General features: G+C 70.3%; 41 protein-coding genes (1 of these 41 running past the window's edge). 27 read left to right on the plus strand and 14 right to left on the minus strand.

Annotated elements, in window-relative coordinates; translation table 11 throughout:
• Positions 1–671: 671 nt before the first annotated feature.
• Together MFF56_RS22990 and MFF56_RS22995 are read right to left on the minus strand one after the other, a co-directional pair.
• On the minus strand, positions 672–2051 hold the full coding sequence (locus MFF56_RS22990) for an HD-GYP domain-containing protein (protein WP_238231272.1): 1380 nt from the start codon (positions 2049–2051) through the stop codon (positions 672–674).
• 172 nt (positions 2052–2223) lie between these two features.
• Positions 2224–3675 (minus strand): diguanylate cyclase domain-containing protein, encoded by a 1452-nt coding sequence (locus tag MFF56_RS22995; protein WP_238231274.1) that lies wholly within the window; start codon positions 3673–3675, stop codon positions 2224–2226.
• Positions 3676–4512: 837 nt separating this feature from the next.
• Here MFF56_RS22995 and MFF56_RS23000 point away from each other — a divergent pair.
• Positions 4513–6414 (plus strand): PAS domain S-box protein, encoded by a 1902-nt coding sequence (locus MFF56_RS23000; RefSeq protein ID WP_238231276.1) that lies wholly within the window; start codon positions 4513–4515, stop codon positions 6412–6414.
• A 131-nt stretch (positions 6415–6545) separates the two neighbouring features.
• On the opposite strand, the gene MFF56_RS23005 is transcribed toward MFF56_RS23000, so the two are convergent.
• Positions 6546–6761 (minus strand): hypothetical protein, encoded by a 216-nt coding sequence (locus MFF56_RS23005; RefSeq protein WP_238231279.1) that lies wholly within the window; start codon positions 6759–6761, stop codon positions 6546–6548.
• A 190-nt stretch (positions 6762–6951) separates the two neighbouring features.
• On the opposite strand from MFF56_RS23005, the gene MFF56_RS23010 reads away from it, so the two are divergent.
• The 12 genes from MFF56_RS23010 (at position 6952) to MFF56_RS23065 (ending at position 21379) form a co-directional block, all read left to right on the plus strand.
• The gene (locus MFF56_RS23010; RefSeq protein WP_238231280.1) at positions 6952–7176 is read left to right on the plus strand and encodes a hypothetical protein; all 225 of its coding nucleotides are present in this window, start codon (positions 6952–6954) and stop codon (positions 7174–7176) included.
• A 419-nt stretch (positions 7177–7595) separates the two neighbouring features.
• The gene (locus MFF56_RS23015) at positions 7596–8873 is read left to right on the plus strand and encodes a glycosyltransferase (protein WP_238231371.1); all 1278 of its coding nucleotides are present in this window, start codon (positions 7596–7598) and stop codon (positions 8871–8873) included.
• Positions 8874–9124: 251 nt separating this feature from the next.
• Positions 9125–9340: a ferredoxin gene (locus tag MFF56_RS23020; RefSeq protein WP_238231282.1), complete on the plus strand. Its 216-nt coding sequence runs from the start codon at positions 9125–9127 to the stop codon at positions 9338–9340.
• A complete protein-coding gene (locus tag MFF56_RS23025; protein WP_238231284.1) occupies positions 9337–10650 on the plus strand; it encodes an NAD(P)/FAD-dependent oxidoreductase in 1314 nt (437 codons plus the stop codon). Before MFF56_RS23020 ends, MFF56_RS23025 begins: the two co-directional genes overlap by 4 nt.
• Positions 10643–11875 (plus strand): cytochrome P450, encoded by a 1233-nt coding sequence (locus tag MFF56_RS23030; protein WP_238231286.1) that lies wholly within the window; start codon positions 10643–10645, stop codon positions 11873–11875. Before MFF56_RS23025 ends, MFF56_RS23030 begins: the two co-directional genes overlap by 8 nt.
• A gap of 87 nt (positions 11876–11962) precedes the next feature.
• A complete protein-coding gene (locus MFF56_RS23035; protein ID WP_066919063.1) occupies positions 11963–12238 on the plus strand; it encodes a hypothetical protein in 276 nt (91 codons plus the stop codon).
• A 38-nt stretch (positions 12239–12276) separates the two neighbouring features.
• The gene (locus tag MFF56_RS23040) at positions 12277–13485 is read left to right on the plus strand and encodes a DUF3095 domain-containing protein (RefSeq protein WP_238231288.1); all 1209 of its coding nucleotides are present in this window, start codon (positions 12277–12279) and stop codon (positions 13483–13485) included.
• Positions 13482–15248: a patatin-like phospholipase family protein gene (locus MFF56_RS23045; RefSeq protein WP_066919061.1), complete on the plus strand. Its 1767-nt coding sequence runs from the start codon at positions 13482–13484 to the stop codon at positions 15246–15248. Before MFF56_RS23040 ends, MFF56_RS23045 begins: the two co-directional genes overlap by 4 nt.
• Before the next feature lie 133 nt (positions 15249–15381).
• Positions 15382–16659, plus strand: coding sequence for an Ig-like domain-containing protein (locus MFF56_RS23050; RefSeq protein WP_156453512.1), 1278 nt, complete (start codon positions 15382–15384; stop codon positions 16657–16659).
• Between the two features lie 69 nt (positions 16660–16728).
• The gene (locus MFF56_RS23055) at positions 16729–18432 is read left to right on the plus strand and encodes a type I secretion system permease/ATPase (protein ID WP_066919057.1); all 1704 of its coding nucleotides are present in this window, start codon (positions 16729–16731) and stop codon (positions 18430–18432) included.
• A 59-nt stretch (positions 18433–18491) separates the two neighbouring features.
• On the plus strand, positions 18492–19850 hold the full coding sequence (locus tag MFF56_RS23060) for an HlyD family type I secretion periplasmic adaptor subunit (protein ID WP_197430446.1): 1359 nt from the start codon (positions 18492–18494) through the stop codon (positions 19848–19850).
• A gap of 23 nt (positions 19851–19873) precedes the next feature.
• Positions 19874–21379, plus strand: a complete 1506-nt coding sequence (locus tag MFF56_RS23065; protein ID WP_238231290.1) for a TolC family protein — start codon at positions 19874–19876, stop codon at positions 21377–21379.
• A gap of 144 nt (positions 21380–21523) precedes the next feature.
• Here MFF56_RS23065 and MFF56_RS23070 read toward each other — a convergent pair whose 3' ends face one another.
• The 3 genes from MFF56_RS23070 to MFF56_RS23080 all read right to left on the minus strand — a co-directional run bounded on the left by MFF56_RS23070 (position 21524) and on the right by MFF56_RS23080 (position 29076).
• Entirely contained in the window at positions 21524–22615 is a 1092-nt protein-coding gene (locus tag MFF56_RS23070; protein ID WP_238231292.1) for a calcium-binding protein, read from the minus strand.
• 225 nt (positions 22616–22840) lie between these two features.
• Positions 22841–28672 (minus strand): VCBS domain-containing protein, encoded by a 5832-nt coding sequence (locus MFF56_RS23075; protein WP_238231294.1) that lies wholly within the window; start codon positions 28670–28672, stop codon positions 22841–22843.
• Between the two features lie 80 nt (positions 28673–28752).
• Positions 28753–29076 carry a hypothetical protein gene (locus tag MFF56_RS23080; RefSeq protein WP_066925036.1) on the minus strand — a complete coding sequence of 108 codons (324 nt, stop codon included), beginning with the start codon at positions 29074–29076 and terminating at the stop codon, positions 28753–28755.
• An 851-nt stretch (positions 29077–29927) separates the two neighbouring features.
• On the opposite strand from MFF56_RS23080, the gene MFF56_RS23085 reads away from it, so the two are divergent.
• From MFF56_RS23085 to MFF56_RS23110, 6 genes are all read left to right on the plus strand, one after another.
• On the plus strand, positions 29928–30941 hold the full coding sequence (locus MFF56_RS23085) for a tripartite tricarboxylate transporter substrate binding protein (RefSeq protein ID WP_066920864.1): 1014 nt from the start codon (positions 29928–29930) through the stop codon (positions 30939–30941).
• Between the two features lie 100 nt (positions 30942–31041).
• Entirely contained in the window at positions 31042–31524 is a 483-nt protein-coding gene (locus tag MFF56_RS23090; protein ID WP_066920866.1) for a tripartite tricarboxylate transporter TctB family protein, read from the plus strand.
• Positions 31525–31534: 10 nt separating this feature from the next.
• Positions 31535–33073: a tripartite tricarboxylate transporter permease gene (locus tag MFF56_RS23095; RefSeq protein ID WP_066920868.1), complete on the plus strand. Its 1539-nt coding sequence runs from the start codon at positions 31535–31537 to the stop codon at positions 33071–33073.
• Between the two features lie 70 nt (positions 33074–33143).
• The gene (locus MFF56_RS23100; protein WP_066920870.1) at positions 33144–33851 is read left to right on the plus strand and encodes a GntR family transcriptional regulator; all 708 of its coding nucleotides are present in this window, start codon (positions 33144–33146) and stop codon (positions 33849–33851) included.
• Positions 33852–33958: 107 nt separating this feature from the next.
• The gene (locus MFF56_RS23105) at positions 33959–35224 is read left to right on the plus strand and encodes a CaiB/BaiF CoA transferase family protein (protein WP_066920872.1); all 1266 of its coding nucleotides are present in this window, start codon (positions 33959–33961) and stop codon (positions 35222–35224) included.
• Positions 35221–35994 (plus strand): enoyl-CoA hydratase/isomerase family protein, encoded by a 774-nt coding sequence (locus tag MFF56_RS23110; protein WP_066920874.1) that lies wholly within the window; start codon positions 35221–35223, stop codon positions 35992–35994. Before MFF56_RS23105 ends, MFF56_RS23110 begins: the two co-directional genes overlap by 4 nt.
• A 578-nt stretch (positions 35995–36572) precedes the next feature.
• Here the strand turns inward: MFF56_RS23110 and MFF56_RS23115 are convergent.
• Positions 36573–38192 carry a gamma-glutamyltransferase family protein gene (locus MFF56_RS23115; RefSeq protein WP_066927179.1) on the minus strand — a complete coding sequence of 540 codons (1620 nt, stop codon included), beginning with the start codon at positions 38190–38192 and terminating at the stop codon, positions 36573–36575.
• A 216-nt stretch (positions 38193–38408) separates the two neighbouring features.
• Here MFF56_RS23115 and MFF56_RS23120 point away from each other — a divergent pair, with 216 nt between their 5' ends.
• Genes MFF56_RS23120 through MFF56_RS23140 form a run of 5 tightly spaced genes read left to right on the plus strand, consistent with a single transcriptional unit; the run spans position 38409 to position 43693 of the window.
• Positions 38409–39902 carry an ABC transporter substrate-binding protein gene (locus MFF56_RS23120; RefSeq protein ID WP_238231295.1) on the plus strand — a complete coding sequence of 498 codons (1494 nt, stop codon included), beginning with the start codon at positions 38409–38411 and terminating at the stop codon, positions 39900–39902.
• Positions 39902–40846, plus strand: a complete 945-nt coding sequence (locus tag MFF56_RS23125) for an ABC transporter permease (protein WP_066927183.1) — start codon at positions 39902–39904, stop codon at positions 40844–40846. Before MFF56_RS23120 ends, MFF56_RS23125 begins: the two co-directional genes overlap by 1 nt.
• Positions 40843–41751 (plus strand): ABC transporter permease, encoded by a 909-nt coding sequence (locus MFF56_RS23130; RefSeq protein ID WP_066927184.1) that lies wholly within the window; start codon positions 40843–40845, stop codon positions 41749–41751. The genes MFF56_RS23125 and MFF56_RS23130 overlap by 4 nt, the downstream gene beginning before the upstream one ends.
• Positions 41748–42779, plus strand: coding sequence for an ABC transporter ATP-binding protein (locus MFF56_RS23135; protein WP_066927185.1), 1032 nt, complete (start codon positions 41748–41750; stop codon positions 42777–42779). The genes MFF56_RS23130 and MFF56_RS23135 overlap by 4 nt, the downstream gene beginning before the upstream one ends.
• A complete protein-coding gene (locus MFF56_RS23140; RefSeq protein ID WP_238231297.1) occupies positions 42776–43693 on the plus strand; it encodes an ABC transporter ATP-binding protein in 918 nt (305 codons plus the stop codon). Before MFF56_RS23135 ends, MFF56_RS23140 begins: the two co-directional genes overlap by 4 nt.
• Positions 43694–43991: 298 nt before the next feature.
• On the opposite strand, the gene MFF56_RS23145 is transcribed toward MFF56_RS23140, so the two are convergent.
• Positions 43992–45047, minus strand: a complete 1056-nt coding sequence (locus MFF56_RS23145; RefSeq protein WP_280949075.1) for a threonine aldolase family protein — start codon at positions 45045–45047, stop codon at positions 43992–43994.
• A gap of 383 nt (positions 45048–45430) precedes the next feature.
• On the opposite strand from MFF56_RS23145, the gene MFF56_RS23150 reads away from it, so the two are divergent.
• Positions 45431–48361 (plus strand): FAD-binding and (Fe-S)-binding domain-containing protein, encoded by a 2931-nt coding sequence (locus MFF56_RS23150; RefSeq protein WP_066920028.1) that lies wholly within the window; start codon positions 45431–45433, stop codon positions 48359–48361.
• A gap of 43 nt (positions 48362–48404) precedes the next feature.
• On the opposite strand, the gene MFF56_RS23155 is transcribed toward MFF56_RS23150, so the two are convergent.
• Positions 48405–49241, minus strand: coding sequence for a 3-oxoadipate:acetyl-CoA acetyltransferase (locus tag MFF56_RS23155; RefSeq protein ID WP_066920034.1), 837 nt, complete (start codon positions 49239–49241; stop codon positions 48405–48407).
• A 31-nt stretch (positions 49242–49272) separates the two neighbouring features.
• Positions 49273–50061 carry a sigma-70 family RNA polymerase sigma factor gene (locus MFF56_RS23160; RefSeq protein ID WP_082772925.1) on the minus strand — a complete coding sequence of 263 codons (789 nt, stop codon included), beginning with the start codon at positions 50059–50061 and terminating at the stop codon, positions 49273–49275.
• A 158-nt stretch (positions 50062–50219) separates the two neighbouring features.
• On the opposite strand from MFF56_RS23160, the gene MFF56_RS23165 reads away from it, so the two are divergent.
• Positions 50220–50453: a hypothetical protein gene (locus tag MFF56_RS23165; protein WP_197430481.1), complete on the plus strand. Its 234-nt coding sequence runs from the start codon at positions 50220–50222 to the stop codon at positions 50451–50453.
• Between the two features lie 45 nt (positions 50454–50498).
• On the opposite strand, the gene MFF56_RS23170 is transcribed toward MFF56_RS23165, so the two are convergent.
• From MFF56_RS23170 to MFF56_RS23180, 3 genes are read right to left on the minus strand one after another with little or no spacing between them, the layout of a single operon-like run.
• Complete coding sequence (locus MFF56_RS23170) at positions 50499–52937, minus strand: hypothetical protein (protein WP_238231299.1); 2439 nt, start codon at positions 52935–52937, stop codon at positions 50499–50501.
• Between the two features lie 38 nt (positions 52938–52975).
• Positions 52976–54343, minus strand: a complete 1368-nt coding sequence (locus MFF56_RS23175) for an HlyD family type I secretion periplasmic adaptor subunit (protein ID WP_082772837.1) — start codon at positions 54341–54343, stop codon at positions 52976–52978.
• A gap of 3 nt (positions 54344–54346) precedes the next feature.
• A complete protein-coding gene (locus MFF56_RS23180) occupies positions 54347–56089 on the minus strand; it encodes a type I secretion system permease/ATPase (protein ID WP_066918782.1) in 1743 nt (580 codons plus the stop codon).
• A gap of 335 nt (positions 56090–56424) precedes the next feature.
• Here MFF56_RS23180 and MFF56_RS23185 point away from each other — a divergent pair, with 335 nt between their 5' ends.
• Entirely contained in the window at positions 56425–56739 is a 315-nt protein-coding gene (locus MFF56_RS23185; protein WP_066918797.1) for a helix-turn-helix domain-containing protein, read from the plus strand.
• Between the two features lie 144 nt (positions 56740–56883).
• Here MFF56_RS23185 and MFF56_RS23190 read toward each other — a convergent pair whose 3' ends face one another.
• Positions 56884–57671, minus strand: the 3' portion of a protein-coding gene (locus tag MFF56_RS23190) for a ketopantoate reductase family protein (protein WP_066918784.1). Its footprint extends 262 nt past the window's final position; the window shows 788 of its 1050 coding nt (coding positions 263–1050); the start codon falls outside the window, past its right edge; it ends in the stop codon at positions 56884–56886.

Consider the following 57671-nt stretch of genomic DNA (forward strand, 5'->3'; position numbering starts at 1 on the left):
ATCACCGCCCACTCCGCATCCGTCAGGTCAAACCGCGCCATCCAGATCCCTCCCGCTCAGAGGGCTAACGCCGCCGCACCTCAGCCGTGCCAGACGTTATGGGTCCGCGACTTAAGGAAGCACAACCTCTCGATGCCATTCCCGCCGCTTATAGGTCCACTTCCTCCTACCGAGCGGACATCTGGCTCGGCAGGCTTGAAGGTTTGGAACGGGTGGAAAGTGGAGATTGGCTCGCCGGTTGCGAGCGGACGTTCCGCCTCGCGCACCAGTTCCAACGTTGGTGCTTATCCCTAATATGCACCCTTGGATTGAGGACATTCGGGAAGCTGCGCAGCCACCAGTTGAAATTCTGGTTGTCTAAAATGCGATCTAAATAGCTATCGGTTCAGATCGCTGCGCAGTGCATCCTGGACGCACCGGATGAAAGGCGACCGTTCTTGCGGCTCATACCCCCTCTCCTCCGTCTGCCAGAAAGCTGAGACCATGTTCGCCCGCATCCTCGTTTCCCTATGCCTCCGCGTCCTGGGTTCACCGATCTTCGGATGGCCAGTGCGTGCAGTCATCGTTTTGACCTCGCGAGATGCCCTGCCTTACCGCCAGGTTGTCGATGGCGGAGCCAGTGCGATGGTGCCAGTTCGATAACAGTGACTTTCGCTGACGAGCGCCGCGGCTCATACCGCTCGAGCGAGATCCCCTTCGATCGCGGTGAGCGCCCGCTCAAGCGCCGCGAAGCAGTCCGGGTCGAACGCCGTGCCAACGTCCGCGCGCATGATGCCAAGCGCCTTCTCCAGCGGCATGGCCGCCCGGTAAGGCCGATCGGCGGTCAGCGCGTCGAACACGTCGGCTACCGAGACAATGCGTGTCTCGGGCGCGATCGCATCGCCTTTCAGCCCGCGCGGATAACCCCTACCGTCCAGCCGTTCGTGGTGGCCGCCGCCGATGCTGGCCATCTCGTGGAACACCGCCACACGGCTCAGAATGGTCTCGGACAGGGACGCGTGATTGCGCATGTCCCGCCACTCCGCATCGTCGAGCTTGCCATTCTTGTCGAGGATTGCGTTCGAGACCCCGAGCTTGCCGACATCGTGAAGGAGCGCCGCCCGTTTCAGCCAGCGCCGGCGTTCAAACGAAAAATCAAGCTCGGCCGCGATCATGTCGGCATAGACTGCGACCCGCTCCGAGTGGCCGGAGGTGAAGGGGCTCTTGGCATCGATGATTTGAGCAAAGGCACGGGCAATATCGTCGAGGTAGTCCTCATCCACGACGATCGGGCTGTGCGGTGCCAATGCGAAGACCGCCGCCTCCACTTCATCGGAGGCCAGCATTTTCCAGAACCCAGGCTTGGCCGCGACCGTTTCGAAGCTGGCAACAACCTGGGGATCGAACCAAGTGCCCGAGCGGGACCGCACCTCGGCGATCGCGGCCGCCGGGCCTGCTGCCGTGTGAAACACGTCGACAACTTGGGCGAGCAGCGCCACGCGTGCGTAGAGGGGAATCGCAGGGCCGGCGAGACGGTCCGGTCGACCGCCACCGTTCCAGTGCTCGTCCAATGCGTGGATGGCCTCGCAAACGCTTGCCGGAAAGCGAAGCTGACGGGCGATCTCGGCACCCCGCTGACAGCGGGTTTGGATGAGGTCGTCGACGATCTGTCCGCCATTTTGCAGGATGTTGAGCACAGCACGGAAACGTTCGGCCAAGCCCGCCTTGAGGCCCGTGTGTGAGAAGACAAAGCCGAGCACCTTCGGCAGACTATCACTGACCGTCTTGAAATCACGTTTGAAGCTCAGATCATCAGACAGGTACAGCTCGCAAATGCGCGCTGCGTTGCTGGAGCATCCGAGATCCTTCAGCATCACTGTATGGTAAAGCTCCCAGAGTTGCAGATCAGGTAGACCCATTCCGCGGCCGACGTGAAAGCCGATCCATGTTGCGCGCACGCAATGCCCTACGGGCTGACCTTCCGTCAGGTCGAGGGCGTGGCTCAAAGCTCCCAGTACCTCTGAGAGCTGAATGGTGGGAGCCATCTCACGATCGCCAGAAACGATCCGCATCGTTTGCATCCGACTATCAAATCTTGAAGCGTGCGGGCTATCAGGAGAACGTGATGAATGCGTTGCGATGCGGCCGCATGGCTCTGTTTCGGGATGTGCCCCATCGCGGATAAGGCAAGAGCCCGCTTTCAGCGGATTGCTGAGCTAGCTCAAGCGACAGCCGAGGAAACGCTCAACTGGCCTGCCGGTGGTTCGCGCCAACCTGATAGGTCTGCGCCGTTCCCTTCCGTGTGCGCTTGGCAGCGTAGAGCGCCGCATCGGCCTGACGTAGAAGCACATCGCGGTCCTGCGCTGCCGCGATTGACCACGCGATACCGATCGTTCCCGTCACGCGGGTGATGTGCCCCTGTCCGTCCGCAACGATCTCAAGGTCGTGCAGGAGATGCCGCACCTTCCGATCCAGGCCCGCGCGATCCAGATCGGCCGACACCACGATTGCGAATTCGTCGCCGCCCAGGCGTGCCGGAAAGCACCCGTCGTCGCAGGAGGCGCGCAACCGATCGGCGACACGGCGCAACACCGTGTCACCCGCTGCATGGCCGAGGACGTCGTTGACGCTCTTGAAGCCGTCGAGGTCGATCAGGAGCACTGCCACGTCGCCGCCCACAGCGCGCGCTTCGCGCAGCCGTGTATCGAGAACACGGTTGAACGCAGCTCGGTTCGCGAGTTGGGTCAGATCGTCGGTGCGCGCTTGGTGGCGCAGGCGCTGCACCAAGTCGTGCCGTTCGGTGATGTCCTGGATCAGGCCGATGAGGGCAGCAGGCTTGCCCTTGGTCAACTCGATCTCGCAGGAGCAACGCACCCGCCGCGCATTGCCTTTGGCGGTCACGAAGTCGGCATCCATTTCAAACGGCTCGCCCGTGTCCAGCGTACGCTTCACCGCTGTGAGAAAGGCGTTGCGGTCTGGCTCAGGAAAGAAGTTCATGAGCTCTGTCGTTGGCACGCAACCGCTGAGTGGCAGTTCGTGAATGGCAAACACGCCGTCCGACCAAGTGGTTGTTTGCGCGGCGATGTCGTAGCGGTACGAGCCCATATCAGCCATACGCTCAGCCTGTTTGAACTGGCGGCGTTCGCGCTCCAGGCGCTCCACGGCCAGACGCCGCTCCTCGGCGATCTCGGCTGCACGAAGCGCGGTAGACCGCGCTGCGATCAGAGCCTCGGCGACGCAGGCCAGTTCCCCGAGGATTTCCAGATCAACCAGCGTCGGCTGGCGGGGCTGGTCGTCGAGAACGCAGAGTGTTCCGATTGTGACGCTATCACCATCGTCCCCAAAAACGCGTACCGGCACACCCGCATAGTAACGGATGTTTGGAGCCCCTGTTACGAACGGGCTTTTGGCGAAGCGCGGGTCGAGGCGGGCGTCGGCAAGGATGAGCGGAGCTTCGGTCTCGACCACGATCGGACATAGGGCCTGCGCGCGCGAGGTCTCAGCCTCCAGCGGGCCGCAGCGCGCCTTAAACCATTGCCGCTCCGCGTCAATCAGGGTGATTGAGGCCATGCTCGTGCCCAGCATGCTTTGCGCGAGCTTGGTGAGAGCATCGAACTCGCGCTCAGGTGGCGTATCGAGAATGGCAAGATCAGCCAGGGCCTTCTGCCGCAGTGCCTCGCGTTGGCCGTCTGACATGGTCCGTTCCTGCCCCGTCAGAAGCGCGCCTGGTCAGGAAGGCGGCCTCTCGGTTGCGTTAGAGCAAGCGCCCTTAACGTAGCGTGTCTCCAAGACTGGTTGTGCATGTGCAAGGTATCGAAGAGCTGCCGTTTATCCCAAGCCTCGGCGGCAACCTATAGTTTTATTTGTAGGGAAGCTTTCCCGAGCTTGTCATATAACTTAAAGTTTCTAGGTCGTTCATTGCATTACCCATGAGCGGACGTTCCGAGTGTCGCCAAGGGGTCGAAAGAAACCCATCGCCGGAGCTGTGCCGAACGTCTTGTTCCCGTGGTGGCGGAAGCCGCGAGGAGGGGCGATGTCGGCTCTGGGGGCCGCGCCATAGACATGCCCCTCGCTCGGCGCGCGCCGTGAAGGTGCGGTCCTCGCTATCCGGGATGCTCCGGGCCCCTCGGCGCTCGCAGGACTTGGCCGGGAGCCGCCGGTCCGCTTCCACCCGGTCAGCGGACCCGGGAGGACGCCGGCCGCAGGAGACTGCACAGCCGCGCGCAACCTGCGGCTCGCTTATCTGCGTGACGGACGCCGCAAAGCTTTGAGATTCGGCCAAGCAAATTCAAAATTATATCAGATAGTGAAACGTAAAAGTTAGCCCACAATAAATTCGATTAGAAGCAATCGATGACGACCGTCGGTGCCCGCGCTTTGATTTATCGCGGTTCGGCCGGTTCAATGGCCCACGTCTAACATAGTTAATTTGATGCGCGCGGATTGGACCCAATGCTCTGCCCGGCGGTTGCGATGGCGCATCGGCGTCGAACTCCGCTCCGCCGCATCGCGCGAGCGTGGGAGCAGACCGACGTGGGATCCGGGGATTTCCTGACGGGTGGCGGTGAAGTGGCCGTCCGGATCCGCGAACAGGCCTGGACACCCACGCCCCTCGGTCCGATCGAGGCGTGGCCGAGCGCGCTGCGGTACACGCTGAGCAGCATGCTCAACTCGGCCTTTCCGACGTATCTCGCCTGGGGACCGGACCTCATCAGCTTCTACAACGACGCGTACCGGCCCAACCTCGGCATCAAGCCCGAGGCGCTGGGTCGTCCCTTCCCCGAGGTCTGGGAGGAAGCCTGGGAGCAGATCGGACCGGTGACGGAGCGCGCGCTGCGGGGTGAGGCCAGTTACCTGCAGGACTACGCCGTGACGGTGAATCGCCACGGCGTACCGGAGCAGAGTCTCTGGACGTTCGCCTCTTCGCCGGTCCGGGACGCGCGCGGCAGCGTGCAGGGCGTGCTCTGTCACGTTCACGAGACCACCACCCGGATCGACACGGAGCAGCGTCCCCGATCCGCCCTGCGAGAGATCGAGACGCAACGGGCGCGCTTCGACGCCCTGATCGAGCATCTCCCGTTCGGGGCCGGGCTGTTCGAGGCCGGTGGGCGAGCCCTGGTCACCAACCCGCTCTTTCGAAGATTTCTCCCGGGTGGCGAGCCCCCTTCGCTCGACCCAGGACTGCACCCGGACTGGACCGGCTTCGACCCGGAAGGCCGGGTCTTGAACCCGCACGATTACCCCTTCACGCGGGCGATACGGGGCGAACTCACGCAGAATGTGAGCTTCCTCCACCGGACCAGGGAGGGAGACGAGTGTTGGATGCGCGTGAGCGGCATCCCGATCCGTGGAGGCGATGGCCGTGTTCAGCAGGCCATCATGGTGGTGCAGGATGTCGATCGGGAGAAGCGGGCCGAAGCGGCTCTGCACGAGAGCGAGGCGCGGTTCCGGCGCTATGCCGAGAACTCGGCCAACGTGCTCTGGCTCGCCGATCTGGAGAGCGGGCGGCTCGACTATCTCAGCCCGGCCTTCGCGCAGGTCTGGGGCATGCCCTGTGCCGACATGCCGGATATCGCCGGCTGGCTTGCCAGCATCCACCCGGAGGATCGCGATACCGCGGCCCACGCGTTGGAGCGGGTCGGCGCCGGAGAGACGCTGGTCATGGAGTACCGCATCCTGCGGGCATCCGACCGCGCGGTTCGCCGGATCCGCGATACCTTCTTCCCGGTTCCGGCAGAGGACGGGCGCATCCGACTGGCTGGTGGGATCGCCCAGGATGTCACCATCGATACCAGTCTGCGCGCCTATGTGGTCGCGAGCGAGGACGACGCCCGGCACGACATCGCTGGCGCCCTGCAAGCCGGTGGCTACGCCGTACAGGTCTTCGCGAGCGATCAGGCCTTCCTCAAGATGGCGGGCTCCCTCATGCCGGGTTGCGTCGTGCTCGACATGGAGGAGGCCGTCGGGTGCGTGACCGTCAGCGAGCTGAAGGCCTATCGCGCGCACTTGCCCATCGTGGCGGTCGGCGCGAGGGGCGGCGATGTCGGTTTCGGCGTTCGCACCATGAAGGCGGGGGCGGTCGATTTCCTCGAGGCGCCCTGGACATCGGAGGGACTGCTCTTCGCGGTGAGGACGGCTCTCGCCGAGATCCGCGACGCCGCTCGGCGGTCTCGCGCGCAAGACGCATCTCGGGATCGGATCGCGGCCCTGTCGGGGCGCGAGCGCGCGGTGCTGGAGGGATTGCTCGCGGGCGGCACCAACAAGACCATCGCCCGTACGCTGGGCCTGAGCCCGCGCACGGTCGAGATCCACCGGGCCCGGGTCATGGAGGCGCTCGGCGCCCAGACCCTACCCGAGGCCGTCCTCATCGCGGCCGCCGCCGGCGTGTGCCCCGCCCAGCAGGATCGCGACGCGGTCCAGCCCAGCGAAGGGTGACGTGCGGCCGCCCTGGGTCGCGAAGGCCGGCAACGCCGTCTCGGGACGATGGTCTAGGTCGTAGACTCATAAAGCTCGCAGCCAGACCCGCAGGGCTGCGAGCTTTATGAGTCTACGACCTAGGACGAACCCTATCGGGACCCGGCAGCCGGTCGAGCCGCTACGTCCAGTCCTGGCGTTGCCGGGAGCGGCCCGTCAGGCGGGGCGTCCAGCCGATAGAGCCTTTCGACGGCGCTCCAGAAGGCGATCTTGATCTCGGGACACCGTTGGTTGAGGGCAGCCTCGATCGCCGCGGCGGCTTCGCGCGCGCAGGCATCGCGGTCCGCATCCGAGAGGATATCGGTCATGGCGCTCCTCCAGATCGGCGGTCGGTCGGGCCGCGCTCGGGGACGTCAGAGTGACGTCGCACAATGCCCACGGCGATCCGGGTCTCTCCGTAGGTTCGACCCGGGGGTAACTGCATATCCAGCAAGTCAGCGTCTGATCTGATCGATCGACCCCGACCGGAGGCTTCCTACGGGTTTATCCGGAGGAAACGTGCGCAGCCAGGTCCGGTTCGTCCCTGTGTTCACACCAAGATGTCTTCATGAGACTGAAGCACGTCTTCTCGCAGGCACGCTGAATGCGGCGCTGGCCGGCGGTTACGCACGGGCACAGCAATTGTCCGTCAGCAATCAGCGCGTGACCCAGGATCAGCCCGATGGGCAAGGCACTCAGATCTACGTCAGCTCGGCGGGCGTGCGGCAGATCAAGCAAGCCTGACCCAGAAGGGCTACAGCACCGGGACTGTCGATCGGCGCTGGAACCCCCGGACCGCGGCGGCGGCGCGCACTGAGGCAACCCGGCGCAGCGGCCTGTCATCTCAGTGTTCCGCATCGAAGATCGACTTGCAATCTGGAGGTGCCCCCCACGGTTCGGTCCTGTCTGCTTTCGAAGCGCTGACGGCCGCAGTCCCAGACCAGCCGACCTTCCCCTTGGCCAAGCGGAATGTGCCAGACTGGAAGAGTTCGTGCGCCGATGTCGCCGTCATCGAGAGCGGATCGCAGACTTGGTGGGACATTCGCAGGGTCAGACCTGGGCTGATGCGTGCGCTCGCGCACGCCCGGCGCGCCGACCCAGAAACCGAACGGCGGTCGCGCCGAATGCGGTGGCATGGGACCAGCGAATCCAAGGAGGCCGGCGTGAAGATACTCATCGCTGCCACACCTCTGATCGGGCATCTCAATCCGCTCATCGCCATCGGCAGCCTGCTGGCTTCGCGCGACGACGTCGTCGTCACGACCGATCCGGCCTTTGCGGGGAAGGTCGAGCATGCCGGCTTGCGTTTCGCCCCCTGCGACGATTTCGGCTCGGCCAGCTATCTGGAGCCCGATCTGCCGCCAGGCCCCGAGCGCTGGACGCACGAGTTCGAGCGCCGCTTCATCGCGCCGATGCCGGCACAGGCCGCGCGGCTGCGCGCGCTGATCACGCACGAGGCGCCGGACGTCGTCATAGCGGGCAGCCTGTTCCTCGGCGTGCTGCCGCTGCTGCTCGACACGCGACCGCGACCTCCGATCGCGACCGTGAACGTCAGCGTCCTGTTTCTCGATCGGCCGGACGGGGCGCCCGTCGGCATGGGCCTGCCGCCGGCCCGCGATGCAGCCGACCGCGCTCGCTACGCCCCGCTCAAGGCCGGCATGGACGCGGCCTTCGTGAACCCGGTGCGGATACAGGCCGACCGGCGCCTCGCCGAACTCGTGCTACCCCCGCTCCCGGCATCGCTGACGCAGTCGATCGTCTGCCTGCCCGACGTCTTCCTGCAGCCGGGCGTCCCGGACTTCGAATACGATTTCAGCAACCTGCCCGAGACCCTCCGCTTCGTTGGCCTGCTGCCGAACCATGGGGCGGCCGTGCCGCTTCCCGCCTGGTGGGCGACCCGAGACCCCACCAAGCGCGTCGTCCTCGTCACGCAGGGCACGCTCGCCAATGCCGATTTCGGCGAACTCGTCGAGCCGACACTCGCAGCCCTTGCCGACCGCGACGATCTGCTTGTCGTCGCCACGACCGGCGGCCGCCCGCTCGCGTCGCTGAAGGCGCCGTTGCCGGCCAATGCACGGGCCGCGACCTTCCTACCCTTCGACGCGATTCTTCCAGAGATCGACCTCCTCGTCACCAACGGCGGCTACGGCAGCGTCAGCCAAGCACTCGCGGCCGGCGTGCCGATCGTCGCGGCCGGGCTGACCGAGGACAAAGCCGAAGTCGCCGCGCGCATCGGCTGGTCGGGCGTCGGGATCAACCTCGCCACCAACACGCCCTCCGTCGCAGTCCTGCGGGAGGGGATCGACAGGACGCTGTCCGATCCAAGCTTTGCGCGGCGCGCCGAAACCATGGCCGATGCGTACGCGGCGCGTGATGCGGCGCAAGCGATCTTGACCGAGATCAATGCGCTGGCCGCTCGCCCAGGTCTGGAGAGGGTGTAACCGTTCCAGCCCCCGGCGCGGATCCTCGCCGTCGCGGGCGCTGGCCTTCTCGTCGGAGTCCGCGCGATGACAAGCACGCAACCGCAGACGAACGGCGGCTCGGGCGCCGGGGGGCGGCCTGCCACACCGCTCCGCGGCCCACCCTGGCGGCGCGCGCCACGCGGCCGCCGTCGCGCTCGAGGCGGATCCTGTTGCCGGACGCTGAGGAGCAGACGCCCCTTTCACCTCCGCCTGATCCGGGAGCCGATCCCATGCGCGTCGTCGTCGATCTGAACCGCTGCCAGGGCTACGCGCAGTGCTGCTACGCCGCGCCCGCGCATTTCGAGCTGCGGGGCCACGAGATCCTGTTCTACGATCCCGCTCCCCCCGAGGCGGCGCGGGGGCGGATCGAGCGGGCGCAGCAGGCCTGCCCGGTCCGCGCGATCAGCGTCGAGGGCATCGACCTCGCCGAGGAGGATGCGCCGTGAGCGGGCGGGCCGGCATCGTCATCGTCGGCGCCTCGCTGGCCGGTCTGCGTGGTGCCGAGGCTCTGCGCCGGGGCGGCTACGAGGGGCCCCTCACCCTCGTTGGCGACGAGCCCTATCGCCCCTACGACCGGCCGCCGCTGTCCAAACACGTGCTTGCGGGCGAACTCGCCGCCGATGCGACGGCACTTCCCCAACTCCTGCCGCTGCGGGCGCGCTGGCGGCTCGGCAGCCCGGCGACCGGCCTGGACCGGAACGCCAAGATCGTCCGGCTGGCCGACGGCAGCAGCCTAGCCTACGACACGCTCCTCGTCGCCACCGGTGCCCGAGCGCGGCGCTGGCCGGGCGAGGCGGAGTTTGCCGGCATCTTCACCATCCGCGGCCGCGACGAGGCCGCTGATCTGCGCGCGGCGCTCGCCCGGGACCCTCGCAGCGTCCTCATCGTCGGCGGCGGCCTGATCGGCTGCGAGGCCGCCTCCTGCTGCCGCGACCTCGGCCTGCCGGTGACCCTCGTCGATCCCAACCCGACCCCGCTCGCCCGCGCGCTCGGTACCCTCGTCGGCGGGACGCTCGCGGCCCGCATGCGGGCGGCCGGGGTCGATCTGCGCCCCGGCACACAGGTCCGGGCTCTCGAAGGCGAGGCTGGGCAGGTGTGCCGGGCTCGCCTCGCCGACGGCGGCAGCATCGCGGCCGATCTCGTCATCGTGGCGCTCGGCGCGGTCCGCGACACCGGCTGGCTCTCGGAAGGCGGGCTTGCGGCGGATGCCGGCGGCCTCACCTGCGACGGTGCCTGCCGCGCGCTCACCCGCATGGGCGTGCCCGATCCGAACATCTTCGCGGCAGGCGACGTCGCCCGCTGGCCGAACCCGCTCTACGGCGGGCGCCTGATCGCGGTCGAACACTGGGGAAACGCGGTCGAGCAGGCGGCCCACGCGGCACGCAACATGCTGAACCCGGCCGATCCGCAGCCCTACGCGCATCTGCCGGCCTTCTGGTCGAGCCAGTTCGGCCTCAACATCAAGATGGTCGGCCTGGCCGACGGCGCGGACAGCGTCGCGATCGTTCAGGGCAGCCGCGCGGCCGGGCGTTTTCTCGCCGTCTACGGGCGCGAGGGGCGCACCATCGCGGCGGTTTCCTTCGACGAGGCCCGCTGGCTGCCGGCCTATGCCGAACGGATCGCGGCCGGGGCGGCCTTCCCGCCGATCCACGACGCGACCGACCAACCCGCAATCGAGACGCGCCCGCCGGGCTTTCCGCCGCCCCGGCCGTTTCCCGCCAGTCGCGGGCGGGTGCCGGAGGCCGCCCATGCCTGAGGACGCCCTGTTCGCCGAGGTGCTCGATCCGGGAAATCGGGCCGATCCTTATCCCATCTACGCGCGGCTGCGCCGGACGCCGGTGGCGCGGCAGCGCGACGGGGCCTACGTGGTGAGCACGCACGCGGCGATCCGCAGCCTGCTCTTCGATCCGCGGCTGAGCTCCGAGGACCTGCCGCCCTCCCGGCGCCCGCGCACGGGCAACCCGCTCAAGGACTGGCTCCTCAACCCGATCAGGAACCGCGTCGCCAACGCCCACCGGCCGCTGATCTTCCGCGATCCGCCGGAGCACGACACGCTGCGCGGCTTCGTGATGAGCGAGTTCACCATCGCGCGGGTCAACGGCCTGCACGGGCGGGTTGCCGCGCTGGTCGACGGACTGATCGAGGCCTGCCGCGGCCGCGACACGGTCTGCCTCGTGGACGACCTGTCCTATCCCCTGCCGGTCGCGGTGATCTGCGATCTCCTCGGGGTGCCGGAGCAGGACGAGCCGCAATTCCACGCCTGGGCGACGCGCCTCGCCACGGCACTGGAGCCGGATGCCCGCCGGGACGAGGAGGCGCGGCGCGAGACGGTGGCGACCTTCGACGCCATCGCGGACTACATGCGTGCGCTGATCCGGCGGAAGCGCCGACAGCCTGGCGACGACATGCTGAGCGGGCTCGCCCGGCGCGACCGGCCGGGCATGGGCGAGGTCGACCTGATCGCCACGGCGGTTCTTCTCCTCGTGGCCGGCCACGAGACCACGGTGAACCTCATCACCAACGGCATGCTGACGCTGCTGCGCCACCCGGACGAGCTCGGTCGGCTCAGAGCCGACCCCGAGCGGGCGCCGCAGGTCATCGAGGAACTCCTGCGTTACGAGCCGCCGGTGCATTTTCGAACCCGCAAGGCGCTCGGCGACATCGCGGTGGCGGGCACGACGATCCCGAAGGGTGCCCCCATCGTCCTGCTCTTCGCCGCGGGCAACCGCGATCCCGAGCGCTTTCCGGAGCCGGACCGGTTCGACCCTGACCGCACCGACATCCAGCATTTCGGCTTCGGCGGCGGCCTCCACTACTGCGTCGGCGCACCGCTCGCCCGCATCGAGGCCGAGATCGCGCTGGTGGCGCTCTGCCGGCGGCTGCGCGATCCGAGGCTGCTCGCCGATCCGCCGCCCTACCGCCCCGGTGCCTCGCTGCGCGGCCCCGAGAACCTCGGCATCCGCATCGGGGGCATCCTGTGAGATCGAGCGCGGGAACGAGGGGCGGGGCCCGCCGGCGGCGATCCGCCGCCCGGTGGATACGGGGCTCGACGGAGGGAGAGGGGACCGATGCGGACCATTCTGATCGCGGGACTGATCCTCGCCGCCGTCGGTGCGGCGCGGGCTTCGCTCTCGAACCTGGTCAGCGCCTGGGGACACGACTTCACGGTCACGCCCTTTCAGCCGATGGAGCTGATGGTCGCCACCGCCAGGGACCGGAAGAGCGGCGCGGCGATGGTCAACCTCGTGAGGATGCCGAGCGGGACGGTGATGGCGCTGGTGCCGCTCGATCAACTCAAGGACATGCCAAGGATCGCGCCGCAGGATATGATGCCGCCCCCGTGATCGAGTCGGCGGGTCTCGCGCCCGCCGGAGCGTCCCCCATGGCGATGGCGCAGCTGCATCGGCCGGATGAGCCCCCCGCGGCCGGAACGGACGCCGCGTCGCGAGCGGGCTTCGCCTACGAACGCCTCGCGCCGTTCACGCGGTTCACGGACGTACTGGAAACCTCCGTCTTCGCGCCGGTGCCGGACGATTGGTGGATCGGCCATTGCGACGTGATCGACTCGACCGGGGCGATCGCGGCCGGGCGCTATCGCGAGGTGAACATGGCGGGCGCTGCCGCGATCGCGGCGGTGCGCAACGCGCTGCACGGCCGTGCCCTGGCCTTCGTGTTCGGGGGGGACGGCGCGAGCCTCGTCCTGCCGCCGTCGGACCGAGCGACCGTCGAGGCGGCGCTTGCGGCGACCGTGACCTTCGTCCGGGAGGAACTCGGACTCACCCTGCGCGCGGCCCTGGTTCCGGTCCGCGCGGTCCGGGCGGCCGGGCACGACCTGCGCGTGGCGCGCTACGCCGCCTCCGAGGCGGTGGCCTACGCGATGTTCGAGGGGGGCGGCCTCGCCTTCGCGGATGCGCGGACGAAGGCCGGCGCCTACGCCGTCCACGCGGCGCCTGCGGGAACCCGGCCCGACCTGACGGGCCTGTCCTGTCGCTTCGAGCCGGTACCGGCGGCGACGGGCCTGATCGTCTCGGTCCTCGCGGTCCCGCTGACCGGGGCCGAGCGGACGGCCGTCCGGGACGCGCTGGCCGACGTTCTCGGACTGATCGAGGCGATGCCGCGCATGGGCCGCCCGTTGCCGGCCGCGGGGCCGCCCCTGGGCTGGCCACCATCGGGCTGGCAGATCGAGGCGCGCTTGCGCGGCCCGCTCCTCGGATCTCGGGCCTTGCGGCGGCTGCAGGTGCTGATCCGCGCCGGCCTCTCGCTCGCGATCTTCCGCAGCCGGCTGACGCTCGGGCGCTTCTCCCCGGGCCGCTATCTCCGCGAGGTCGTCGCCAACACCGATTTCCGGAAGTTCGACGACGGCCTGCGCATGACCGTGGCCTGCGACGCCCCGACCGCCGACGCGGTCGAGGCCCGGTTGCGGGCGGCGCGGGCGAGCGGCGTGCTGCGCTACGGCGTGCACCGCCAGAACGCCGCGATCGTCACCTGCATCACGCCGTCGGCGGTCGCGGCCGATCACGTCCACTTCGTCGACGGGGCCGGAGGCGGCTACGCGCTGGCCGCGCGGCAGCTCAAGGCCGACGGCGCATGAGCGGGCCGCGGATCCCCTTCCTGTCCGGCCTCGACCCGACCGCCTGCGCCGCCGTCCGCGGACGGATGGCCGGCATCGCCGTCGCGGGCGGCCGGCCGCTCTTCGAGCAGGGCGAGGCGGGCGATGCGCTCTACATCCTCGTCTCGGGCAGCATCGGCATCTCGACCCATGACGCGCGCACCGGAGGCGTCCGGCGCGTCGCGCGTCTGGTCCCGCCCGACGCCGTGGGCGAGATGGCGCTGCTCTCGGGCGCCCCACGCTCGGCCACGGCGCTCGCGCTGCGGGACTCGCAGCTGCTGCGCCTGACCCGGGACGCCTTCGAGGAGATCGTCGCGGAGCACCCGGGGACGTTGCTCTACTTCTCACGGCTGCTCGCCGACCGGCTGCGCGCGGCTCAGGAAGCGCGCCCGGTGGAGCGGTCGCCGCGGACCTTCGCGGTTCTCGCGGTCACCGAAGGACCCTCCGCCACCGCGTTCGGAAGGCGGCTGGCCCTGGCCTTGGATGAGATCTTGCCGGGCCGGACGGGCTGCCTCGCCCAATGGCCGGAGGGCGTCGACGAATCCTGGTTCCATCGTTTCGAGGCGGCCCACGACCGCACGATCTACATCGCCCACCAGATCGACTGCCCCTGGTGCCAGCTCTGCCTGCGTCAGGCCGACCACGTCCTCCTGCTCGCCGCGCCCGGGGAACCGCCTCGGCCCGGCAGCGAGGCCTATGTCGCGCGCCTACGCTCCGAATGGGTGCGCATGGACCTCGCGGTCGATCAGCAGCCCGAGGCAGAGCGTCCGAGGCCGCTCCATCCGGCCGTCGCGGCCCTTCCGGCCGCGTTGCGCGTTCAGGTACGCGGGGGCCGGGAGGCCGATATCTGCCGGCTGGCGCGGTTGGCGAGCGGCTGCGCGCGGGGGATCGCGTTCGGCGGCGGGGGCGCACGCGGCCTCGCCCATCTCGGCGTGCTGCGGGCGCTCGAGGAGGCCGGCCGCGACATCGACTTCGTGGGCGGGACCAGCATGGGTGCGATCATCGCGGCGAGCGTCGCGATGGGCTGGAGCCTGGAGCGCATCCACCACCAGACCGTCGAGTCCTTCGTCGGGCAGAACCCGCTCAACGATTACACGCTGCCCTATCACGCGCTCACCCGCGGCGCGAAGGTCGATGCGGGGCTCGTCCAGCGCTTCGGCGGGGCGCGGATCGAGGATCTCTGGCTGCCCTTCTTCTGCGTCTCGTCGAACCTCACCACCGGCTCGGCGATGATCCATCGCAGCGGCGACCTGCCCACGGCCCTGCGCGCCAGCATCGCCATCCCCGGGCTGCTGCCACCGGTCTGCACGGAGGACGGCGTGCTCGTCGATGGCGGCATGATGAACAACCTGCCGGCCGACATCGCCGCCCGGATGGAGCGCGGGCCCGTGCTCGCGATCGACGTCGGCAGCGACCTCGCCTTCCAGACCATGCCGGCCCGGACTTGGCGCGGCCGCGCGGTGCGCCAATGGCTCGGGATGCCGGCCGCCATGCCGGCGATCGTTCCGCTCCTCCTGCGCGCGGCGACCGTGTCGAGCGATGCGCAGACGATGCGGGCCGTCGCCTCGGCGGCCGCCATCCTCAAGCCGCCCCTCGCAGGGGTCGATCTCAGGGCCTGGACCTCCTACGAGGCGATCGCGCGGATCGGCTATCGCTGCGCCCGGGAGGCCCTCGAGGCCGGCCGACTCGACGGCTGGAGCCTGACGCGAGAGTGGCCTGTACAACCCGCGCCAGGGCTGTCGTGAGCGCCGTGCAGCCTTTGCGTACCTGACACGCGGCGGATGATCAGGCTTCGATCTCGACCGCACTCTGCCGGCACGTCGGCAGGCCGAGGCCCCTCCGCTCGCACGGTCACGTCCGTCCATAGAGGCGGGGTTCGTGTCGCTCTCTTCCGAGGCAGCTGGGATCTCGGGCACCTATAGCGGCGATGCCGACAACGGCGGCTCGACCTCCGGGATCGTCAATCAGGTCGTGACTGCGGCCCTCACCACCACCACGTTGAGCTCGTCACAGAACCCGAGCACGGTTTTGCAGGCGGCTCGCTTCACCGCAAGGATCTCCGGTCCCGGCGGCACGCCCGGTGGGACGGTAGCCTTCCGCGATGGCGGCACCGTCCTCGGCACGGCAGCCCTCGCGGCCGGCAGCGCAGCCTTCACCACGGGCGATCTCATAGCCGGGCCGCACACGATCACGGCCGTCTATTCCGGCGATGCTTCGTACGCGGGCAGCACGTCGGCGGCCCTGACCCAGACCGTCGCGGCCGCTGCGGGCGGCATCACGCTCACGGTGAACGCGGCGGGACGGGACGGCAGCTTCGGCTTCGGCTCGACGCTGCCGGGGGCGGCTTCCTTCACGCTCTCGAGCACGGGCAATCGCGTCACCCGCAGCTTCGACACAGTGCCGGCCGGCACCTACTCCATCACGTCGCTGGGTCTGCCGCCGGGATTCGTCCTGCAAGGCTCCAGTTGCTCGAACGGCACCGCGACGAGCAACAGCGTCACCTTCACGGTCGCGGCTGGAACGCGCGTGAGTTGCAGCTTCAACGCCGGCTTCGACGAGGAACGCGTGCGCCGGACGACGCAGGCCGCCATTCGCTCCTTCCTCCAGCAGCGCGCCGAGGCGATCGCCCAGGCCCAGCCGGATACGCGACGCTTCCACGACCGCTTCACCGGAGCGACGTTCAGCTCCGACGGCACGGGCGGACTCGTTCCGACCTACAGCGCGAGTCCGCTGGACGTCACCGGCTCGACGGCCGTCGGCAGCACGAACTTCTCGGCCTCGACGAGCCTGTCCCGTCTCCTCCGGCCCGACGCGAAGCTCGAGTTCGACGCCTGGACGGAGGTTCGCTCCGGCTCCTACCGCGACAGCTTCGATGCGAACCCGCTGACCGCCGGCGTGATCGGACCGCGCTCGCGCACGAGCGGATCCTTCGCCATGGGGTTCGTCGGTCTCGATTACCGCATCCAGCCCGGTCACGACACCGCGTCACGAAGACCGAATTTACCTCCGGCAGCACATCCTCATGGGCGGCAGACACGTCGTCTGACCTCGCCGCACGTCCGACTGATCCGGTCCCGGCCGATTCACTCGATCGGCACGCTTCGAAGCCGGCACATCGATCCAATGCCCGTTCCGGGCGCTTTCAGCATTGCTTAACCAACATATTTTAACGATCGCAGCGCCGAATAGGGGTGCTTGCGAATGTTTGGCTCGTTGAGAGCATCAATGGGTTGCATAGAGCCCCACGCGCGCTCGATATTACTGTATTCCATCCTGGCCAACATTCTCGTCATCGCGCCGTCGCTGCACATGCTGCAGGTCTACGACCGCGTCCTCGCCTCCCGTTCGATCGGAACGCTCGTCTACCTGACGCTGATCGTGGTCGGCGCGCTGGTGGTCTGGGGGCTGGCCGACGCCGTGCGGAGCCAGATCGCGGTCCGGGCCGCCGCCAAATACACGGTCTCGGTCGCGCCCAAGCTGTTCGCGAAGATGGCCGCGGATCCCAAGGCCGGCGCCAAGTCGGGGAAGGCGCTGCGCGACCTCGCGACCGCCCGGGGCTTCCTGGGTGGCCGCGTCTTCGTCTCGCTGTTCGACCTGCCCTTCATCCCGATCTACCTGCTGATCATGACGGTGCTGCACTGGAGCCTCGGCCTGCTCACGGTGGTCGGCATCGGCGTGCTGGCCGCGCTCAGCGGCCTCAACGTCGCCGCGACCGAGCGCGAGCGCGAGCGCAGCCGCCAGGCGGAGAACGACGCCACCGCGTTCGCGCAAGGGGCTTTCCAGCGCATCGACGATCTGCGCGCCCACGGCATGCTCTCGACCTTCCTGACGATCTGGGGCCGCAAGACCGCGCTCATCCTGAAGGAGACCGAGGCGGCCGGCGCGAAGTCGGCCCGCTACCAGGCGGTGGGCAAGACGTTCCGCCAGGCTCTCCAGGTCATCATGATGGCCTGGGGCGCCTTCCTGGTGCTCCACGGCGACATGTCGGCGGGCATGATCTTCATGGCCTCGATGATCTCCGGCAAGGCCTTCACGCCCATCGATCAGGTCATCGGCGGCTGGGAGCAGATCTCGCGCGGGTTCGCCGCCATCCGCGACATCGAGGCGCTGACCGGCCCCGACAAGTCGATCCAGGCCCGCATGAGCCTGCCCGAGCCCGAGGGCCGGCTCTCTCTCGATGCGGTCGCCTACGCGCCCGACCCGGGCAAGCCCGACCGCACGCTGCTGGCCAACGTGAATCTGCGGGTGGCGCCCGGTGAGGTCGTGCTGATCACCGGCCCGACCGGGGTCGGGAAATCGACCCTGATCCGGATCATGGTCGGCGCCGTCCCGCCGACCGCGGGCGCCGTCTCCGTCGACGATATCGGGCAGGACGTCTGGCCGTCGAGCCAGTGGGGCCGAATCGTCGGCTACATGCCGCAGGACATCGAGTTCTTCCCCGGCACGGTCGCGATGAACATCGCGCGCTTCGATCCCGAGGCCACCGAGGAGAGGATCATCGCCGCCGCCAAGGGCGCCAGCGTCCACGACCTGATCGTCGGCCTGCCCGAGGGCTACCGGACCCTCGTCGGCAACCAGAGCTTCGCCCTCTCGACGGGCCAGAAGCAGCGGATCGCGCTCGCGCGCGCCCTCTACGGCGACCCGCGGGTGCTGGTGCTGGACGAGCCCAACGCCAGCCTCGACCAGCCCGGCGAGCGCGCCCTCCTGGTCGCGGTGGCGGAGGCGCGGCGGCGCGGCGCGAGCGTGGTGATCGCCGCCCACCGCACCTCGATCCTGCGCGTGGTGAACAGGGCCTTCACGATCGCGGACGGAACCCTGCAGCCCCTGACCATCCAGGCCGCGCCGCCGGCCGCGCCCGCCGAGGCCGGGCCGGAGGCGGCCCGACAGGCCGCCCCACCGGCAGCCGGACAGACCTCCCGTGTGGCCTGAGGCCGGGGGGCCGGCCGCCCGGCACCGGCTGCGCGATGACGACGGAGACCGGTTGCGTCATGGTTCCTGATGACATGGGCGGGCGTTGGGCCGAGGACGTCCGGACCGACACGCACGACATCCTCAGCGGGGCGGGCCGGGCGATCCTGGCGGCCGCGGGCCTCTTCCTCGTCTGGTCGGTGGCCTACCCCCTCGATTCGGCGGTCGTCGCCGAGGGCGTCGTGATCGCGACGGGACAGAACAAGGTGCTGCAGCACCGGTCCGGCGGCGTCGTGGCGGAGATCGGCGCCCGCGACGGCGAGAGCGTCGAGGCCGGCACCGTCGTGGTCCGGCTCGACCCGATCCACGATCAGGCGGAACTGACCCGCCTCAGGGGCCGCCTCGCCGTGCTCGACGCGATGCGCCAGCGGCTCGAGGCGGAGAACGCCTTCGCGGCCGGCGGCGACACCGCGCTCGACGGCCGCTTCTCCCTGCTCGGCCTGCGCAGGACCGCCGAGGCGGGACCGGCCGGCACGGTCGGGCCCGACGAGCGGCTCCTGCAGGAGCAGGCGCGCGAGTTCGAGCGCGGCCGCGGGGCGGCGCTCGCCGAGATCGAGGCCATGGTCGCCCGAAGGGACGCGGTCGGCCGGCGCAGGCAGGGCCTTGCCGAGCGCGTGGCCGCGGTGACCGCCCAGGTCGCCTCGCTGGAGCGGCAGGTCGCCGCCATGCGCCCGGTCGCGACCCGCGGCCACCTCGCGCGCAAGGTGCTGTGGGACGCGGAGGACCAACTCCTCGCGCGGCGGGCGGAGCGCGCCAACCTCGCGGCCGAGGAGAGCGCGCTCGCCGACGAGGTCGCGGAGACCGGCTCGCGGATCCGCCAGGCACGCCTGACGGACCAGCGCCAGACCTCCGGCAGGCTGACCGACGTCATCGCCGAGATCGGGCAGATCGCCGACCAGATCCGCGCCGCCGAGACCGCCGTCCGGCTGACGGAGGTGCGCGCGCCCGTGGCGGGCACCGTCGTGCACGCGCGGCATAGGACGGTCGGCGCCGTCGCGGCGCCCGGCGAGGTGCTGGCGGAGATCGTGCCGGCGGGCAGCGAACTCGCCCTCAAGGCGCGCGTCGCGCCGACCGACATCACCCATGTGCGCACCGGGCAGGCGGCGCGGGCGAAGATCTCGGCGCTGAACGCGCGCCTCTACGACGACGTTCCGGCGCTCGTCACGCGGGTTGCGGCCGACGCCACCTCGGACGAGCGGACCGGGCAGCACTACTTCGAGGTGGAGGTGCGGCTGCGGCCCGAGCAGCCCGGCGTGCGCGACCTGCTGGGCGCCGGCATGGTCGGACAGGTCTACATCGAGGGTGAGCGCCGCACCTTCGCCGGCTACGTCCTGAAGCCGTTCGCCGACAGCCTCGGACGCAGCTTTCGCGAGCCATGACGATGACGCGCGCCGGATCGACCATGGCACGCGCGGCGACGGGGCGGCGGATCCGGAGGGGCCTCGCCGCCGCCGGACTGCTCGCCGCGTCGGCGGCAGGGCCCGCCCGCGCCGGCGAGGCGGCGCTGCCGGTAGCCGCGCTCGGCCTGCGCCCCGCGATCGTCGAGACCTACGGCATGCCGCCACCGCCGGCCCGGGTGCCGGAGGCGGCGCAGGCCCTCTTCGCCGCGCCCCCGCCGGCGCTGCCGCGCGGGCCGGCTCTCGGCTCGGCGCAGCTGATGGACGCCGTCGCGATCGCGATCGGCGAGAGCGACCTCGTGCGGAGCTCGGCGGCCGAGCGGGCCGCGGCGGAGACGCGGGTCGGCCGCGCCTGGGCCGCCTTCGCGCCGACGATCTCGGGCACGGCCTGGATCGGCAGCGATCCCGTCGCGGCGCCCTCGATCCACGATCCGGGCAAGTCCGCCGGCCTCTCGGTCGCCCTGCCGCTCCTCGACGGCGGGACGCGCCTGTTCACCGAGCGGAGCGCGGAGAGCGCGGCGCGCGCCGCCGCCGCGGATGTCCGCCGCGTCACCGAGGGCGTGGCGCTCGAGACCATCAACGCCGCCGTCGAGCTGAACTTCGCGGTGCGCCAGTCCAAGGTGCTCGAGGACAACCTCCGGGACCTCGTCCGCCTGCAGAAGGCGGTGCGCGGGCGGGTCGCGGCGGGCCACGCGAGCCAGGGCGACGTTGCCGATCTCGAGGCGGAGCTGAACGACGTTGCCCGGGGCCTCGTCGGCGCGCAGGCCTCCTTCCAGAAGTCGCAGACCGTGCTCGCCGCCCAGCTGCGGCAGGCGGCCCCGGGCCGCGTCGTGCTGCCCGACCTGGAGGCCGTGCCGCGGCACGGGCTCGACCGTCTCGCCGCGCTCACCCGGGCGCGCAATTCCGGGGTCCAGGCCGGCTGGCACCGCTACGAGGCCGCGGCCGAGGCGCGCAAGGCGGCCGCCGGGCGCTACCTGCCGCGGCTCGACCTGAGGGCCGATTACAGGGCCGTCCAGAACTACCGCAGCGTCAGCTCGCCCGCGGGTCTCACCGTCGGGCTTCAGCTCAACGTCCCGCTGGTCGAGCTGACCACGCTGGCCGACATCCGCGAGGCGGGCGAACTCGCCGACGCGGCCATGCACCGGGCGATGGCCGAGGACCGCCGGGCCGTCACGCAGCTCCGGATCGACTGGGTCGAGTTCCAGTCGGCCGGCGAGCGGGGGACGTTCGCGCGCCGCAAGGCGGCAGCCCTCCGGGCGGCCTACGCCGCCAAGGTCGATCAGTACGAGATCGGCCTGCTGCCGATCGACGACGTGCTGCTGACCCGCCGCCGCCTCGTCCTGGCGACGCTGGAGGAGCTGGAGGCCGGCAACGCCCGGTTCACGGCGATCGCCCGGCTGGCGCTCACCGCGGGCCTTCTGGGCGAGATCGTCGGCGCCCCGACCGCCGAGGCCTCCCTCGGGTCGTCCCTGAACCAGCGCGTCCGGCGGGGCGACGTCCGGTCTCGATAGTCCGAACGAGAGCGCTCTGCGCCGGAGCGGATGCCGGTTCGGCGAAAGAGAGCGCGTCGCAGCAGCGGCCGAGAGCCGCTCCGGATCGCAACGCGATCGGGAGCGGCTCCGGGCGGTGTCCCGTCCCCGGGGCCGGGGCGACGGTCAGCCCGAGAGGTGATCCACCGTCACCGTCTCCCCGGAGCCGTGGAAGTACACGGCCTCGACATCGTGCAGGACGTCGCGGCCCTCGGCGGCGCTCGTGACGTGGAGCGTCCCGTCCGCGTCCTTGAGGAAGGTGTAGTCCGACGCCTTGCCGGCGAACTCGGCCACGTCCCGGCCGGCACCCCCCTCGATGGCGTCGTCGCCCTTGCCGCCGACGAAGCGGTCGTCGCCGGCACCGCCCCGCATCACGTCGGCGCCGTCGGTGCCGACGATGAAGTCGTCCTTCTCCGTCCCGACGAACAGCGTGCCCGCGGCCGTGGGCTGCCCGACGATCCCGCTCTTGACCGCGGCGACGCTCGCCACGCTTCCGATATGCCCGTCGCCCGGATCGGCCGCCAGGACCCCGGCGGGCTCGACCGTCGCTCTGGCCGTCTCGAAACCGGTGTAGTTCACCCCCTGCCACGTCAGCGCCTTGCCCAGGGTGTTCCAGCCGCCGTCCGCGAGCGGCGACCAGCCCGCGGCCTTCGCGGCGGCGTCGAAGGCCGTCTTCTGCGCGCCGGTCACGACGATCTCGAGGCTGTCGGTTCCGGCGCCGCCGTTGATGGTGCCGGAGGTGTCGCGGGTGGTGGTGCCGATCTTCAGCCGGTCGTTGCCTCCGCCGAGGTTCACCGTGCCGTCGATCTGCCAGTCGCGGCCGATCTCGACCGTCTCGCTGCCGGAATTCGCCCCCGCGAAGCCGCCCTTCAGCGTCAGCCCGTCGCCGATCCGCACCGCTGTCGTGTTGTTCGCCCCCTGCAGGCTCAGGCCGCCGTTGACGGTCACGCCGCTGCCCAGCGTCACCGTCTTCGCGGCGTTCGAGCCGTCGGCGTAGATTGCCCCGCCGATCACCGAGCCGGCGCCGATCGTCAGCGCCAGCTCCATCGCGTCCGCGGCCGTGCCCGAGCCGTTCATCGCGATCAGGTAGTCGGTCGTGACCTTCTCCCCCAGCGTCAGGCTCTGGGCGGCCCCCGCCCCGCCCCCGTTCATCGCGACGTAGCTGAGCTTGCCCCCGTCGCCGACGCTCACGCTGTTGGCGACGCCGTTGGCGCCCATGTAGATGTCGCCGCCGTTGAGGTTGGCGCCCTTGCCGAGGCTCAGGCTCGCAGGCCCGCTGCTCGCGTTGAAGTCCAGGTTGCCCCCCTGCAGCGTGAACCCGTCCCCCGCGCTCAGGCTGTTCGCGCCCCCGCCGAAGCCCGGGCCGTTCCTGAGCGTGACGTCGGAGCCCAGGATGAAGGCATCGTCCCCGGCCGAGGCCTGGAGAGTCTCGATCAGCGTCTTCTACGGAACGCCCGAGGATCCGGCCGCGAGGGTCGTCCTGGCGCTCTCGAAGTTCGCGTAGGTCTGGCCCTGCCAGGAGAGGGAGCGGCCCTGGGTGTCCCATGAGCCGTCGGCCGTCCGGACCCAGCGGGCCGCCGAGGCGGCGCTCTCGAAGGAGGCGCGCTGGTCGGCCGTGAGGACGACCTCGAGATCGTCCTTGCCGGCCCCGGCATTGATGGTGCCGGAGGTGTCGCGGGCGGTGGTGCCGATCTTCAGCCGGTCGTTGCCCCCGCCGAGATCCACCGTGCCGTCGATCTGCCAGTCGCGGCCGATCTCGACCGTCTCGCTGCCGGAATTCGCCCCCGCGAAGCCGCCCTTCAGCGTAAGCCCGTCGCCGATCCGCACCGCTGTCGTGTTGTTGGCCCCCTGCAGGCTCAGGCCGCCGTTGACGGTCACGCCGCTACCCAGCGTCACCGTCTTCGCGGCGTTCGAGCCGTCGGCGGAGATTGCCCCGCCGATCACCGAGCCGGCGCCGATCGTCAGCGCCAGCTCCATCGCGTCCGCGGCCGTGCCCGAGCCGTTCATCGCGATCAGGTAGTCGGTCGTGACCTTCTCCCCCAGCGTCAGGCTCTGGGCGGCCCCCGCCCCGCCCCCGTTCATCGCGACGTAGCTGAGCTTGCCCCCGTCGCCGACGCTCACGCTGTTGGCGACGCCGTTGGCGCCCATGTAGATGTCGCCGCCGTTGAGGTTGGCGCCCTTGCCGAGGCTCAGGCTCGCGGGCCCGCTGCTGGCGTTGAAGTCCAGGTTGCCCCCCTGCAGGGTGAACCCGTCCCCCGCGCTCAGGCTGTTCGCGCCCGCGCCGAAATTTCCGCCGTTGCGGAGCGTGACCGCGTCGCCCCAGACGATGGCGTCGTTGCCCGGCCCGGTCTGCAGCGCGCCGAAGGTGACGTGGCTCGGAGCGTCGTTGTCCTCCGCGCCGGTGATCGTGACGACCACCGTCTGCACGGCCCTGCCGCCCTTCCCGTCCGTGACGGCGACGTCGTAGGCCTGGGTGAGGACCGCACCCTTGCCGAGATGGTTGATCGCCGCGTCCTCGACCGAGAAGGTCCACCCGACCTGACCGCCGGCCACGTCTCCGAGCTTGAAGCTGCCGAGGTATTTCTCGCCGCGCGGCGCGACGCTCGCGCCGTGCGTGTCGATGCGGTCGGCATCCGTGAAGGTGATCGCCCCGCCCGTCGTCAGCGTCGTCCTGTCCTCGCCCGGGGATTTGTCCGGCAGTTCGGTGACGCCGCCCGCGAGGACGGAGGTCTTGGTCACGATGACGGGCGCGTCGTTCGTGCCCGTCAGCGTGACGGTGACGGCCTGCGTGGTGCGTCCGCCCCTCCCGTCGGCGATGGTCACGTCGTAGACCTGGACCCGCTGCTCGCCGGCCGCGAGGCCGTTCACCGCGGCGTCCGCGACGGAGAAGGCCCAGCCGACCGAATCCGCGCCGACCGCGGCGATCTTCAGGGCGCCCACATAGCCCTCGCCCCGCGCGGCGACGCTGACGGTGGGCACGGCGCCCGCGGCGTCGGGATCGCGGAACCGGATGGAGCCGGTGCTGCTCAGCACCGCCGCGGGCTCGCCCGCGCCGCTCTCGGTCAGTTCCGTGACGGCGCCCGCCACCGTCGAGCCCTGCACGTCGACGATCGGCGCCTGGTTGGCGTTCGGATCGTCGTAGGCGCCGCGGATCGTGACCGTCACGGTCTGGCTCGCCGTGCCGCCGTGCCCGTCGTCGATCGTCACGGCGTAGGACTGGGTCCGGACCTCGCCGGCCGCGAGGCCGTCGAGCGCGGCGTCGTCGACCTGGAAGGTCCAGGCGAGCTTGCCGCCCGCCGCGGTGCCGAGGCCGAACGTGCCGAGATAGTCCTTGCCCCCGGCGCTGTAGCTCGCCCGGTGCGTGTCGATGATGTCGGCGTCGGCGAACGCGATCGTCCCGCCCGCCTTGTGGGTGACTTGGTTCTCGCCCGCCGCGCCGTCCGCGAGTTCCGCGACCGCACCGGTCGCCGTCGAGGTCGCGGCCGCGATCACCGGGGCGTCGTTGGAGCCCGTGATCGTCACGGTGATGGTCTCGGTGGCGCGCGCGCCCTTGCTGTCGGTGATCGCGACGTCGTAGCTCTGGGTGCGGACCTGGCCCTCCGCGAGCCAGTCGAGCGCGCCGCTGTTGACCGAGAACACCCAGGGCAGCAGGCCGAACTGCGCCGAGGTCGGCTGCTTGTACTCCATCGTGCCGAGGTAGCCGGCCTCCTTCGGGGTGATCGTCACGCTGTGGGTGTCGCCGACGTTCTTGTCGGTGAAGGCGATGGTGCCGTTGGTCTTCAGGATGGCGTTGTTCTCGCCCGCCAGACCGTCCGCGATCTCCCGGACCGACCCGGTCTTCGTCGTGCCGGAGCCGACGATCTCGGGCGCATCGTTCCGGCCCGCGACCGTCAGCTCCGCCCGCTCGAAGTTCGTGAAGGTCATGTTGCGCCAGGTCAGGTTGCCCCTGGCCGACCACGCGTCGTTGCCGAGCGCGGTCCAGCCGGCCGCCCTGGCGGCGGCCTCGAAGCTCGCGAGGTCGGCGGCGTCGATGCTCAGCGCGAGCGCGTCGGTTCCGCCGCCGCCGTCGAAGGTGGTGGTCGAGGTGTCGATGCTCGACAGGCCGAGGCTCAGCTTGTCGTCGCCGCCGCCGAGATCGACCCGCCCGTCGATGTTCCAGTTCTTGCCGAGCGTGACCGTGTCGACGCCGTTCGCGCTGCCGGAGAGGCCGCCCTTCAGGGTGAAGCCGTCGCCCGCCTTGACGGTGTTGACGTTCTGGTTGCCGTTCAGGTTCATCCCGCCGCCGACGGTGACGCCGGTGCCGAGCGTGAGGGTCTTGGCCGAATAGGCGCCGTTGGCGTCGATGCCGCCGCCGAGGCTGACGCCGTCGCCGAGCCTCATCTGCATCTCGGCCGGGGCCTTCGCCGTGCCCGCGCCGTTCATGACGATCCCGGAATCGGATTTGGACCTGTCCCCGATCGTGACGGAATCGACGAGCCCCGCGCCGCTGCCGCTCATGCGGATCTGGCTGAAGGTGTTCTCCTCACCCAGCACGACCGTGTTCCGGACGTCGGCGCCGTCCATCAGGATGTCGCCGCCGTTGAACCGCGCGCCGAGTCCGGTCTTGACGGAGGCGGTGTGCAGGCTGTTGCCGAAATCGAGGTTGCCGTTCCTCAGCTCGAAGAAGTTGCCGGCCTCCAGGCTGTTCGAGCCGCCGCCGAAATCGCCGCCGTTCATCAGCCGGACGTTGTCGCCGAACACGACCGCGTCGTCGGCCTTCGTGGTCTTGAGGCCCGACACCACGGTGACCTGGCTGTCGGTCGGGAAGCCCGGATCGGCCGAGCCGCGCAGCGTCACCGTGAGGGTCTGGACCGCGACGCCGCCATGGCCGTCGTCGATGGTGACGGCGTAGGTCTGAACGACGGTCTGGCCCTCTTCGAGCTTGTCGAGGGCGGCGTCGTTGACCTTGAAGGTCCAGGCGATCGAGCCGGTCTTGGCGCCCACGCCCGTCGTCGGGTTCCCGAGGGTCAGGGTGCCCAGATAGTTCGCGCCCTTCGGCGTGAGGCTGACCGTGTGGGTCTCCGCGTCGGCATCCGCGAAGGCGATCAGGCCGCTCGTCGTCAGCTCGGCCTTGTTCTCGCCGGGCGTGGCGTTCTTGAGTTCGGTCACGTCGCCCGAGAGGGTCGAGTATGTCTCGAACACCTTCGGGGCGTCGTTGCCCGGCGTGTCGTCGACGTCGGGCACGAGGAGGCCGCAGAGGCAGACCGCCTCGCCCGTCGTCGCGCAGGGGCTCGAAGGGGCGGAGGGGTCGAGTTCGGCGAGGTTGCCGTAATTGGCGATCTTCAGGTCGCGCACGAGGCCGATCAGCGCGTGGTCGCCCGCGATGCTCGACTTGCCGATCAGGTAGTCGGCCCGCTCCACGTCGGCCGGGACGACGCCCTTGCCGGTCGCGATGACGGCCGCGTCCTTCGTGATGCGCATCGTTCCGTCAGGATCGACGCCGACGCGCCACGTCGCCGTCTCGCCCTCGACGATCGCGTCCTTGGCGACGAGGCGGTAGGTCTGGCCGCCCTGCTTGATCACGAACGCGACGTCGCGGCCCTCGCCGACCTGACCGAAGGAGATGGTGTCGGCCGTGCCGTTGCCGAGGTCGAAGATTTTCTGGTTGCCGCCGCCGTTGAGGTCGTCGAAGCGGGCCGTCACGGCGAGCGCGAAGGCGCCGTCGATCTGCTCGTGGTCGATGTTGTAGGCCAGGGTGGGCCCGGATCCGAGGCTCCCGGTCTCCGCCAGGGGCACCATGTCGACGCCCACCATCTTGGCGACGGAGGGCACGCCCGCCTTGTCGACGGCGAACAGCATCCACACGCCGGGGGGCGCGACGTTCGCCTTCGGGATCGTCACCTCGATCGTGTTGCCGTCCACGACCTTGTAGGAGAGCTCGACGAAGCGCGCGTCCGCGTTGCGGGCATGCGTCGTACCGCTGGTCTTCAGGAAGGTGATCTTGCCGATATCGGAGGTGTCGTCGACGGTGATGCGGACGGTCGAGCCGGAATCGACGTTCCTGGGCGCCGCCTCGATCTCGGGACGATCGGCGTTGACGACGCCGTTCTTGTAGAGATAGCCCGGCGTCAGGATCTGCGCGTTGGCGTTCTCCTGCGGCCCGGGCGAGCCGCTGCCGCCGGAATAGATCGTGCCGTCCGGCAGGAGCAACGCGGTGGAATGATACATCCGCGCGAGGTCCTGCGCCTCCGAATACGTGGTCTTGCCGGTCACCGGATCCCAGAACAGCACCGTGAGCTGCGCGTCGCCGAGCGAGTCGGCGAGCAGCCCCCCGCTCGACGAGCCGCCCACCATCGCGACCTTGCCGTCCGGCAGCATCACGAAGGTGCCGTTGGTGCGGGCGACGAGGTTGCCCGAGCCGTCCTCGTCCTTGATCGCGAAGGCGAGTTCCCACTTGATCGTCGGCTGCGACAGGTCGGCCTTCCAGACCTGCCCGGTGGTGGAGGCGACGAGCACCTTGTCGGGCTCGTACATGATCGAGCCCGTGAGGTTGCGGGTGTCGAAGGGCAGCTTGCCGATCTTGGCGACCGCGCCGTTGCCAGAGACGTCCATGCGGTAGACGTCGTGGCCGGAATTGCTCGACCCGCCCGCCTCGATCATGATGACCGAGCCGTTGCTGATCTGCCAAGCGTGCGGATAGTAGTAGGTCCCGGTCAGCGTCCCCTCGCCGTCGTGGAAGTCCTTCACTTCCGTACCGGTGAGCTGGCGCATCCCGGTCTTGGAATTGTAGATCTCCGCGTAGGTCGAGCCGACGTTCCTCTCGTCGCGGCCGCCGACGATCAGGATCTCGCCGTTGCTCAGCGTCACGGTCGTGCCGTACCAGCGGGCCTGATGCAGGGCGAAGTTCGAATCCGTCTCGGAGATGTTGCGGATGGTCTGCGTCTTGTAGTCGAACATCACCACGTCATGACGCCCGGACCACGTGCCGGCGCCCTGGCCGGTATTGTGGTTGTCGCCGCCCATGATGATGACGTTGCCCGTCTCGGGATCGACGGCCATGTTCGAGCAGAAGATGTTCGTGCCGGTGGTGTTGGGCAGGACCTTCAGCTCGTCCGTCGCGGGATCGTAGATCGAGTAGACGAAGCGCGCATCGAAATCACCGCCGGTCCCGTCCGTGCCGAAGGCGAGGACCTTGCCGTCCGGCAGGACCATCGAGTGGATCGGGATCAGGGCATCCTTGATGATCTTGCCCCACGCGCCGTTGCCGTCCGGATCCTTCGAGGCCGCATCGATCATAGGTCAACTCTGTTCTGGTTTGGGGTGCGGGTGGGTGCCGCGGCGCGAACCGATCGCGCGGCGTCAGGCCGGATGCGGACTCAGCGGGCGCCGCAGCCGTCGAGGTCCGGGAGCGAGGCGAACGGGCCGTGCGCACCGGCCCCCTTCAGGGCGGCGCCGAGCGCCGCGAGAAGGAGCAGGCCGCCGGTGAAGGCGACCGGGCATCCCCAGCAATGCAGGGAATCGGCCGCGATCCGTTCGACGACCGAGAGCTGTCCGGAGCCCCCGCACAGGGACGAACCCAACGCCCACGCATGCGTGGCGTGGCTTGCGATCTCTGCGACGCCGGCGCTCACGAGAGCGAGCCCGGTCGCCCCCAGGCCGACCACGGCGGCCCCGTACAGATTTCGATCGCTGATGCTCATCCCTTGTCTCCACTTGCCGCTCGCGGGATTGCGCGAAAACTGCAGTCAGAGAGCCGATGTCGGCTTAAAAAACAATCAATCCCCGAATATCCCGGGTCCGTCTGACGCCGCATGGATAATGAATTCGAAACGGATATTCACACTTGAGAAGATCGTTGGTCATTCGAAGAATTCGGCGGACTGTCCCGCCTACATCCGCCGGTACCGGGGTCGTCTACCCTGCTATGGAGCAGCTGATGGGACGTGCCCCCTCTCTCTATGGGCAGGGCGATCGCATATGCCGAGCGAGCCTAGCCCCGGTCAGGCGCGGGTCCCCTCTCTCATAGGGAGAGGCCTGCTTTCGCAGAAAGCCGGGTGAGGGGTATGAGGCTTCCAGGTAGGGCTCGACCTGAACGCGCGTCGATGGCGTGCTCAGATCTGAAAGGTCATACCCCTCACCCCAACCCTCTCCCTATGGGAGAGGGGGCGCGGCGCGGTTCCCCAGCGCGATCTAGGAGACGACCCCCGCCATATGCGATCGCCCTGCCCTGCAGGAGAGGAGACCCGCGCTTCGTTCCGAGACGATGCGTTGAGCCGGACCCATCAACCGAAAACGGTATCACCGGCGCCCACCGCCGCGACGCCCTCCGGCGTACCGACCGAGCATCGGCGCCGACACCGCGCGGCATTCCGCGATGCAAGCACGCGCTTCGACGACCCGGGCATCGCCGCGCGTCTCGGGGTGCGATCTCCCCAGGGTTCATCCCCGAGCGCTTGTCAGCCTCCCGCGAATGCATCTATAATTATTGATGCGAAACGCGGCCGGCGCTCACGGTGCCGAGCCTATAAGAATCGTTACTCAGGGAGAGACCATGCGCCCGAAGTCGTGCAAGACGGCAGCCCTGGCGGCTGCCGCAGCGCTCGCCGTGGCAGCCCCGGCCGCGGCCGACTGGAAGCCGGAACGTCCCGTCGAGTTCGTCGCAGCCGCCGGTCCCGGCGGCGGGACGGACCTTTTCGCCCGCGTCGTGCAGTCGGCCCTGTCGAAGGAGAAGCTCCTCGATGTGCCGGTCATCGTCACCAACAAGGCCGGCGGTAGCGGGGCCGAGACCTTCATCTACGCCAAGACCTCGGGCGGCGATCCCTACAAGCTCTTCTTCGGCACACAGGACGCATACGCCCTGCCGCTGGCCAACAAGCTGTCCTACAGCCTGAAGGACCTGGAGCCGGTCGCGGCGATGACCTTCGACCCGTTCATCCTGTGGGTGAACCCGAAGGCCTCCGGCATCGCGGACGTGAAGGGCTTCATCGAGAAGGCGAAGGCGGCGCCCGGATCCATCAAGGTCGGCGGCGCCAAGGCCAAGGAAGCCGACGAGACCCTGATGACGCTCATCGAGAAGGCGGCCGGCATCGACCTCTCCTACATCCCGTACAAGAGCGGCAGCGAGGCCGCCGTGCAGGTCGCGGGCGGCCACATCCAGGCCAACGTCAACAATCCGAGCGAGAGCGTGGAGCAGTGGCGGGCCGGCGTGCAGAAGCCGCTCTGCGTGTTCGAGGAGGCCCGGTTGGCCGACACCACGGTCATCGCCGACGGCATGTCCTGGAACGCGATCCCGACCTGCATCGAGGCAGGCCTCGACATCAAGTCCTTCGCCCAGCCGCGCACCATCTGGGCGGCCAAGGGCCTCCCGCCGGAGGCGCTGGCCTACTACACCAACCTCCTCCGGAAGGTCGCGCAGACCGAGGAGTTCAAGGGCTACATGGCACGCGGCGCGCAGATCCCGCGCACGCTCACCGGCGACGAGCTGAAGGCCTTCATCGCCCGGCATCGGGCGACCTACGCCGAGTACTACAAGAACAACGGCTGGCTGAAGGGCGCAGTGGATTGAGGTGCGGCGGCGGCGCCGACGGCGCCGCGCATCCGGAACCCGAGCAGACGGATCTGACCGCCCGCGCGCAAGGCCGGGACGGAACGGCAGGATCATGCCCATGGACATCTCACGCCGGACCGGCGAGATCGCGACGTCGGCCGCAACCGCGCTCATCGGCCTGACCGTCTGCTACGGCGCGCTGGAGAACGGCATCGCCTGGGAGGAATCCGGCCCGAGCTCCGGCTTCTTCCCTTTCTGCGTCGGCTGCCTGATCGTCCTCGGCAGCGCCGTCACCGGCGCGCAGGCGCTGCTGCGGCCGGTCGCGGGGGCGCCGCCCTTCCTGGACGCTGAGCGCGCCCGCGCCGCGATCCTGTTCTTCCTGCCGATCGTGGCCTTCGCCGCACTCTCGGCCTGGCTCGGCCTCTACATCGGGATGGCGATCTACATCTTCTACGCGATGTACGTGCCCGGAAGGCTGAGGCTCGCGACAGCGATCGCGGCAAGCCTCGCAGTCGCGGTCGTCAACTTCGTCATCTTCGAGAAGCTGTTCATGGTGCCCCTGCTGAAGGGGCCCGTGCTGAACGCCGTCGGCATCTATTGAGGCGCGGACCATGAGCAACATCAGCCTGCTTCTCGACGGCTTCGCCGTCGCGCTCAGCACCCACCACGTGCTCATCATGGTCGGCGGGGTCCTGCTCGGCCTCGTCGTCGGCGTCCTGCCGGGCCTCGGCGCGCCCAACGGCGTCTCGCTCCTGCTGCCGCTGACCTTCTCGATGGATCCGGTCTCGGCGATCATCCTGCTCACCAGCATGTACTGGGGCGCGCTGTTCGGCGGCTCGACCACCTCGATCCTGTTCAACATCCCGGGCGAGCCCTCCTCGGTCGCCACGACCTTCGACGGCTATCCGATGGCCCGGCAGGGCGAGGCGGTGCGCGCGCTGACGCTCGCCTTCTCGTCGGCCGGGATCGGGGCGCTCACCGGCGTCATCGTCATCACGCTGCTGTCGGGCTGGGTGGCGAACTTCGCGCTCCGGTTCGGCGCGGCGGAGTACTTCGCCGTGTATTTCATGGCGTTCGCGAGCTTCATCGGGATGTCGAGCGGCTCGCCCTTCAAGACGCTGGTCTCGATGATGCTGGGCTTTGCCTGCGCCACCATCGGCGCCGACACCATCTCGGGCGAGAGCCGGCTCACCTTCGATTTCGAGCAGTTGATCGGCGGCGTGAGCTTCCTCGTCGCGGTCATCGGCCTGTTCGGCCTCGGCGAGCTGATCATGACCATGGAGGAGAACCTCCAGTTCCACGGCGTGAAGGCCCGGCTGAGCCTGCGCGAGATCGTCCGGGCCGTGCTCGAACTGCCCCGCTACTGGGCCACGATCGTGCGCAGCGCGCTCATCGGCTGCTGGATGGGCATCACCCCCGGCGGCCCGACCGCGGCCTCCTTCATGAGCTACGCGATCGGCGCCCGCTTCGCGAAGGACAAGACGCGCTTCGGCAAGGGCGCGCCGGAGGGCATCGTGGCGCCGGAGACCGCCGACCATTCCGCCGGCTCCTGCGCGCTCCTGCCGATGCTGGCGCTCGGCATCCCGGGCTCGGCGACAGCGGCCGTGATGATGGGCGGGCTGATGATCTGGGGCCTGGCGCCCGGGCCGATGCTCTTCACCACGCGGCCCGACTTCGTCTGGGGCCTCATCGCCAGCATGTATCTCGGCAACATCATCGCGGTGATCCTCGTGCTCGCGACGGTGCCGATGTTCGCCTACATCCTGCGCGCGCCCTTCCGCATCGTCGGCCCGATGATCACCGTGATCTGCATCATCGGCGCCTACACGGTGGCCAGCCACACCTTCGACATCTGGCTCGCGCTGGTCTTCGGGGTCGCCGGCTACGTCTTCAAGAAGCTCGACTACCCGCTCGCGCCCTTCGTGCTGGCCATGGTGCTGGGCGACAAGGCCGAGGACGCCTTCCGGCAGGCGATGCTCACCTCGGGCGGCTCGGCCTCGATCTTCTGGTCGAACGGCCTCGTCGGGACGATGATGGCGCTGGGCATCCTGCTGCTCTGCCTGCCGCTGATCTCGAGAGTGCTGCGCGAAGCAGGGATCGGCCTGCGCCGGAAGGCGCTGCCGCCGCAGCGGGAGATCGGCTCGACATGAGCGCGGATGTGAGAGAATGGTCCTGTTCCGCGATGCCCCGGACCGGCGGGCGAGACGGTGGAGCTGCCCCATGTCCGGCAAGACGCTGATCCGCCAGAGCCTGCACGAGTCGCTCGTCGCGCCGCTGCGCGAGATGATCCTCTCGGGCGAGCTCCGCGCCGGCGAGAAGGTGCCCGAGGAGCAGCTCTGCGAGCGCTTCGGGGTGTCGCGCACGCCGATCCGCGAAGCGCTGAAGGTGCTGGCGGCCGAGGGCGTGCTGCAGATCATGCCCCATCGCGGCGCCATCGTCGCGCGGATCACCGAGGATCAGGTCAACGAGCTGTTCCCGATCATGGCCTCGCTCGAGCGGCTCGCGGGCAAGCTCGCCTGCGCGGCCGCCACGGATGCGGACATCGCCCGCGTGCGGGCGCTCCACGACGAGATGATGCGCCTCTACGCGGCCGGCGACGAGCCGAACTATCTGGCCGCCAACCGGCGCATCCACGACGCGTTCTTCGTCATCGCCGGCAACGCGACGCTGCACGCCTACTACCAGCAGGTGCTGACGCGGATCCATTCCTGCCGATTCGTGATGCGCAAGACCCCCGAGCACTGGCGCGCCGCGGTGCTCGAGCACGAGCAGATGATCGCGGCTCTGGAAGCGCGCGACGGCGATACGCTGGGCGCCCTGCTGGAGAAGCACGTGACCGGAACCACCGTCGGCATCGCCCGCGACTTCATCCGGCGAAAGTCGGCCGAGGACGCCGCGGGCCGGCATCCCGCGGCGCGTCAGGCCTAGGCCTAGCCGCGACCCGGGACGGCGGCGCCCCTGTCGGGGACGACCGTCCGCGTCGATCTAATTATTGATTACAGGACACCGGCCGCTCGGCGGCTTCGGAGGGACCGATGACCGACACGCACGAACACCGCGAGGCGAACCCCACAGCGCACCCGGAGGCGGACCGGGGCACCCCGGCGGCGCCGCTCCCGCTGTCGGGCGTGCGGGTGCTGGATTTCAGCCAGGTCATGGCCGGCCCGTTCTCGACCATGCTGCTCGCCGATCTCGGCGCCGACGTGATCAAGATCGAGCCGCCGACCGGCGACCAGACCCGCTCGGCGATGGGATTCAAGATGAAGGGGCCCGACTCGATGGGCTTCCTCAACATGAACCGCAACAAGCGCTCGATCACGCTCGACCTGAAGAGCGAGGCGGGCCGCGAGACCTTCTACCGGCTGGTCGAGACGGCCGACATCCTGGTCGAGAACTACCGCCCGGGCGTGGTGAAGAAGCTCGGCGTCGATTACGAGACGCTGAAGGCGATCAACCCGAGGCTGATCTACGCCTCGATCTCCGGCTTCGGCCAGACCGGCCCCTGGGCCGACCGTCCCGGCTTCGACCTGATGGCGCAGGCCATGTCCGGCGTGATGAGCGTGACCGGCCATCCGGGCATGCCGCCGGTCAAGGCGGGCGTGCCGGTCGCCGACATCGGCTGCGCGCTGTTCTGCACCTACGCGCTGCTCAGCGCCTATATCGGCCGGCAGAAGAGCGGTGAGGGCCAGTACATCGACGCCTCCCTGTTCGAGGCGGCGCTCGCCTTCTCGATCTGGGATACGTCCGAGTACTGGGGTACCGGCGTCGTGCCCGGCCCGGTCGGCACCTCCAACAAGATGAGCGCGCCCTACCAGGCGGTGGCCTCCAAGGACGGCTACTTCGTCATGGGGGCGACCAACCAGAAGCTCTGGGTGCAGCTCTGCGGACAGATCGGCCGGGAGGATCTGCTGGCGGACGAGCGCTTCGCGAGCAACCCGCTGCGCCTGCGCAACCGCGCCGCGCTGATCGAGGAGCTGGAGAAGACCTTCGTCATCAAGACCTCGGATGAATGGGTCGACGAGCTGCTGGCGGTCGGCATTCCGGCGGGCAAGATGAGCACCTACCCGGAAGCGTTCGAGAGCGAGCACGGCCGGCACCGCAACATGCGCCTCGAGATCCCGCATCCGCTGGAGGGCACGGTGCCCAATATCGGCTTTCCGGTGAAGCTGATGGGCACCCCGCAGCAGATCCGCCGGCATCCGCCGCTGCTCGGCGAGCACACCGAGGGCGTTCTGGCCGAGATCGGCCTGGATGCGGGCGAGATCGCGGGATTGAAGGCGCGGGGAGCGTTCGGCGCATGAGCGGACAGGTCCACTACACCGTCGAGAACGGGGTCGGCGCGGTCGTGTTCGACCGTCCCGAGGCGCGCAACGCCATGACCTGGGCGATGTACGACGCGCTGGGCGAGATCTGCGAGCGCATCGTCCGCGAGGGCGATGTCCGCGCCGTCACCTTCCGCGGCGCGGGCGGCGACGCGTTCGTCGCCGGCACCGACATCGAGCAGTTCCGCGGATTCGAGACCGGCCAGGACGGGCTGGCCTACGAGGCGGTGATCGACACGCGCATCGGCCAGATCGAGCGCCTGCCCGTGCCGACGGTCGCGGTCGTGGACGGATGGGCGATCGGCGGCGGCCTCGCCATCGCGGCGGCCTGCGATTTCCGCATCGCCACGCCCCAGGCCAAGTTCGGCATCCCGATCGCGCGGACGCTCGGCAACTGCCTGTCGATCGCCAACGTCGCCCGCGTCGTCGCCGCGCTCGGCGTCGCGCGCGCCAAGCGCGTGCTGATGCTCGCCGAGGTGCTCGGCGCCGAGGAAGCGAGGGCGGCGGGCTTCGTCGCCGAGATCGCCGAGCCGGAGCTGCTGGACGAGCGCGTCGGCGCGATGGTCTCCAAGCTTCTCGCCAACGCGCCCGTCACGATGCGCGTCGTCAAGGAGGGTATCCGGCGGGTGGTCGGCGACGGGCTCCCCGACGGCGACGATTTGGTGGCGGAATGCTACGGCAGCCGCGACTTCAAGATCGGCGTCGAAGCCTTTCTCGCCAAGAAGAAGCCGAGCTGGACAGGCACGTGATACGGGTTCCGGTCGGTGGGTTCGGTCTGACGCATCGTCTCGGACCGAAGCGCGGGTCCCCTCTCCCATAGGGAGAGGTCTGCTTCCGCAGAAAGCCGGGTGAGGGGTACGAGGCTTCCAGGTAGGGCTCGACCTGAACGCGCGTCGATGGCGTGCTCAGATCTGTGAGGTCATACCCCTCACCCCAACCCTCTCCCTATGGGAGAGGGGGCGCGGTGCGGTTCCGTTGGCGATCTCGGAGACGACCCCCGCCATGTGCGATCGCCCTGCCCTATGGGAGAGGGGGCGCGGCGCGGTTCCGTTGGCGATCTCGGAGACGACCCCCGCCATGTGCGATCGCCCTGCCCTATGGGAGACGGGGCACGGCGCGGTTCACCTCATGCGGCCGAACCCAGCAACCGGAGGCTGCCTGATTCCGGGCCCCCGGTGATCGCGGGGGTCCCCCGCCATCGGGGCCGATCGGGAGAGCGGTCGGGACCGGCGGAGGGGGAGATCGAGCGGGATCTCTGCGCCGGGACGACACCCGCTCGATCGAAAAACCGCTCCGGGGCGAGGATGGCCCGGCGAACCGCCGGACCTCAGAAGACCACCGCCTGCCCGTCGCGCCGCGGATCGCTCGCCGCGACGTAGCCGTCCTCGGCGGGATCGCCCATGCGCCAGATGAACTGGCCGGCGCCGAAATCCTGGTAGCTGTCGTTGATCACATCGACCCTGTGGCCGCGCTCGGTGAGCGCCTGCACCGTCTCGGGCGGCATGGTCGATTCGACGTTGATGCTCAGGCCTTCGTTGACGCGCCAGCGCGGTGCGTCGCAGGCCGCCTGCGGGTTCTGGTGGTGATCGAGCATGCGCACCAGCGTCTGCACGTGCCCCTGCGGCTGCATGTTGCCACCCATCACCCCGAAGCTCATCACCGGCGCACCCGCCTTGGTCAGGAAGCCCGGGATGATGGTGTGGAAGGGGCGCTTGCCCGGCGCCACCACGTTGGGGCTCGCCGGATCGAGGTGGAAGCCGTGGCCGCGGTTCTGCAGCGACAGGCCCCATTCGGGCACCACGACCCCCGAGCCGAAGCCCATGAAGTTCGACTGGATGAAGCTCACCATCATGCCGGAGGCGTCCGCCGCGGTGAGATAGATCGTGCCGCCGGAGGCCGGGTTGCCGGGGCCGAAATCCTGCGCCCGCGCGCGGTCGATGAGGCGGCCACGGGCCTTCAGGTAGGCCGGGTCCAGCATCTGCCCGGCCGTCACCGTCATGCCGGTGGGGTCGGCCACGTAGCGGTAGGTGTCGCTGAACGCGAGCTTCATCGCCTCGATCTGGAGGTGCTGGCTCTCGGGCCCGTCCGGCGGCAGGCTGGCGAGGTCGAAATCCCCAAGGATGCCGAGCGCGATCTGCGCGGCGATGCCCTGCCCGTTCGGCGGGATCTCGTGGAGCGTGTAGCCGCGGTAATCCTTGCCCGTGGGCTCGACCCATTCGGGCCGGAAGGCGGCGAGATCCGCAACCGTCATGGCGCCCCCGTGCGCGGCGGCGTGGCGGGCCATCGCCTCGGCGATCTCGCCCTCGTAGAAGACCCGGGGCCCGTGCTCGGCCAGGGCGCGGAGCGTGCGGGCGATGCCCGGCAGGCGCACCCGCTCGCCGACCTCCGGGGCGCGCCCGTGCGGCAGGAAGACCTCGGCGAAGCCCGGCTGGCCGGCGAGGTCCGCCACGCGGGCGGCGGCCGCCCATTTTTGCTGCACCACGATCGGCGCGAGGTAGCCGCGCTCGGCGATCTCGATCGCCGGCTGCATCAGGTCGCCGAAGGGCAGGCGCCCGAAGCGCTCGTGGAGCGCCGCCCAGGCCGCGACCGCGCCCGGCACCGTGACCGAATCCCAGCCGCGCATCGGCGGGCGGGCCGCCGCGCCGTACTTGCGGCGGAAGTAGTCGGGCGTCCAGGCGGCCGGCGCGCCGCCGGAGGCGTTCAGCCCGTGCAGCTGCTTGCCGTCCCACAGGATGCAGAAGGCGTCCGAGCCGAGCCCGTTGCTGCAGGGCTCGGTGATGGTCTTGGCCGCCGCCGTGGCGATGGCCGCGTCCACCGCGTTGCCGCCCTGCCACATCATCCGGAGCCCGGCCTGCGCCGCGAGCGCGTGCGAGGTCGCCACCACGTTGCGGCCGAAGATCGGCATGCGCAGCGAGGGGTAGCCGTGGTTCCAGTCGAAGGGCTTCATCGATTCGGTCCGTGATTCCCGGTTCGCGCGGCGGGCTCGGCCCTCCTGTTGCGCCGATCCTCCCCGCCGCACAAGTTGTGCCGTCCACGGGCGCGCTGGCACGGATGCTGCTTGGAACACCGTGTGCCACAGGATCGCGTCGCCGCGGTCTTGACGAGCCGGCCCGCGCGCCGGACCCTCCTGGCCGACCAATCCTCGCACGAACGGGACAACTGGATGTTGCGTCTTGCCGCCGCCTGCCTCGCCGCAGGGCTCGCGCTCTCCGCCGCGCCGCTCTCGGCCCAGACCCTGCGCTACGGCTTGATGGAGGATCCCGACGCCCTCGACCCGACGCTGGCCCGCACCTTCGCCAGCCGCATGGTCTTCGCCGCGCTCTGCGACAAGCTCGTCGATATCGGGCCGGACCTGAAGCCGGTGCCGCAGCTGGCCACAAAGTGGGAGCTGTCGCCCGACGAGCGGGTGCTCACCGTGACCCTGCGGCCGGGTGCCAAGTTCCACGACGGCGAGCCCGTGAACGCGGCGGCCGCCAAGTTCTCGCTCGAGCGTCACCTGAAGATGCCGGGCTCGCAGCGCCGCGGCGAGATCGCGCCGATCGACACCGTGGAGGTCGTGGACGACCTCACCTTCAGGATCACCCTGAAGCAGCCCTTCGCGCCGCTGATGGCCCAGTTCACCGACCGGGCCGGCATGCTGGTCTCGCCGAAGGCCGCCGAGCGGCTGGGCGACAGGTTCGCCACCGCGCCCGTCTGCGCCGGCCCCTACAAGTTCGTCGAGCGGGTGCCGCAGGACCGCATCGTGGTCGAACGCTTCCCCGATTACTGGAACAAGGACCAGATCCACATCGAGCGCATCGAGTTCCGGCCGATCCCCGACAGCACCGTGCGGCTGACGAACCTGCGCGCCGGCCAGCTCGACCTCCTGGAACGCCTCGCCCCGACCGACGCGCCGCAGGTGGCGCGCGACGCCAAGCTCAAGCTCGCCTCGACCTACGAGCTCGGCTTCCAGTCGGTCCTGTTCAACCTCGCCAAGGCCGGCTCGCCGGTCGCCGACCCGCGCGTGCGGGCGGCGTTCGATCTCTCCCTCGACCGGGCCGCCATCAGCCAGGTGGTGTTCAACGGCGAGTTCCTGCCCGGCAACCAGTGGGTCTCTCCGAAGCACCCGGACTACGTGAAGGAGTACCCGATCCCGAAGCGCGACGTGGCGAAAGCCAAGGCGCTCCTCGCCGAGGCCGGCCAGCCCAGGCCCCAGATCACCCTGATGGTCTACGCCAACAGCGAGGCGCCGCAGGTCGGCCAGGTGATCCAGGCCATGACCAAGGAGGCGGGCTTCGACGTGAAGCTGCAGGCCACCGACTTCACCACGGCGCTCGATGTCGCCGACAAGGGCAACTACGAGGCCTATCTCTACAACTGGAGCGGCCGGCCGGACCCGGACGGCAACACCTTCAGCTTCCTCGCCTGCAAGGCGCCCCTGAACTATCCGCGCTACTGCAGCGAGGGCGCCGACGCGGCGCTCCAGGCCGAGCGCGGCTCGGTCGATCCGGAGAAGCGCAAGGCCGCCTGGAAGGCGCTCGCCGACAAGGTGCTGACCGAGCGCCCTGCCGTCTACCTGATGCACCGCAAGCTGCTCTGGGCCTACAGCCCGAAGCTCACCGGCTTCGTGCCCTATCCGGACGGGCTCGCCCGCTTCACCGGCCTGAAGCTGAACTGATGCTGCGTTTCCTGGCCCACCGCCTCGCCCTGGCGGTCCCGACCCTCGTCATCGCCTCCATGATCATCTTCGCCCTGCAGCAATTGCTGCCGGGCGACGTCGCGACGGCGCTGACCGGGGAGGAGCGCGACCCCGAGGTCATCGCCTTCATCCGCGAGAAGTACCACCTCGATCAGCCGCTGCCCGTGCGCTACGCCTACTGGGCGGGCGGCGTGCTGCAGGGCGATCTCGGCGTCTCGGTGCGCCTGCAGAAGCCGGTCTCCGAACTGGTGCTGGAGAAGCTGCCGGTCACGCTGGAACTCGCCTGCCTCGCCATGCTGGTGGCGCTCGCGATCGGCGTGCCGATGGGGATCCTCTCGGCGGTCAAGCAGGGCACCTGGATGGACGCGGCCGCCAACGGGGTCGCGCTCTGGGGCCTGTCGGTGCCGAACTTCTGGCTCGGCATCCTCCTGATCCTGCTGTTCTCGGTGCATCTCGGCTGGCTGCCGGCCTCCGGCTACGTGCCGCCCGGCGAGAGCCTCGTCGAGAACCTGCGCTCGATGGCGATGCCGGCCTTCGTCCTCGGCAACGCCATCGCCGCGGTGATGATGCGCCACACCCGCGCGGCGATGCTGGGCGTCCTGGGCTCCGACTACGTGCGCACCGCCCGCGCCAAGGGCGTCTCGCCGTTGCGCCTCGTCCTGCGCCACGCGCTGCCCAATGCGGCGATCCCGATCATCACGCTGGGAGCGCTGGAATTCGGACAATTGCTCTCGGGCGCGGTGCTGACCGAGCAGGTCTTCTCCGTGCCGGGCTTCGGCAAGCTGATGGTGGACGCCGTGTTCAACCGGGATTTCGCCACGGTGCAGGGCGTCGTGATCTGCACCGCCGCCACCTACATCGCCCTCAACCTCGCCGCCGACCTGCTCTCGGCCGTGGTGAACCCGAAGCTGCGCCGCGCATGAGCACCGGCGCGCCTCTCACCGAAGCCGCCGGCGTCGCCGCGCCCGCGGCCGCCACCCCGCGCGAGCCCGGCTCCCTCTCCGCCTTCTGGCGCCGGCTGCGCGCCCGGCGGAGCGCGGTGATCGGCCTTGCCATCGTCGTCGCGCTGGTGGCGATCGCCGCGCTGGCGGACGTCGTCGCACCCTACGATCCGACCGCGACCGACTGGGGCGCGGTGCGCGCCGCGCCGAGCCTCGCGCACCCGTTCGGCGGCGACGAGGTCGGGCGGGACGTGCTGTCGCGCATCATCTACGGGGCCCGCGCCTCGCTCGGTGCCGGCCTCGTCTCGGTGGCGCTCGCGGTCGCGCTCGGCCTGCCGATCGGCCTCCTCGCGGGCTATGCGGGGGGCTGGGTCGATGCGGTGATCATGCGCCTCACCGACGCGCTCCTCGCGATCCCCTTCCTGATCCTGGCGATCGCGCTGGCCGCCTTCCTGGGCCCGAGCCTCACCAACGCCATGCTGGCCATCGGCCTCTCGGCCACCTCGACCTTCGTGCGGCTCACCCGGGCGCAGGTGCGGGCCGTGGCGGCGGAGGAGTTCGTGGAGGCGGCGCGCGCGGTCGGCAACCCGCCCTGGCGGATCGCGCTGGTGCACATCCTGCCCAACATCGTGCCGGCGATCCTCGTCCAGGCGACGCTGACCATCGCGGCCGCCATCATCGCGGAGGCGAGCCTCTCCTTCCTGGGCCTCGGCCAGCAGCCGCCCGAGCCGTCCTGGGGCGCCATGCTGACGGTCGCCAAGAACTTCATGGACCAGGCGCCCTGGATGGCGATCTGGCCGGGCGTCTCGATCTTCCTCGCGGTGCTCGCCTTCAACCTTCTGGGCGACGGCTTGCGCGACGCCCTCGACCCGAGGCAGCGCACATGAGCGAACCTCTGCTCGCCGAACCCCTGCTCGACGTGCGGGACCTGCGCGTCACCTTCGACACGGAGGGCGGCACGGTCCACGCCGTCAACGGCGTCTCGTACACGCTCCGCGAGGGCGAGACGCTCGGCATCGTGGGCGAGTCCGGCTCCGGCAAGAGCGTGCACGTGCTCGCCATGCTGGGCCTGATCCCGCGCCCGCCCGGGCGCATCGCGGGCGGGCAGGTGCTGTTCCGCGGCCGCGATCTCCTGGCGCTGCCCGAGCGCCAGCTGCGCAAGGTCCGGGGCGGCGAGATCGGCTTCGTGTTCCAGGATCCGATGAGCTCGCTCAATCCCGGCATGACCGTCGCCCAGCAGATCGTCGAGCCCCTGCGCATCCATCTCGGGCTCGGCAGCCGCGCGGCGCGCGCCCGGGCGCGCGAACTCCTCGACCTCGTGCGCATCCCGAACGCGGCCCAGCGCCTCGACCAGTACCCGCACGAGTTCTCCGGCGGGCAGCGCCAGCGCGTGATGATCGCGATCGGGCTCGCCTGCCGGCCGAAGCTCCTCATCGCCGACGAGGCGACGACCGCGCTCGACGTGACGGTGCAGGCCGAGATCATCGCGCTCGTGCAGGAGCTGAAGCGCGAACTCGGCATGGCGATCATCTGGATCACGCACGACCTCGGCGTGGTCGCCGGCATCAGCGACACCGTGCAGGTGATGTATGCCGGGCGCATCCTGGAGCGGGGCCCCGTGGACGACATCTTCGGCGACCCGCGCAACGCCTACACGCTGGGCCTGCTGCGCTCCCTGCCGGACCTGAGCGGAGGCCGCGCCGGGCGCCGCCGCCTGCACCAGATCGACGGCAGCCCGCCCGACATGCGCCGCCCGCTGCCGGGCGATCCCTTCGCCCCGCGCAACGCCTACGCCACCGCCCGCTGCCGCGCCGAGATGCCGCCGCTCGTCCAGGCCGCGGGCGCCGCGCCGGGCCATCTCGTGGCGGCCTGGTACGACCTGCCGGCCCGGCTCGCCGAGGAGGGCGCCCGATGAGCGCGTCAGCAGCCCCCATCCTGTCGGTCCGCAACCTCTCGAAGGCCTATCCCCTGCGCGCGTGGTGGGGCGGCAAGGCGTCCGTGTTCCGCGCGGTCCACGACGTCAGCTTCGACATCGCGCCGGGCGAGACGCTGGGACTCGTCGGCGAGTCCGGCTCCGGCAAGTCCACGATCGGCCGGGCCGTGACCATGCTGAACCCGCCGACCGCGGGCACCGTCGCCTTCGAGGGCACGGATCTCGCCACGCTCCCGCCCCGGGCGATGCGGCGGATGCGCGGGCGCATCCAGACCGTGTTCCAGGACCCCTACGCCGCGCTGAACCCGCGCATGAGCGTCGGCGCCTACGTCGCCGAGGCCTTCCGGCTGCACCGGCCCGGGATGGGTGCGGGCGAGCGCCGCGCGGCGGTCGAGCACCTGTTCGAGCGGGTCGGCCTCGATCCGGCCTTTCTCGGGCGCTTCCCGCACCAGTTCTCCGGCGGCCAGCGCCAGCGCATCTGCATCGCCCGGGCCATCGCGCTCAGGCCGAGCTTCATCGTCGCGGACGAGCCGATCGCCGCGCTCGACGTCTCGATCCAGGCGCAGGTGGTCAACCTTCTGCAGGACCTGCAATCCGAACTCGGCCTCTCCTACCTGTTCATCTCCCACGACCTGCGCATGGTGCGCTACCTCTGCCACCGGGTCGCGGTGCTCTGGCGCGGACGCATCGTGGAACTCGCCGAGAGCGACAAACTCTACGAGGACCCGCGACACCCCTACACGCAGCGCCTCCTCTCCGCGGTGCCGCTGCCGGACCCGGTCGCCGAGCGCGCCCGCCTCGCCGCCGCCGATCCCCATCTCCCGCCGGATGTGCAGCCGGGAGACCTCGTCGAGGTCGCGCCCGGCCACTGGGTCGCGGGCAGGGCGATCGCATAGGGCGGGGGTCGTCTCCGAGATCGCCACTGGAACCGCGCCGCGCCCCCTCTCCCATAGGGAGAGGGTTGGGGTGAGGGGTATGACGTATCAGGACAGCGCTCGGCATCGACGCGCGTTCAGGGTGAGCCTCCTCTAGAAGCCTCATACCCCTCACCCTGTCCCTCTCCCTATGGGAGAGGGGACCCGCGCCTGACCGGGGTTAGGCTCGCTCGGCATATGCGATCGCCCTGGGGTCGCGGGCGAGACCTGATACAAGAGGTTGGAGCCGTTCCCGATTGCAACGCGATCGGGAACGGTTCTAGGCCGGGCGGCGGCCCGCCATGATCTGCTCGGCGGCGGCGCGCATCACGGCGGCCGCGCGCGCGATGCCGGCGCGGTCCACGTCGAGATGGGTCGTCGCGCGGATCTGCTCGGTCCCGAGCGCCCGCACGCGAACGCCCTGCGCGAGGCAGGCCTCGGCGAAGGCGGCGGCCGGGACCCCGAGCCCGGCCACCGAGAAGCTCAGGATGTTCGACTGCCCCGCCCCGGGCTCGAAGGCGAGGCCCGGCACCCCGGCGAGCGCCGCGCCCAAGCGGCCCGCGTTGGCGTTGTCCTCGGCGAGCTGGTCGATGTGGTGGTCGAGGGCGTAGAGCCCGGCCGCCGCCAGCACGCCGCTCTGCCGCATGGCGCCGCCGAGCCGGTACTTCCAGCGCCACGCCTCCGCGACGAAGGCCCTCGTCCCGCACAGGACCGCGCCGACCGGGCAGCCGAGGCCCTTGCTCAGGTCGATCCAGGCGCTGTCGAACCCCTCCGCGTAGCGGCGCGCCGGGATGCCGGTGGCGGCGACCGCGTTGAGGAGGCGTGCCCCGTCGATATGGGCCCGGAGGCCGCGCGCGTGGGCGATGTCGCGGATCGCCCGCATCGCCGCGAGGTCCCAGATCGAGCCGCCGGAGAAGCTCGTGGTCTGCTCGATCGAGATCAGGGCCGAGCGGGGCGCCGTGCGCTGGACGACGCGGATCGCGCCCTCGGCCTGCTCCGGCGTGTAGAGGCCGTTGCGCGTGGGAAGCGCCCGCACCGAGACGCCCCCGATCGCGGCGGCGCCCGCGGCCTCCGTGTTGTAGATGTGGGACTGGTCGTCGACGATGATCTCGTCGCCCGCCCGCGTCTGGACCAGGATCGCGGCGAGGTTGCACATCGTGCCGGACGGCATGAACACCCCGTCCTCCATGCCGAGGAGGTCCGCCACCCGCGCGCAGAGCGCGTTGGTGGTCGGGTCCGAGCCCGACTGCTCGTCGCCGACCTCGGCCCGGGCCATCGCCTCGCGCATCCCCGCGGTCGGCCGGGTCTGGGTATCGCTGAACAGATCGACGGTCACGGTCACTCCCGGGATGTGCGGCCGGCGCGTGCGGCAACGGCACCGGGCAGACCGCGCCCGGCAGAGGTCTTATACCGTTTCCGGCTGATGGGTTTGGACTAACGCATCGTCCCGGAACGAAGCGCGGGTCCCCTCTCCTGTAGGGAGAGGGACAGGGTGAGGGGTATGACGTCGCCGGACGAAGCGTAGCGCTGAACGCGCGTCGATGGCGTGCTCAGTCCTGTGAGGTCATACCCCTCACCCCAACCCTCTCCCTATGGGAGAGGGGGCACGGCGCGGTTCACCGCACGCGGCCGAACCGATCAACCGGAGGCCGTACTATAGAATACTCTTCCGGCCGCGCCCGCTCAGGCGGCGGCCCGAGCGCAGAGGACCGCACGATCATGGCAGCAGGCGTCCGGGCGAGAGCCCTCCCGGCGGCGGAATCCGCGGAGCTGGAGCGGCGCCTTGCGGGAGCGGTGAGCGGCGAGGTCCGCTTCGATGCCTTCACCCGCGGCCGCTACAGCACCGACGCCTCGATCTACCAGATCATGCCGGCCGGCGTGGTCATGCCCCGGAGCGCGGAGGACGTCGCGGCCTGCCTGGGCGTCGCGGCCGAGCAGGGCGTCCCCGTGATCCTGCGCGGGGGCGGCACCTCGCAGAACGGCCAGCCGATCGGATCGGGCCTCGTCCTCGACTGCTCGCGCCACTTCGACGGCGTCCGCGCCTACGACCCGGAGGCCGGCACCGTCACGGTCGAGCCGGGCCACGTGCTGGAACGGCTCAACACGCGGCTGCGCGCCGATGGCTGGTTCTTCCCCGTGGAGCCCTCGACGGCGAGCCGCTGCACCATCGGCGGCATGGTGGGCAACAATTCCTGCGGCGCCCGCTCGCTGCGCTACGGCAAGATGAGCGACAACGTGCTCGGCCTCGACGCGCTGCTCCACGACGGCACCCCCTTCCACTTCGGGCCGACCGGCAACGATGCGGACGGCGTCGCCGGCTCGAGACCGGTCGCCGACCTCGCCCGGCGGATGCTGGCGCTGGCGGAGGCCCATCGCGACGAGATCGAGCGGGTCTATCCGCGGGTCCAGCGACGGGTCGGCGGGTACAATCTCGACAGCCTGATCGAGACCCGCCCGAACCTCGCCCATCTCCTCGTCGGCTCGGAGGGGACGCTGGCGGCCACCACCGCGGTGACGCTGAAGCTCTCGCGCCTGCCCGCCCACCGGGTCATGGGCGTGTGCCACTTCCCCTCCTTCCGCGCCGCGATGGAGACGACGCGGGCGATCGTCGATCTGGCCCCGGTCGCCGTGGAACTCGTGGACAACAACGTGCTGGTGCTCGGTGCCGACATCCCGCTGTTCCGCACGACGCTCGCCGACATCACCCGCGGGCAGCCGAACTGCCTGCTGCTGACGGAGTTCGCGGGCGACGACCTCGCGGCGCTCAAGCGCGACCTCGGGCGCCTCGACGCCTGCATGGGCGACCACGGCTTCCCCGGCGCGGTGGTCGAGGTGGTGGAGCCGGCGCGCCAGCGCACCGTCTGGGAGGTCCGCGAGGCCTGCCTCAACATCATGATGTCGATGAAGGGCGACGCGAAGCCGGTCTCCTTCATCGAGGATTGCGCGGTGCCGCTCGAACACCTCGCCGACTACACCGACGCCGTCACCGAGGTGTTCGCCAAGCACGGCACCCGCGGCACGTGGTACGCCCACGCCTCGGTCGGCTGCCTGCACGTGCGCCCCATCCTCGACATGAAGCTCGGCGGCGACGTCGCCCGGATGCGCGCCATCGCGGAGGAGACCGCGGATCTGGTGCGCCGCTACCACGGCTCCTACTCGGGCGAGCACGGCGACGGTCTCTCGCGCTCGGAATTCGTCGAACCGCTGTTCGGCGCGCGCCTGACCCGGGCGTTCGAGGCCGTGAAGGACGCCTTCGATCCGGCGAACCACCTCAACCCCGGCAAGATCGTCCGCGCACCCAGATTCGACGACCGCCGGCTGTTCCGCTTCAAGCCCGACTACCGCGTCGCGGCGCCCGCGAGCCCCGCCCTCGACTGGGCGGACTGGGGCGGGTTCGGGCCGGCGGTCGAGATGTGCAACAACAACGGCACCTGCCGGAAGCTCGCGGGCGGGGCGATGTGCCCCTCCTATCGGGCCACGCGCGAGGAGCAGCACCTCACCCGCGGGCGGGCCAACACCCTCCGGCTCGCGATCTCCGGGCAGCTTGGGCCGGACGCCTTCACCAGTCCCGAGATGAAGCGCACGATGGACCTGTGCGTCTCCTGCAAGGCCTGCCGCCGGGAATGCCCGACCGGCGTCGACATGGCCCGCATGAAGATCGAGTTCCTGCACCACTACCACGCCCGTCACGGCCTGCCCCTGCGGGAGCGGCTGGTGGCCGAGCTGCCGCGCTATGCCGGCGTCGCGGCGGCGCTCGCCCCGCTCCTCAACCTGCGCGACCGGGTGCCGGGGCTCGCGCATCTCTCGGAGCGGGTCGCGGGCCTCTCCGCCCGCCGCTCGCTGCCGCGCTGGGGACGGCCCTGGCGCGAGGCGGGCGAGCTCGCCCATCCCCAGGACGTCGTGGGGGAGTTCCGCGACGTCGTGCTGTTCGGCGACACCTTCAACCGCGCCTTCGAGCCGGAGAACCTCGAGGCGGCCGAGCGGGTGCTGCGCGCCGCGGGCTACCGCCTGCACCGGGTCGGCCCGGCCCGGGGCCGGCGTCCCCTCTGCTGTGGGCGCACCTATCTCGCCTCGGGCCAGACCGACCGGGCACGCGCCGAGGCGCGGCGCACCCTCGCGGCCCTGCTGCCCTACGTCCGGGCCGGCGCCCGGGTCGTCGGGCTGGAGCCCTCCTGCCTCCTCACCTTCCGCGACGAGTTCCTGGCGCTCCTGCCCGGCGAGGAAGCCCGCACCCTCGCCGGAAGCGCGGTGCTGTTCGAGGAACTGCTCGCGACCGACCTCGCGGCGGGACGGACCGAGCTGAAGCTCGCCGACCAGGGCGGCCGGGTGGCCCATCTGCACGGGCACTGCCACCAGAAATCCTTCGGCGCGATGGGCGCGGTCGAGACCGTGCTGCGCCGCGTCCCGGGCCTCGACCTGCGGGTGGTCGAATCGAGCTGCTGCGGCATGGCCGGCGCCTTCGGCTACCGGGCCGAGACGATCGACGCGTCCTTCGCCATGGCCGAGCTCTCCCTGTTTCCCGCGCTCCGGGCGGCCGGGCCGGACGATCTGGTGGTGGCCGACGGCACCAGCTGCCGCCACCAGATCCACGACGGCCTGGGCCGGCGGGCCGAGCACGTGGCGCGCGTGCTCGACCGGGCCCTGCGATGACCGCGGGGCCCTCCGGCGACCGGCCGGTCCGGACAGGGCTCCCTCAGCCCGCGAGGCCGAGGGCGGCCCGCGCCTCCGCCGGGGTCGCCACGCGGCGTCCGTGGCGCGCGATCGCCTCGACCGCGAGGCCGACGAGCTCGGCGTTGCTCGAAGCCAGCCGGTCCTTCGTGATCCGGATGTTGTCCTCCAGACCCGTGCGCACGGCGTCGGCGCCGCGGGCCAGCGCCCAGTCCATCACGCGGGCCTGCTCGCGCCCGATCCCGGCGGCCGTCCAGGTCGCCTGCGGCAGGACGCGGCGCAGCTCGGCCAGCAGGATGTCGAGCAGGTGCTCGTCCGCCGGCATCGCGTTCTGCACGCCCATCACGAACTGCACGTGGGGGCGCGCATCCATCAGCCCGGCCTCGACGAGGCGCCGGGCCCCGTGCAGGTGCGAGAGGTCGAAGATCTCGATCTCCGGCCGCACGCCGTAGCGCTTCATCTGCGCCGCGAGGTCGGCCACCAGGGTGGCGTGGTTCTCGTAGACGATCGTGGGAAAGTTCACCGAGCCGGTGGAGAGCGAGGCCATGTCGGGCCGGTGCTGGAGCGAGAGGCCGCGGCTCGCCGGGTCGCGGCCGCGGCCTCCGGTCGAGAACTGCACGATCATGCCGGGGCAGTGCTTGCGCAGCCCCTCCTGGACGGCCGCGAACTTCTCCGGGTCGGACGAGGGCGTCTCGTCGTCGTTGCGCACGTGGATATGGGCGAGCGTCGCGCCGGCCTCGAAGGCTTCCAGCGTCGCGGCGATCTGCTCCGAGACCGTGACGGGCACCGCCGGGTTGTCCCGCTTGCGCGGTACCGAACCGGTGATCGCCACGGCGACGACGACGGGGGGCTGGCCTGTCATGCGGGTCTCTCCGAGAGCGAAGGCGCCGGCTTCACCGCGGCGACGCCGCGGCGACCGGCCGACCTTGCGCCCGCCATCCTCCAAGTCGCGCCCCCCCGCAACCCCGGCCATCGTGCCGGGCACCGGGCATCGGCTTCCCGGGACCCGAGAGGGCCTCGGCGAGCGTGGCCCGGGCTCGGCTGACACGGCTTTTCATGGTTCCGGTCTGACACCCCATCACGGCCGCCGCCGCCTCGTAGGTCATGCCCTGGGCTCCGACGAGGAGGAGCGCCTCGCGCTGGGATGCAGGCAACGTGGCCATAACCTCCCACACCTTCTGCAGGTCCATGCCGTGTTCCTGGACCGCCGGCGTGGCAAGCCGCGCAGCCAGCGCGCCGTCCGCATCCTCGACCTCGCGCTTGTGCTTGCGACACTCGCTGTAGAACTGGTTACGGAGAATCGTGCAGAGCCACGCCTTGAGATTCGTTCCGGCGACGAACTGCTCCTGCTTGGTCCAGGCCTTCAGCACGGTTTCCTGCACAAGATCCTCGGCGCGGGCAGGATCCGTGACGAGGGACAGGGCGAAGGCCCGCAAGCCCGGTATCACGGCGAGGAGGCCGTTCTGGAAGTCCGCGGCCGCCTCGGTCCGATCCGGTATCAGACCGTCGATCTGCGCGATCAGGGCCATCAAGTGTTCAGACGGCCGCGCCTCGGGCAGGGCACCGTAGAGCGCCCGCAGCTCGCAGCCGAGATGATCGAGCCACGTCCCCGGCGCGGGCGCTGCCGGCGCGACGCGTCGATCGCCCAGGGGAGCCTGACCAAGGCCGCTCGCTATCAGCATGTCCCTCAACCCGCATGAGCCGGGCTGCCCCACGGGCGATCGCCCGGTGATCCAGCCGTACAGTGAACACCTAACCCCGACGGGGTGGGGGATCGTTCCCAATCCCGTCGCGTTTGCGGTGTGGATCCGGGAAGACGGCTCATGTGATGCGAAGACGCGTGACCTACAGCATCGTCGACTGCCCCGACGGGCGATTCGCCGTCGTGGCCATCTCGGCTTCCGGTACCGCGTATTGCCGCGACGGGTTCCTGACTCTCGCGGAAGCCGAAACCTGCGCCGAGTCCCTGTGCACCGTGATGGCGGTCTGCGGCGCACCTCTCATGCGACGGGACGGCGGCCCGGGCCGCATCCCTCCCTACGCGCCATACAGGCCGAACGCGCGGCCGTTCTAGGGGAACGGATGCTGTCGCGACCGTGTCGGTGCGGCCGGCATGCGTTCAAAGATGTCCATCGACGTGATGCAGGGGCCCGGCATGGTCCGCCACCCCGATCAGGCCCACTTCGGCATGCACGCCGGCGTCCGCGGGCGCGTGGCTCGTTGCGGAATTCGGTCCGTGGCCGGCATCGGCCGCGAACACGAGGTTGCCGTGCGCGTCGAGAGCCGCCGCAAGGGGCTTGGCTCGGCCCTGATCCTCCGCGGCAACCGGGTGGTTCGCATCGGCCGCCCCGTTCTGTGCGCGCGCCGCTGGCACACCCGCCGCGGCGCCGTCCGGCGTCGGTCCGCCAGGTATGCCTGGATCGACCTTGTCTCTGCCGTTGCCGCTTGAAGGGCCGGTCCGGTCGAGGCCCGCGCCGGGTGCATCGCTGGCGCTTGGACCCTCCGGAGCGCCTGCCTCGCCAGCCGACAGCGCTGCGTGGGTGGCGTCCGTGGAGGCATGCGGCGTTGGTCCGCCCTGCTCGCCGGGCTCGAGCTTGTCCCTGCCGTTGCCGGCGGAGTGCCCGGGATTGTCCAGGCCGTTGCCCGGCGACGCGGCGGTCGCGTGCTCTGCACCTACGCCCTTGGCCGGCCCATGTCCCGCCGTCGCAGCCCCGGCGGAGGTGTCCGCGGCCGGCCCGGCATGCTCGCCGGGATCGACCTTCTCCTTGCCGTTGCCGGCGGATTGCCCGGGATCGTCCAGGCTCTTCCCCTGCAACCCATCGGCCGTCGCGTGCTCCGGAACGGCTCCCTTGCCTACCGATGGCCCGCCAGTCGCGGCGTCCGCGGAGGCGCTCGATGTCGGTCCGCCACGCTCGCCGGGATCGACCTTATCGTTGCCGGCGGATCGTGCGGGATCGTTCGGGCCGCTGCCCGGCGACCCAGGGGCATTCGAGGCGCCCGCGTCCGCTGCCGCGCTCTCGTTATGCCCATCGGGCGCAGTCTCTGCCGTCGCATCCGTGCCCGGCCCGCCATGCGCGCCCGAATCGACCGTGCGCCCGCCGTCGCCGGCGGATCGCCAGGCTACGTCGAGATCGGTGCGGGCTGCCTCGGATGCCGGCAGGTCGGCCGGCTTGCCACCGCGCTCGAACGCCGGTGTCGCTGCGGTGACGTCCTGATGGGTCGCGTCGGCCCGGCCCGCGCCCTTCTCGTCGCCGCGCTGGCCCTGCGGCCGGCCGGGAGCGTCGTCGCCGTCCCGGTCGTCCGGCCCGGGGGCGTGCGGCGGCTCTTCGCGATGCGCCGTCCGGCCGGTCGCGGCATGGATCGCGCCCGCCCCCTCCGCCGCATCGATGCCCTTCCCGGCTCCCCGCCCCTCCCCGACCTCGAGGACGGCGTCCGCCGCTTTGCGCAGGGAGGCGGGACCGATGACGGGGGAGGCCGCCGAGACCGCGTCCTGCACCGGGTGGCCTCGTTCCTGAGGTCCCCTCTCGGACGTCGCCTCGACCGCGCTGCCCGCGGACGCAAGGACCCGCTCGGTGGCGCCCGAACCGCCGGACGACCTCGCGGCGTGCTCGGATTCGGCTGCCGGACTCGATCCCACGGCGCGGGACGGGGCGGTCGCACCGGACCATCCGGGGACACGACCGTCCGGCTCCGGATCGGCGTGCGTCGGCGCCGTCTGCGCGACCGTATCGTGGGCAGGATCGACCCCGGCTCTCGGGGAGGCGCCGGTCGAGCCCGCCTGCGCGGCGGAGCCGGAGCCTACCCCTGCCCCGGTTGGCGTGGTCGAGAGAGGCGTGCCGCCGCCCCCGGCGCCCGCGGTGCTCTCCGTCGGTGCGGGTGTTCCCGCTTCGCTCGCGCCTTCCTGGGCCGCGGCATGCGCACGCGATGCGGCCGGCGCTTCAGGCTCCGAGCGCCCTTCCGCCTCCTCGGCCGCGAAGGCGGCGAAGATCATCGCGGAGAACACGATCGCCTCGAACTGCTTGCGATGGTTCTCCCGAGCCTCGGGCTCGGCCGATCCCGTCGCGCCGGCCGCCGACGGGGCCTCGCCCGGCGGCGGCGGCGCGGGGCCGGCGCCGGTGCCGTCCCATCCGGACGCCCGGGCATCCGTCGATGACAGGCTGACGGCTGCGGCGGCAACGAGCGCGGCGAGCAGGGCGGCTGGATGGACCGTGACCCGCGTGCCGTCGCCCCGGTGCCGGAGCGGCAGGAGTTCGGGATGGCGTTCCGCGACCCGGTTGATGAGGCTGCGGAAATCGCTGCCCCACATGGGCTCCTCGAGGACCTCGGAGACGACCAGATAACGGCCGCCGATCCGGGCGAAATGCATGATCGCGGCGCCGTCCGGCCTGCAGAAGACGAACCAGGGCTCCGCCTCGTCGCTGAGCCCCTGTTCGCTATCGATCGACAGCCCCGCCCGGACGAGGGCGGCCTCGACGCGGTAGAATTCCGCGAGTTCCTGCTGCGACCAGCCGCGCCGGGCCATCGCATCCGGGCGAGGGAACGAGAGCACCTCACTCATCCGAACCTCCGTTCCGCAGATGCCGGGTCGCCGCGCCTCTACCGTTCATGGAAGCCGCGTCCCAGCGCGTCGGAGAAGGGGGCGACGAGGTAGTCGAGGGCCGTGCGCTCGCCGGCCGAGACCACGACCTCGGCCGGCAGCCCCGCGTGCAGGCGCGGCCGCACCGCGTCGGGCAGGAGCCGGTCATCGATCTCGACGGTTCCGGCGAAGTAGGGCTGCTTGGTCCCCTCATCCACCAGCCGGTCGCGCGAGACGGTGGTGAGGGTTCCGAAGATCGCGGGCATGCGCCGTGTCTGGAAGGCCGGAAACTTGATCTCGGCCCGCATGCCGGCCTGGATGGCCTCGAGGTCGTTGGGCGCGAACTGGACGCTGATCACGAGTCTGTCGTTCGTCGGCACGATCTCCATCAGCGCCTCCCCGGAGCGGATGACCTGCCCGAGCGTGTAGACCTTCAGGCCCTGGACGACGCCCTGGTGCGGCGCGCGAACCTCGTGCCGGCGCAGGACGTCCTGGGCGACGACGAGTTTCTCGCGCAGCTCGGTCGTCCTCTGCCGAGTCTCAAGCAGCTGGGCCGTCAACCCCTCCTGAACCTTCTGCCGGAGCTGGGTGGCTTGCATCCGGGCCTCGCTGATGCCGTTGCGTGCCTTGGCGGTGTCGGCCACGGAGCGCCCGATCACGCCCTCGAGCCGCGTGCGCTCGCGCTCCATGACGAGGACCCGCGACAGCGGAATCAGGTCCTTCTCGCGCAGGCTGCGCAGGCCAGTCAGCTCCTGCCGGATCAGGGCGACCTGCTCCTCCACCGACGCCTTCTCGACCGCTAGCCCCGAGATCTCGGTCTCGAACTGCGTGACCCGGCTCTCGATGAGCGCGAGCTGAGCCCGGAACGACGCGCGCCGCTCCGCGAGCTGGCTCGCCTGGTCGGCGATCATGCGGGCGACGGCGCCCTCGCCTTGCCGGGCGGCGATCTCGGCGGGCAGCGGCAGCTCGGACGCCGGCTCCTGCTCGGCGCGCAGCCGGGCTTCGAGGATCAAGGCGGCGTCGAGCTGGCCCCGCAACAGGTCGGCGCTCGCGCGCGACTGCAGGGGATCGACGCGTAGCAGCACGTCGCCAGCCCGCACGCTCTGCCCGTCGCGGACCAGGATCTCCTGGACTATGCCGCCTTCGAGGTGCTGGACCACCTTGCGACTCCCCTCCACGACGACCACGCCGGGGCCGATGACGGCGCGATCGAGTCGCGCGAGAGCCGCCCATGTGCCCGCCACCCCAAAGGTCGCGACGATGAGCGCGTAGCCCGCCACCGCGTAGCGACGCCAGTGGATCGCGTCCGCGGGCGTGGACGGCCCCCGCGACGGGGACCGCGGCCCGATCGGCAGCGCCGTGTGCGTCTCGATCCGCGCCGTGGACATCGCCTACCCCGCGTTTCGCTGCGCTTCGGCGCCGCGATGGGCCTGCAGCGCGTTGGCGGCCGTCGGTATCAAGGTCGGCCCCGGTCGGGGCCCGATCATCTGCGCGAGGACCTGCTCGGCCGGACCACAGCTCTGCAGACCGCCGCCGCCCATGACCAGGATCTGGTCAGCCTCGGTGAGGAGGCCGACCTTGTGCGTCACGATCAAGACCGTGGTCCCGGCCCGTCTCAGCGCCGTCACCGCCTCCATCAGGGCGGCCTCGCCCGGCTGGTCGAGGCTCGCGTTGGGCTCGTCGAGGACCACGAGGCTCGGCTCGCCGAAGAGTGCGCGGGCGAGCGCGATGCGCTGGCGCTGGCCGCCCGAGAGACCGGTCCCGGCTCGTCCGATCCGCGTGTTGTAGCCGTCCGGGAGGGATTGGATCAGCGCGTGGCAGCCGGCCCGGCGTGCCACCGCGATGACGGCTGCATCGTCCGCGTCGGCGAAGCGCGCGATGTTCTGCGCCACCGTACCGTCGAACAGCTCGACGTCCTGCGGCAGGTATCCGACGTGGCGTCCGAGCTCCTGCTGGTCCCAGTGGCGCAGGTCGGAGCCGTCGATGCGCACGCTCCCGTCGAGGAGGGGCCAGATTCCCGTGATGGCGCGAACCAGCGTCGACTTGCCCGCCGCACTCGGTCCGATCACGCCCACGACACTGCCGGGCTGCAGGCGGAAGCTGACGTCGCTCAGGATCGGCCGGGTCGAACCGGGCGCCGCGACCGAGATGGCCTCGGCCTCGATCAGACCGCGCGGGCGCGGCAGCGTCAGCCGTCGCGCGTCCGGCGCGGCGGCGGCGAGGTCGCTCAGCCGGCGATAGCTGGCGCGGGCAGCCACGAACCCCTTCCAGTTCGCCACGACCGACTCGATCGGCGCCAGGGTCCGACCGATGATGATCGAGGCCGCGATCATCGATCCGGCCGAGATCTCCCGGTGAATCGCCAAGTAGGCGCCGGCGCCGAGGACCAGCGTCTGGAGGAGCATCCGGACGAACTTCGTCGCGGCCACAATGAGGCCGGCCCGGTCGCTCGCGTCCGCTTGACGCCTCAGCACGTCGTCGTGGCGACCCCGCCAGACGCCGCGCAGGGCGGCGAGCATTCCCATTGCCTGCAGGAGCTCGCCGTTCCGGAAGGTCGCCGCCGCCTGCTGCCCAGCCTCGCGCGAGGCCCGGTTGGCCGCGTCGAGTGGCCGCCGGGTCGCGATCTCGTTGACGAGCGTCAGACCCAGGATGGTGCCGCCGCCGAGCAGCGCCATCCAGCCAAACCAGGGATGGAGGACGAAGCAGGCGACGAGGAAGATCGGGGCCCAGGGCACATCGCAGAAGGCTAGAAGGCCGCTGCCGGTGAGGAATTCGCGCAGGATATCCATGTCCCGCAGCGCCGACTCGTGCTGCGCGCCCGGCCGCAGCAGCGCGCCGCGGTGGGCGGCATCGAAGACCGGGTTCGTGATCTCCCGGTCGAAGATCATGCCGCCGCGGACCAGGAGGCGCGAGCGCAGCATCTCCAGGGCCGCGTATACGGCGATGCCGAAGGCGGCGATCAGCGTGAGCCCGATCAGCGTCGTCTCGTTACGACTGGGCAGGACCCGATCGTAGATCTGGAGCATGTAGAGAGGGCTGACGAAGAGCAGCAGGTTGATGAAGAAGCCGAAGACCACGGCGGTCGCCAGCACCGGCCGCATCGCGCGGAAACCGTTGTCCAGCGCCGAGCGCATAGGGCGAGCCCTCTTCCTGTTCACGCAACGCCGGCACGCACGTCGTGCCCCGATCACTCCGTATAACGCACGGACGGGGCCAGCCCTACGGTGCCTGGACCGGCGAACGGACGCTGCGGATGCGTCGTCCCCGTCGGCAAGAATACACGGGATGCGATAATAGGGCCGTTCGAATACGTTCCAAGCGCTTCCCACCGCGAACCCGACGTCGTGCCGCCACGTGCGAGCGAGAGGATTCCGGGAGCGCCTGGACAGGGTTCGGCGTTCCTGAAATATGGATATCACTGTACAGGCTCTGGCGCACGGCAGTGATTGCGCACGGGAGGCACGCCGCGGTGTATGCTCATCACCAACGTCTGGACTCCGAGGCCGTGCTGGAGCTTCGCCGGGAGGGCGGCCGGTACCTGAAGGAGCTCAGGGAGGCGCGCGGCCTGTCGCAGAGGCAGCTCGCCCAGATGGTCGGGGCGGAATACTACACCTTCATCTCTCAGCTCGAGACGGGTCGGGGCCGGATACCGCCGGACCGCTACCGTGCCTGGGCGGACGCGCTCGGGGTCGCGCCGCGAGACCTCGTACGGAACGTGATGCGCTTCTACGATCCGATCACCCACGAGATCCTGTTCGGCGAGGAGCCGCAACCGGGCAGGTAGGCAGCGTCGGATCGGACCTAGCGGGATCGACCCTCGATGCCGGCACGGTCCGTCGGCACCTTGCCCCCGTCCCCCAGCGGGATCGAAATAGGACAAGCGCGATGCGTGGAGGCGCGGCACCCGCGCCTCCACGCGAAGCGCGGTTCAGCCCTCGATGATCCGCTCGCCGAGCTTCCGATCGACGGTCGCGACCGTCCGGTCGATCTCGGCGTCGGGCTCGCCGAGCTGGTGCGCGATAAGCTTCACCAGAAGATCGACCCGCTCGATGAAGGGCGCCCCGTTCGCGACCGCGCGAGCCGCCGAGGAGGGCTTGAGCAGGCTCTCGGCCGCCTTGGCGTACTTCTCGAACGGAACTTGGTCGGCCGGGTCGGCGCCGAGCCGCCGAGCCAGGGCGTCCACGTGCTCGTAGATCGCGCGGGACTGGGCGAGGTCGCCGTGCACCGCCTCGCGGATGGAGCGGGGCTCGCCGGGGGTGATGCAGCGGTAATTGCCGGTAAGCAGCATCGACCACTTGGCTAGCGGCACGAACAGCGATTCGAACACCTTGAGCTTGACCGGCACGTCGTGGCCGTCGAGGCGCACCGCGTCGATGTCGGCCTCCAGCTCGCGCAGCAGCCGGTTATGGGCTTCGTCCGCGAAGGTCGCCGCCTTGAAGTTCGTCGGCAGCCCGACATGGAGCACGTTCGCCCCCTCCTCCGGCGGACGGAAGGCCTGCGGGTCGGGCGAGCACAGCGAGACGAGGCCCGGCTCGAACCGGTCCCAGACGCCCGCATTGGTGTAGGCCTCCTCTAGGTCCATGCCTGCCAGCCCCGGGATCCGCTTGAGATAGGGCAGTGGCGGCATGTTCATGAGCGAGAGGCAGGGCAGCTTCGCCGCCGCGATCTTGATCATCAGCACGCGGATCGTGTGATTGTTGTACTGCGGCTCCTGCA

Source organism: Methylobacterium hispanicum (genome assembly GCF_022179285.1).
Classification (GTDB): domain Bacteria; phylum Pseudomonadota; class Alphaproteobacteria; order Rhizobiales; family Beijerinckiaceae; genus Methylobacterium; species Methylobacterium hispanicum.

Coding starts and splice junctions, on each gene's coding strand:
- MFF56_RS23085 (WP_066920864.1), top strand. CDS start 29,928: ATGCGCCCGAAGTCGTGCAAGACGGCAGCCCTGGCGGCTGCCGCAGCG.
- MFF56_RS23135 (WP_066927185.1), top strand. CDS start 41,748: ATGAGCGAACCTCTGCTCGCCGAACCCCTGCTCGACGTGCGGGACCTG.
- MFF56_RS23020 (WP_238231282.1), top strand. CDS start 9,125: ATGCGCGTCGTCGTCGATCTGAACCGCTGCCAGGGCTACGCGCAGTGC.
- MFF56_RS23160 (WP_082772925.1), bottom strand. CDS start 50,061: ATGCTGATAGCGAGCGGCCTTGGTCAGGCTCCCCTGGGCGATCGACGC.
- MFF56_RS23075 (WP_238231294.1), bottom strand. CDS start 28,672: ATGATCGATGCGGCCTCGAAGGATCCGGACGGCAACGGCGCGTGGGGC.
- MFF56_RS22995 (WP_238231274.1), bottom strand. CDS start 3,675: ATGTCAGACGGCCAACGCGAGGCACTGCGGCAGAAGGCCCTGGCTGAT.
- MFF56_RS23130 (WP_066927184.1), top strand. CDS start 40,843: ATGAGCACCGGCGCGCCTCTCACCGAAGCCGCCGGCGTCGCCGCGCCC.
- MFF56_RS23110 (WP_066920874.1), top strand. CDS start 35,221: ATGAGCGGACAGGTCCACTACACCGTCGAGAACGGGGTCGGCGCGGTC.
- MFF56_RS23125 (WP_066927183.1), top strand. CDS start 39,902: ATGCTGCGTTTCCTGGCCCACCGCCTCGCCCTGGCGGTCCCGACCCTC.
- MFF56_RS23095 (WP_066920868.1), top strand. CDS start 31,535: ATGAGCAACATCAGCCTGCTTCTCGACGGCTTCGCCGTCGCGCTCAGC.
- MFF56_RS23065 (WP_238231290.1), top strand. CDS start 19,874: ATGGCACGCGCGGCGACGGGGCGGCGGATCCGGAGGGGCCTCGCCGCC.
- MFF56_RS23175 (WP_082772837.1), bottom strand. CDS start 54,343: ATGTCCACGGCGCGGATCGAGACGCACACGGCGCTGCCGATCGGGCCG.
- MFF56_RS23140 (WP_238231297.1), top strand. CDS start 42,776: ATGAGCGCGTCAGCAGCCCCCATCCTGTCGGTCCGCAACCTCTCGAAG.
- MFF56_RS23080 (WP_066925036.1), bottom strand. CDS start 29,076: ATGAGCATCAGCGATCGAAATCTGTACGGGGCCGCCGTGGTCGGCCTG.
- MFF56_RS23180 (WP_066918782.1), bottom strand. CDS start 56,089: ATGCGCTCGGCGCTGGACAACGGTTTCCGCGCGATGCGGCCGGTGCTG.
- MFF56_RS23005 (WP_238231279.1), bottom strand. CDS start 6,761: ATGACCGATATCCTCTCGGATGCGGACCGCGATGCCTGCGCGCGCGAA.
- MFF56_RS23035 (WP_066919063.1), top strand. CDS start 11,963: ATGCGGACCATTCTGATCGCGGGACTGATCCTCGCCGCCGTCGGTGCG.
- MFF56_RS23040 (WP_238231288.1), top strand. CDS start 12,277: ATGGCGATGGCGCAGCTGCATCGGCCGGATGAGCCCCCCGCGGCCGGA.
- MFF56_RS23170 (WP_238231299.1), bottom strand. CDS start 52,937: ATGAGTGAGGTGCTCTCGTTCCCTCGCCCGGATGCGATGGCCCGGCGC.
- MFF56_RS23150 (WP_066920028.1), top strand. CDS start 45,431: ATGGCAGCAGGCGTCCGGGCGAGAGCCCTCCCGGCGGCGGAATCCGCG.
- MFF56_RS23100 (WP_066920870.1), top strand. CDS start 33,144: ATGTCCGGCAAGACGCTGATCCGCCAGAGCCTGCACGAGTCGCTCGTC.
- MFF56_RS23055 (WP_066919057.1), top strand. CDS start 16,729: ATGGGTTGCATAGAGCCCCACGCGCGCTCGATATTACTGTATTCCATC.
- MFF56_RS23045 (WP_066919061.1), top strand. CDS start 13,482: ATGAGCGGGCCGCGGATCCCCTTCCTGTCCGGCCTCGACCCGACCGCC.
- MFF56_RS23070 (WP_238231292.1), bottom strand. CDS start 22,615: ATGGGCGCCAACGGCGTCGCCAACAGCGTGAGCGTCGGCGACGGGGGC.
- MFF56_RS22990 (WP_238231272.1), bottom strand. CDS start 2,051: ATGCGGATCGTTTCTGGCGATCGTGAGATGGCTCCCACCATTCAGCTC.
- MFF56_RS23060 (WP_197430446.1), top strand. CDS start 18,492: ATGGTTCCTGATGACATGGGCGGGCGTTGGGCCGAGGACGTCCGGACC.
- MFF56_RS23155 (WP_066920034.1), bottom strand. CDS start 49,241: ATGACAGGCCAGCCCCCCGTCGTCGTCGCCGTGGCGATCACCGGTTCG.
- MFF56_RS23105 (WP_066920872.1), top strand. CDS start 33,959: ATGACCGACACGCACGAACACCGCGAGGCGAACCCCACAGCGCACCCG.
- MFF56_RS23120 (WP_238231295.1), top strand. CDS start 38,409: ATGTTGCGTCTTGCCGCCGCCTGCCTCGCCGCAGGGCTCGCGCTCTCC.
- MFF56_RS23030 (WP_238231286.1), top strand. CDS start 10,643: ATGCCTGAGGACGCCCTGTTCGCCGAGGTGCTCGATCCGGGAAATCGG.
- MFF56_RS23115 (WP_066927179.1), bottom strand. CDS start 38,192: ATGAAGCCCTTCGACTGGAACCACGGCTACCCCTCGCTGCGCATGCCG.
- MFF56_RS23090 (WP_066920866.1), top strand. CDS start 31,042: ATGGACATCTCACGCCGGACCGGCGAGATCGCGACGTCGGCCGCAACC.